The 57,671-nt window shown below is 47.0% G+C and carries 51 protein-coding genes (2 of these 51 cut by a window edge); 35 read left to right on the plus strand and 16 right to left on the minus strand.

Features of this window, described 5'->3' with window-relative positions; all coding sequences use genetic code 11:
- A protein-coding gene (locus V6669_RS09595; RefSeq protein WP_338593267.1) for a molybdenum cofactor biosynthesis protein MoaE crosses the window boundary here: on the minus strand, positions 1 to 573 show its 5' portion. It extends 174 nt beyond the left edge of the window; 573 of the gene's 747 nt are visible here — the first part of the coding sequence; it begins with the start codon at positions 571 to 573; its stop codon lies beyond the left edge, outside the window.
- Between the two features lie 120 nt (positions 574 to 693).
- On the opposite strand from V6669_RS09595, the gene V6669_RS09600 reads away from it, so the two are divergent.
- The 8 genes from V6669_RS09600 to V6669_RS09635 all read left to right on the plus strand — a co-directional run bounded on the left by V6669_RS09600 (position 694) and on the right by V6669_RS09635 (position 8,029).
- The gene (locus V6669_RS09600) at positions 694 to 2,124 is read left to right on the plus strand and encodes a 5'-nucleotidase C-terminal domain-containing protein (protein WP_338593270.1); all 1,431 of its coding nucleotides are present in this window, start codon (positions 694 to 696) and stop codon (positions 2,122 to 2,124) included.
- Between the two features lie 71 nt (positions 2,125 to 2,195).
- Positions 2,196 to 3,317, plus strand: coding sequence for an HD-GYP domain-containing protein (locus tag V6669_RS09605; RefSeq protein ID WP_338593273.1), 1,122 nt, complete (start codon positions 2,196 to 2,198; stop codon positions 3,315 to 3,317).
- A gap of 220 nt (positions 3,318 to 3,537) precedes the next feature.
- The gene (gene yfkAB / locus V6669_RS09610) at positions 3,538 to 4,674 is read left to right on the plus strand and encodes a radical SAM/CxCxxxxC motif protein YfkAB (protein ID WP_091032604.1); all 1,137 of its coding nucleotides are present in this window, start codon (positions 3,538 to 3,540) and stop codon (positions 4,672 to 4,674) included.
- A 46-nt stretch (positions 4,675 to 4,720) separates the two neighbouring features.
- Positions 4,721 to 6,073, plus strand: a complete 1,353-nt coding sequence (locus V6669_RS09615) for a hemolysin family protein (protein WP_338593278.1) — start codon at positions 4,721 to 4,723, stop codon at positions 6,071 to 6,073.
- Between the two features lie 282 nt (positions 6,074 to 6,355).
- Positions 6,356 to 6,595, plus strand: a complete 240-nt coding sequence (locus tag V6669_RS09620; protein WP_017689526.1) for a spore coat associated protein CotJA — start codon at positions 6,356 to 6,358, stop codon at positions 6,593 to 6,595.
- Entirely contained in the window at positions 6,585 to 6,860 is a 276-nt protein-coding gene (locus V6669_RS09625) for a spore coat protein CotJB (RefSeq protein WP_036669913.1), read from the plus strand. The genes V6669_RS09620 and V6669_RS09625 overlap by 11 nt, the downstream gene beginning before the upstream one ends.
- 98 nt (positions 6,861 to 6,958) lie before the next feature.
- Positions 6,959 to 7,528, plus strand: a complete 570-nt coding sequence (locus V6669_RS09630; RefSeq protein ID WP_036669914.1) for a manganese catalase family protein — start codon at positions 6,959 to 6,961, stop codon at positions 7,526 to 7,528.
- A 192-nt stretch (positions 7,529 to 7,720) separates the two neighbouring features.
- Positions 7,721 to 8,029, plus strand: coding sequence for a hypothetical protein (locus tag V6669_RS09635; RefSeq protein ID WP_338593285.1), 309 nt, complete (start codon positions 7,721 to 7,723; stop codon positions 8,027 to 8,029).
- A 264-nt stretch (positions 8,030 to 8,293) separates the two neighbouring features.
- Here the strand turns inward: V6669_RS09635 and V6669_RS09640 are convergent, their stop codons facing one another.
- The 4 genes from V6669_RS09640 to V6669_RS09655 form a co-directional block, all read right to left on the minus strand.
- Positions 8,294 to 9,286, minus strand: a complete 993-nt coding sequence (locus tag V6669_RS09640; protein ID WP_338593289.1) for a 3-oxoacyl-[acyl-carrier-protein] synthase III C-terminal domain-containing protein — start codon at positions 9,284 to 9,286, stop codon at positions 8,294 to 8,296.
- 54 nt (positions 9,287 to 9,340) lie between these two features.
- Positions 9,341 to 9,691, minus strand: coding sequence for a hypothetical protein (locus V6669_RS09645; protein WP_091032592.1), 351 nt, complete (start codon positions 9,689 to 9,691; stop codon positions 9,341 to 9,343).
- Positions 9,692 to 9,878: 187 nt separating this feature from the next.
- The gene (locus V6669_RS09650) at positions 9,879 to 10,247 is read right to left on the minus strand and encodes a carboxymuconolactone decarboxylase family protein (RefSeq protein WP_338593294.1); all 369 of its coding nucleotides are present in this window, start codon (positions 10,245 to 10,247) and stop codon (positions 9,879 to 9,881) included.
- 12 nt (positions 10,248 to 10,259) lie between these two features.
- Positions 10,260 to 11,891 carry a thiamine pyrophosphate-binding protein gene (locus V6669_RS09655; RefSeq protein ID WP_338593297.1) on the minus strand — a complete coding sequence of 544 codons (1,632 nt, stop codon included), beginning with the start codon at positions 11,889 to 11,891 and terminating at the stop codon, positions 10,260 to 10,262.
- A 414-nt stretch (positions 11,892 to 12,305) separates the two neighbouring features.
- Here V6669_RS09655 and V6669_RS09660 point away from each other — a divergent pair, with 414 nt between their 5' ends.
- Positions 12,306 to 13,277 carry a Gfo/Idh/MocA family oxidoreductase gene (locus V6669_RS09660; RefSeq protein WP_338593300.1) on the plus strand — a complete coding sequence of 324 codons (972 nt, stop codon included), beginning with the start codon at positions 12,306 to 12,308 and terminating at the stop codon, positions 13,275 to 13,277.
- Positions 13,278 to 13,455: 178 nt separating this feature from the next.
- Here the strand turns inward: V6669_RS09660 and V6669_RS09665 are convergent, their stop codons facing one another.
- Positions 13,456 to 15,174: a methyl-accepting chemotaxis protein gene (locus V6669_RS09665; protein ID WP_338593302.1), complete on the minus strand. Its 1,719-nt coding sequence runs from the start codon at positions 15,172 to 15,174 to the stop codon at positions 13,456 to 13,458.
- A gap of 295 nt (positions 15,175 to 15,469) precedes the next feature.
- Here V6669_RS09665 and V6669_RS09670 point away from each other — a divergent pair, with 295 nt between their 5' ends.
- The 8 genes from V6669_RS09670 (at position 15,470) to V6669_RS09705 (ending at position 25,499) form a co-directional block, all read left to right on the plus strand.
- The gene (locus V6669_RS09670; RefSeq protein WP_338593304.1) at positions 15,470 to 16,156 is read left to right on the plus strand and encodes an HAD hydrolase-like protein; all 687 of its coding nucleotides are present in this window, start codon (positions 15,470 to 15,472) and stop codon (positions 16,154 to 16,156) included.
- A 205-nt stretch (positions 16,157 to 16,361) separates the two neighbouring features.
- Positions 16,362 to 17,252: a sugar ABC transporter permease gene (locus tag V6669_RS09675; protein WP_338593306.1), complete on the plus strand. Its 891-nt coding sequence runs from the start codon at positions 16,362 to 16,364 to the stop codon at positions 17,250 to 17,252.
- A 51-nt stretch (positions 17,253 to 17,303) separates the two neighbouring features.
- Complete coding sequence (locus V6669_RS09680) at positions 17,304 to 18,173, plus strand: carbohydrate ABC transporter permease (RefSeq protein WP_338594890.1); 870 nt, start codon at positions 17,304 to 17,306, stop codon at positions 18,171 to 18,173.
- Between the two features lie 104 nt (positions 18,174 to 18,277).
- Positions 18,278 to 20,029, plus strand: a complete 1,752-nt coding sequence (locus tag V6669_RS09685) for a sensor histidine kinase (protein ID WP_338593309.1) — start codon at positions 18,278 to 18,280, stop codon at positions 20,027 to 20,029.
- Positions 20,030 to 20,040: 11 nt separating this feature from the next.
- On the plus strand, positions 20,041 to 21,645 hold the full coding sequence (locus V6669_RS09690; RefSeq protein ID WP_338593312.1) for a helix-turn-helix domain-containing protein: 1,605 nt from the start codon (positions 20,041 to 20,043) through the stop codon (positions 21,643 to 21,645).
- 133 nt (positions 21,646 to 21,778) lie between these two features.
- Entirely contained in the window at positions 21,779 to 23,176 is a 1,398-nt protein-coding gene (locus V6669_RS09695) for a sugar ABC transporter substrate-binding protein (protein ID WP_338593314.1), read from the plus strand.
- A gap of 68 nt (positions 23,177 to 23,244) precedes the next feature.
- Positions 23,245 to 23,580, plus strand: coding sequence for a cupin domain-containing protein (locus V6669_RS09700; RefSeq protein ID WP_310334030.1), 336 nt, complete (start codon positions 23,245 to 23,247; stop codon positions 23,578 to 23,580).
- Complete coding sequence (locus tag V6669_RS09705) at positions 23,577 to 25,499, plus strand: alginate lyase family protein (RefSeq protein WP_338593319.1); 1,923 nt, start codon at positions 23,577 to 23,579, stop codon at positions 25,497 to 25,499. The genes V6669_RS09700 and V6669_RS09705 overlap by 4 nt, the downstream gene beginning before the upstream one ends.
- A gap of 67 nt (positions 25,500 to 25,566) precedes the next feature.
- Here V6669_RS09705 and V6669_RS09710 read toward each other — a convergent pair whose 3' ends face one another.
- The 5 genes from V6669_RS09710 to V6669_RS09730 are packed head-to-tail and all read right to left on the minus strand — an operon-like array spanning position 25,567 to position 31,929.
- Positions 25,567 to 26,745, minus strand: coding sequence for a YheC/YheD family protein (locus tag V6669_RS09710; protein ID WP_338593321.1), 1,179 nt, complete (start codon positions 26,743 to 26,745; stop codon positions 25,567 to 25,569).
- 35 nt (positions 26,746 to 26,780) lie between these two features.
- Positions 26,781 to 27,887: a YheC/YheD family protein gene (locus V6669_RS09715; protein ID WP_338593324.1), complete on the minus strand. Its 1,107-nt coding sequence runs from the start codon at positions 27,885 to 27,887 to the stop codon at positions 26,781 to 26,783.
- Complete coding sequence (locus tag V6669_RS09720) at positions 27,887 to 29,260, minus strand: YheC/YheD family protein (protein ID WP_338593327.1); 1,374 nt, start codon at positions 29,258 to 29,260, stop codon at positions 27,887 to 27,889. Before V6669_RS09720 ends, V6669_RS09715 begins: the two co-directional genes overlap by 1 nt.
- 60 nt (positions 29,261 to 29,320) lie before the next feature.
- Positions 29,321 to 30,511: a YheC/YheD family protein gene (locus V6669_RS09725; RefSeq protein ID WP_338593330.1), complete on the minus strand. Its 1,191-nt coding sequence runs from the start codon at positions 30,509 to 30,511 to the stop codon at positions 29,321 to 29,323.
- A 50-nt stretch (positions 30,512 to 30,561) separates the two neighbouring features.
- The gene (locus V6669_RS09730; protein ID WP_074094376.1) at positions 30,562 to 31,929 is read right to left on the minus strand and encodes a YheC/YheD family protein; all 1,368 of its coding nucleotides are present in this window, start codon (positions 31,927 to 31,929) and stop codon (positions 30,562 to 30,564) included.
- Between the two features lie 237 nt (positions 31,930 to 32,166).
- Between V6669_RS09730 and V6669_RS09735 the strand changes: the two genes are divergently transcribed.
- The 3 genes from V6669_RS09735 to V6669_RS09745 all read left to right on the plus strand — a co-directional run bounded on the left by V6669_RS09735 (position 32,167) and on the right by V6669_RS09745 (position 34,444).
- The gene (locus V6669_RS09735; RefSeq protein WP_036609862.1) at positions 32,167 to 32,514 is read left to right on the plus strand and encodes a YlbF family regulator; all 348 of its coding nucleotides are present in this window, start codon (positions 32,167 to 32,169) and stop codon (positions 32,512 to 32,514) included.
- Between the two features lie 99 nt (positions 32,515 to 32,613).
- Positions 32,614 to 32,898, plus strand: coding sequence for a hypothetical protein (locus V6669_RS09740; RefSeq protein ID WP_085981456.1), 285 nt, complete (start codon positions 32,614 to 32,616; stop codon positions 32,896 to 32,898).
- Between the two features lie 211 nt (positions 32,899 to 33,109).
- A complete protein-coding gene (locus tag V6669_RS09745; protein WP_036609860.1) occupies positions 33,110 to 34,444 on the plus strand; it encodes a DRTGG domain-containing protein in 1,335 nt (444 codons plus the stop codon).
- A 144-nt stretch (positions 34,445 to 34,588) separates the two neighbouring features.
- Here the strand turns inward: V6669_RS09745 and V6669_RS09750 are convergent, their stop codons facing one another.
- The 3 genes from V6669_RS09750 to V6669_RS09760 form a co-directional block, all read right to left on the minus strand.
- Positions 34,589 to 34,930 carry a YtpI family protein gene (locus V6669_RS09750; RefSeq protein WP_338593339.1) on the minus strand — a complete coding sequence of 114 codons (342 nt, stop codon included), beginning with the start codon at positions 34,928 to 34,930 and terminating at the stop codon, positions 34,589 to 34,591.
- A 93-nt stretch (positions 34,931 to 35,023) separates the two neighbouring features.
- Entirely contained in the window at positions 35,024 to 35,512 is a 489-nt protein-coding gene (locus tag V6669_RS09755; protein ID WP_036609856.1) for a hypothetical protein, read from the minus strand.
- Positions 35,513 to 35,533: 21 nt separating this feature from the next.
- A complete protein-coding gene (locus V6669_RS09760; RefSeq protein ID WP_026081169.1) occupies positions 35,534 to 35,863 on the minus strand; it encodes a YtrH family sporulation protein in 330 nt (109 codons plus the stop codon).
- 266 nt (positions 35,864 to 36,129) lie between these two features.
- On the opposite strand from V6669_RS09760, the gene V6669_RS09765 reads away from it, so the two are divergent.
- From V6669_RS09765 to V6669_RS09800, 8 genes are all read left to right on the plus strand, one after another.
- Positions 36,130 to 40,269 carry a DNA polymerase III subunit alpha gene (locus tag V6669_RS09765; protein ID WP_338593344.1) on the plus strand — a complete coding sequence of 1,380 codons (4,140 nt, stop codon included), beginning with the start codon at positions 36,130 to 36,132 and terminating at the stop codon, positions 40,267 to 40,269.
- A gap of 294 nt (positions 40,270 to 40,563) precedes the next feature.
- Positions 40,564 to 41,055 (plus strand): phosphatidylglycerophosphatase A, encoded by a 492-nt coding sequence (locus V6669_RS09770; protein WP_036609851.1) that lies wholly within the window; start codon positions 40,564 to 40,566, stop codon positions 41,053 to 41,055.
- Between the two features lie 283 nt (positions 41,056 to 41,338).
- The gene (locus tag V6669_RS09775; RefSeq protein ID WP_017689496.1) at positions 41,339 to 41,527 is read left to right on the plus strand and encodes a hypothetical protein; all 189 of its coding nucleotides are present in this window, start codon (positions 41,339 to 41,341) and stop codon (positions 41,525 to 41,527) included.
- 405 nt (positions 41,528 to 41,932) lie between these two features.
- A complete protein-coding gene (accD, locus tag V6669_RS09780) occupies positions 41,933 to 42,826 on the plus strand; it encodes an acetyl-CoA carboxylase, carboxyltransferase subunit beta (RefSeq protein WP_036609844.1) in 894 nt (297 codons plus the stop codon).
- Positions 42,827 to 43,858: an acetyl-CoA carboxylase carboxyltransferase subunit alpha gene (locus V6669_RS09785; RefSeq protein ID WP_338593348.1), complete on the plus strand. Its 1,032-nt coding sequence runs from the start codon at positions 42,827 to 42,829 to the stop codon at positions 43,856 to 43,858.
- Positions 43,859 to 43,963: 105 nt separating this feature from the next.
- Positions 43,964 to 45,391, plus strand: a complete 1,428-nt coding sequence (gene pyk / locus V6669_RS09790) for a pyruvate kinase (protein ID WP_017689492.1) — start codon at positions 43,964 to 43,966, stop codon at positions 45,389 to 45,391.
- 101 nt (positions 45,392 to 45,492) lie between these two features.
- The gene (locus tag V6669_RS09795) at positions 45,493 to 46,029 is read left to right on the plus strand and encodes a thioesterase family protein (protein ID WP_338593352.1); all 537 of its coding nucleotides are present in this window, start codon (positions 45,493 to 45,495) and stop codon (positions 46,027 to 46,029) included.
- A 7-nt stretch (positions 46,030 to 46,036) separates the two neighbouring features.
- Positions 46,037 to 46,435 (plus strand): FxsA family protein, encoded by a 399-nt coding sequence (locus V6669_RS09800; RefSeq protein ID WP_036609835.1) that lies wholly within the window; start codon positions 46,037 to 46,039, stop codon positions 46,433 to 46,435.
- A 102-nt stretch (positions 46,436 to 46,537) separates the two neighbouring features.
- Here V6669_RS09800 and ytvI read toward each other — a convergent pair whose 3' ends face one another.
- Complete coding sequence (ytvI, locus tag V6669_RS09805; RefSeq protein ID WP_338593358.1) at positions 46,538 to 47,656, minus strand: sporulation integral membrane protein YtvI; 1,119 nt, start codon at positions 47,654 to 47,656, stop codon at positions 46,538 to 46,540.
- 531 nt (positions 47,657 to 48,187) lie between these two features.
- Between ytvI and citZ the strand changes: the two genes are divergently transcribed.
- From citZ to V6669_RS09825, 4 genes are all read left to right on the plus strand, one after another.
- Positions 48,188 to 49,300 (plus strand): citrate synthase, encoded by a 1,113-nt coding sequence (citZ, locus tag V6669_RS09810; RefSeq protein ID WP_017689488.1) that lies wholly within the window; start codon positions 48,188 to 48,190, stop codon positions 49,298 to 49,300.
- A gap of 146 nt (positions 49,301 to 49,446) precedes the next feature.
- Positions 49,447 to 50,739, plus strand: a complete 1,293-nt coding sequence (icd, locus tag V6669_RS09815) for an NADP-dependent isocitrate dehydrogenase (protein WP_076330335.1) — start codon at positions 49,447 to 49,449, stop codon at positions 50,737 to 50,739.
- Positions 50,740 to 50,754: 15 nt separating this feature from the next.
- Entirely contained in the window at positions 50,755 to 51,696 is a 942-nt protein-coding gene (mdh, locus tag V6669_RS09820) for a malate dehydrogenase (RefSeq protein WP_036609827.1), read from the plus strand.
- Between the two features lie 141 nt (positions 51,697 to 51,837).
- Positions 51,838 to 52,257, plus strand: a complete 420-nt coding sequence (locus tag V6669_RS09825; RefSeq protein WP_036610969.1) for a hypothetical protein — start codon at positions 51,838 to 51,840, stop codon at positions 52,255 to 52,257.
- Positions 52,258 to 52,521: 264 nt separating this feature from the next.
- Here the strand turns inward: V6669_RS09825 and V6669_RS09830 are convergent, their stop codons facing one another.
- The gene (locus tag V6669_RS09830; RefSeq protein WP_338593365.1) at positions 52,522 to 54,081 is read right to left on the minus strand and encodes a histidine kinase N-terminal 7TM domain-containing protein; all 1,560 of its coding nucleotides are present in this window, start codon (positions 54,079 to 54,081) and stop codon (positions 52,522 to 52,524) included.
- A 389-nt stretch (positions 54,082 to 54,470) separates the two neighbouring features.
- On the opposite strand from V6669_RS09830, the gene V6669_RS09835 reads away from it, so the two are divergent.
- The 3 genes from V6669_RS09835 to V6669_RS09845 form a co-directional block, all read left to right on the plus strand.
- The gene (locus V6669_RS09835) at positions 54,471 to 55,343 is read left to right on the plus strand and encodes an SDR family oxidoreductase (protein ID WP_338593368.1); all 873 of its coding nucleotides are present in this window, start codon (positions 54,471 to 54,473) and stop codon (positions 55,341 to 55,343) included.
- A gap of 252 nt (positions 55,344 to 55,595) precedes the next feature.
- Positions 55,596 to 55,943, plus strand: a complete 348-nt coding sequence (locus V6669_RS09840; RefSeq protein ID WP_338593370.1) for a cupin domain-containing protein — start codon at positions 55,596 to 55,598, stop codon at positions 55,941 to 55,943.
- A 43-nt stretch (positions 55,944 to 55,986) separates the two neighbouring features.
- On the plus strand, positions 55,987 to 57,671 hold the 5' portion of the coding sequence (locus V6669_RS09845; RefSeq protein WP_338593372.1) for an ATP-binding protein. It continues 136 nt past the right edge of the window; the window shows 1,685 of its 1,821 coding nt (coding positions 1-1,685); its start codon is at positions 55,987 to 55,989; its stop codon lies beyond the right edge, outside the window.

The following is a 57,671-nucleotide window of genomic DNA, read 5'->3' on the forward strand; positions in this document are numbered from 1 at the left end:
CTCTGCCACATCCACTTTGCCGATTCGGTGACTGATTGCACATAACACACCAGGCCAGCGATCGGAGATTTCCACACCAATGGCCGCCATCTGGGAAAGAGCCATCGGCACATAGGCCTCGTATTCAAGATGCACGGTGCGCTGTTCACCGGTCATTTCACGAGTCGTACCTACAAAAGTAAGAGCTGCCCCGTGATTCGGGGTAATCACTAGCGCCGTTGTTGCTTCCACGGACAAGGTGGACTCTGTAATCAGAAATAAGCCATCTTCAGTCCGATGCTCTAGGGAGGTAGAGGGATGCTTCTCATCGGAAATATCCGTACCATCGCCTCCAGAGACGGGAGGGATCAACGCAAGTTCATCGTCTGAGCTAAGTATAGTATCGGCAGGAGCGTACTGCTGGTTAACTGCCAAAAAGGATGACTTTATCTGAGAAGCTGCTTCGGGGTAGGCCAGACTCAGTTTTTCTTTTACATCGGCAGCGGTTGGAATGTCTCCAATGTACTCAAACTCCAGAAGGGATGTATTTAAACGTTCTGCAATGCCTGCAAATAGTTGAATTGTCAATTTCATAGATATGACTCACCTCTTTTTGATCTCTAAACCCTTTAAATATATCATAACGACGCGGAAAATGTTATGCTTATCCATTAGAAGAATGAACGTTTATTGAAGAGCAGGGGAGGCGGTGTGATGAGCACCAGGGAGAAGCAAACATTAACGATTCTGCACACCAATGACATCCATAGCCACTTCGGCTCCATGAGCACCATCGCCGCTATGATCAATGAGGAACGTGACCAAGGTGGCAACTTCCTTGTATTGGATATCGGCGATCATATGGACCGCATGGCCGTTGAAACAGAGGGAACACTGGGTACGGCTAATGTTGATGTTATTAACCTGACGGGCTACGATGCCATTACAATCGGTAACAATGAAGGACTAACCTTTACGCCTGATCAGCTCTCGCAGTCCTACGCTGGACTTCTGTGTCCTGTGGTATGCGGCAATGTTGTGGAGCAAGATACTGGCCTTGCGCCAGTGTGGATGAAACCTTCTCTGATTGTGGAGAAAGGTCCATTTCGCGTTGGCCTGCTGGGGGCAACGGCCCCTTTTACCACGTTTTACGAACTGCTCGGGTGGGATGTTCTGGACCCTGTGGAGTCACTAAGAGCACAAGTGGAAGCATTACATGATGAAGTGGATGTGGTAGTTATTCTTTCACATCTGGGGCTTTCGACAGATCGGAGACTGGCGGAGCAGATTACTGGGATTGATGTTATTCTCGGTGGACATACCCATCATGTTCTCGAAGAACCATTAGTCATTGGTCAGACCGTGCTGGGCGCAGCTGGGAAATTTGGCCAATGGCTTGGGAAAGTGGCTCTGGAACGAACAAGTGTGGGAGAACCTCTTCAACTGATAAGTAGCGGTTGTATGGCTGCCAAGAGTATTTTACTGGATGATCAGGTCGCGCTGGCAATCGCTACGAATCGTACGGAAGCCGAAAGGACACTCAATCAGACGGCAGTGATAACCGATCGGGTGCTGCCCATCGCGTATGACCGGGAATCCCCGTTTGCTACCTTGCTTGCACAAGCTGTTCGTCATTTCACGGGGGCACAGCTGTCTCTGGTGAATGCAGGTCAGCTTCTCGGAGAGCTTCCACAAGGTAATATTACAAAAGGAATGTTGCATTCCCTATGTCCATCTCCTATAAATGCTTGTACAATATGCTTGAGTGGAAGTCATATTCGTGAAGCACTTGAGCAGTCCTTGTTGGACGAGTTTTCAGGTAAGCCCATTGTGGGATTTGGTTTTCGTGGTCATATTCTAGGCACGTTATGTATGGACGGAATGGAAGTTCAATACAATCCAGATGCGCCAGCCTATGAGAAGATCCAGACCATATCCATCAATGGGGAGCCTATGGACGAACAATGTGAGTATATCGTTGGAACACTGGACATGTTTACGTTCAATGTGGGGTATCCTCCTCTGGCTCATGGAACCCGTACGCTCTATCATCTTCCGGAATTCATACGCGATTTGCTGGAAACGGAAATAAAACGACCAGGGGCTCTGGACGACAGCCTGCGAGCCCGCTGGCATCAAAGCTAATTTAAGTACTTGCCTTCTGCTGAAGCGGCGGCTAGTGGTAATTACATCTACGGAGCGGGAGAGGATAGGCTGTGCGTTTAGTACATATAAACTTATTGCAGCCTGGCATGAAGCTGGGGAAACGTATTTATAGTGAAGAAGGCCTTGTATTACTTAGTGAGGATGTAGAGCTAACCAGTCGATTGATTGGACGCCTTAAGGATCTCGGGGTCGGTTATGTGTATATTAAAGATGCTGCGACAGAGGACATCATCGTTCCTGAAATGTTGCAGGAAGAGACCAGGAGGAAGGCACTGGTCGAGATCAAACAGCAATTTCAAAGTATGTCAGGACTGAAAACCAAAAATCAGATTCCTCATTTCGGTAAAGCGCTTAGTGGTGTGATGAATGCCATTCTGGAAGACATCGGCAGTCAGAAGGAAGCCATGATTATGCTGATGGACATGAACTCCAGTGATTTTGACCTGTATAACCATTCCCTGAATGTATGTGTGTATACGCTGGTTCTTGGAGTAGCTTCGGGTTACACACGCCAGCAATTAATGGAGATTGGTCTGGGCGCTTTGTTGCATGATATCGGCAAAACACAGATTGCACCAGAAATCTTGCATAAACCCTCCAGATTGAGTGACGAGGAATTCAAAATCATTCAGCAGCACACTACATATGGACACCGTATTCTCAAAGATGAACCAGGCATACCGCTTCTATCTGCGCATTGTGCACTGCAGCACCATGAACGAATTGATGGCAGTGGATATCCCTTTGGTTTGAAAGACAAGGAAATTCATGAATATGCCAAATGGATTGCGCTTGCTGATTCGTATGATGCCATGACGACGAATCGGGTGTACAAGCAAGCCTTGCTGCCCCATCAGGCAGTAGAGGTGTTGTATACAGGTTCAGGAACCCTCTATGAACAACGGATGCTGGAGAAGTTCAGGGATTGTGTCGCGATATACCCAGTAGGTATTTCAGTCAAGCTCAGTACGGGAGAAGTTGGGGTAGTTGCATCAATTCATTCACGTGTTCCTCAACGTCCGCTTATCCGTGTTCTAAAAGATGCGGACGGCCAGACTTTATCTTCGCCTTATGAAATTAACCTGCTGACTGCTCTGTCTGTGATGATCACAGGTGTAGAGGGTGTGGAGGATACACCTACAGCGGCTCAAAGTGAACAGGTGGAAAGCTGAACTACTTGAAAGATGATTAGCGCTCATGTCGTAATATCCGGGCCGTTTCGTAATGCGGTCCAGAGTTGCCTGAGCGTTTTTTGTCATGTAATGGACAGGGTCTACGTATGCCGGAGCATTCAAAATTGTGCTATGATAAAAGATAACTCCAAAAAGAGAAACACAAGGTATGATGTAAATAAAACTTTTTAGGTTAATAAAAGGAATAAGGTGAAGAACAATGACCATGCTAAACTCAGGATCGGTACAACCGATGCCTTTATCGCCGACCAATGATCCGTGGGATCCCATCGGCTCTCTGCGTACATATGGACGCCATGTGCTGACCAGTGTAGAAATGACCGTGACACATCTGTGTAACATGAGGTGTGAGCATTGTGCCGTGGGAGATATGCTTACGATGCGTGAAGCGCCGGCTCTTCCGCTCCCTCTGATGCTGAAACGATTGGATGAAGTGGAGCATCTGCAGACGATTAGTCTGACGGGTGGCGAGCCAAGCTTTAGCCAGAAAACAGTGGATGAGATGATTATCCCGCTGCTCAAATATGCCAAGGAACGTGGAATACGTTCCCAGATCAATTCGAATTTAACGCTGGATATCAGCCGGTATGAGCAACTTTTACCTTATCTGGACGTTATGCATATCTCATTCAACTATCTGAATGCTGACGATTTCCATCAAGTTGGATTTGCCAATAGTGGCAGACCTGTGAAACGTGAAGTAGCGGTGAAGATGTATGAGAAAATGATTGAAAATTCACGCAAACTGAGTGAAGCAGGCATGTTTATCTCTGCGGAGTCGATGATTAACTTCCGTACGCACGACAAGCTGGATGGTATTCACCAATTGATTCGTGAGATGGGCTGTGTTCGTCATGAAGTGCATCCGATGTATAACTCGAACTTTGCTTCGTCGTTGCCAGTGTTATCACTGGACCATATGAGAGCAGCGATTCATCGTTTGCTTGATGTGCGTGACAAGGATATGTGGATGCTCTTCGGTACCTTGCCATTCTTCGCGTGCAGTGCAGCAGAGCAGGATCGGGAACTGATCAATCGTTTATACAGCGAACCAAATGTGACGGTACGTAACGATCCGGATGGACGCAACCGCGTTAACGTCAACATGTTCACGGGTAATGTGTATGTGACGGATTTCGCGGATATCCCGGCGTTTGGCAACATTCGTGATCGTAAACTGGATGATGTGTTCCATGAATGGTCAGCTGAACATCCGTTGAATCAGACGGTTAACTGCCATTGCGATATTGCATCCTGTTGCGGACCAAACCTGCTAGTGGCAGATATGTATTACAAGGGTGTGGATTTCAAATCAAGAAAGGCAATCACACGTTGATATTCCAGGTGTATTCCTGAAATAGATAGAAAAGGGGAGTTTCAACTTGGATATTCATACCGAATTTCATCTTGGGCAGCTGGTATTTAATCTGGTCTGTGTCTTTTTGCTCGTATTTTTGAATGGCGTATTTGTCGCAGCGGAATTTTCCCTTGTGAAAGTAAGGCAGACACGCTTAACTCAATTGCAGAGTGAAGGAAATCGTATGGCTGGTTACGCTCTGAAGGTGAATAGTAAACTGGATTCCTATCTATCGGCAACTCAGTTCGGGATTACGCTGACATCGCTTGGACTCGGGTGGCTGGGAGAACCAGCCATCTCTGAATTGCTCGTTGAGCCTCTCATGTTTAAGCTCGGTGTAGGAGATACAGGGCTTATTTCGACCGTGTCGGTCATTATCGGTTTCTGTATCATTACGTTTCTGCATATTGTGCTGGGTGAGCTTGCGCCTAAATCGTTGGCAATTCAAAAAACAGACGGAGTGGCATTGTTTTTATCTGCGCCCTTGCTGTTGTTCTACAAAATCTTCTTCCCGTTCATCTGGGTACTGAATGTATCGGCTAATGCATTGCTGCGTCTGGCGGGTATCGAACCTGCCAGTGAAGGAGAAGCTCACTCGGAAGATGAACTTCGAATTTTGATGAAGCAGAGTGCCAAAAGTGGTGTCATCGATAAAGATGAGATCAAACTGATGGATAACATCTTTGATTTCTCTGATATGCTGGCACGTGAAGTGATGCTGCCACGTACAGACATGGATTGTCTGTACACGCATATGTCTTTGGAAGAGAACCTGGAGATCATTAATGCAACCAAACATTCCCGGTATCCCGTAGCAGTAGAAGACAAGGATGAGATCATTGGATTTATACACATCACCGATCTGTTGCTGGCTAAACCGGAGCAACAGCATGATCTGGCTTCACTCGTCCGTCCAATCTTAAACGTTCCTGAATCCATGGAAATCAGCCATGTGCTGCGTCTAATGCAGAAGAAACATTCACAGATGACGCTGGTTGTGGATGAATATGGCGGCACAGCTGGATTGCTGACTGCGGAAGAAATTCTGGAAGAGATCGTTGGAGACTTGTATGACGAGTTTGAGGATGAGCGTCCGCATATGGAACGCAGTGGAGATTCATTTTCCATTGATGGTCGTTCGCTTATTGAAGAAGTTCATAAGTGGACCGGAGCCATCATTGAGGATGAAGAAGTGGATACCATCGGCGGATGGTTGTTTAAAGAGCTTGGGGGCAATCCAACCAAGGGAAAAACGCAAGAGCTGAATGGTTACGTTTTTGAAGTGGAAGAATCCACTCGCTTGCGAATTACCCGGGTTCGAGTGTACAAGCAATCTGCCCCTCAAGACATGAATTCGGAAGAAAAACCAGCAGAATAGAACTCGTTGCAGGAGCAAGATAAGACGAGCAAAAGTATGAAATGACGCAGATTACGAAAATCTGCCAGGATATAAGACCTTTGGAAGTTACCTGAAAGGGGAACGAACCGAAGGTCTTTTTTTATTTTAAATAAGAATTTGGAGAAATTCTGCACATAGTTGAAACGAATTTCGGATTAACTTGGGGGACAGCGTCATATGGTTATAGAGACGGGAAACTGGAAGGAAGGACCTCAGTAATATTAAGTTGCACCAACGATGTATTATAGGAGGCGTTGTTCTGTGAAAGATCCGCAACTTCGTGCTTACGCCCCTTTTGTGGGGCCGTTTGATCCTTGTCCACCAGTAGAGATTCGGACGTATCTGGTACCTCCGCAATTATTTATTCCATTTCAGCCTATGGGTTGGCCACAGTACAGTCCGGCAGAAGCATTAAGAGTGGGGACGTTATGGCCTGCATTATACAGCCCTTATACACCAGCGAGATCGAAGGGAAGGAAGGTGGATGTGGATGGAACCTGAAGGAGCAAAAGCGTGCGATACCCAATACTATGAGCTGCTGGAGGAGCTTCAGGCTCTGGATTTTGTATTAGTGGAGCTGAATCTGTACCTGGACACCCACCCTGGGGATTATCAGAGCATAGAGCAATATAACAAATTCACGCAAGAACGTACGCGGGTGGCGCAGGAGTTTCAACAATTGTATGGACCCCTGATGAACTTTGGTCATGCCTTCTCCAAATATCCGTGGGAATGGTCTCAGACGCCCTGGCCATGGCAAGTGTGACACATCAGCCTCAGGCTTCCTTGCATGACTTTAGGGACAGGAAGCCCGAGGGTTAGAAGAATGGCTGTTTTTTGATAACGTAGAGGGAGGCGTCTTACATGTGGGTGTATGAGAAAAAACTGCAATATCCCGTAAGGGTTAGTAAATGTGATCCTCGCATGGCGAAATTGCTGATGGAACAATATGGCGGTGCCGATGGGGAGTTGGCCGCTGCCCTTCGATATCTGAATCAGCGTTATACGATTCCAGACAAGATTATCGGTCTGTTGACGGATATTGCTACAGAGGAATTTTCTCATCTGGAGATGATTGCCACCATGATCTACAAGTTGACCAAGGACGCATCAGTGGATCAACTGGAAGAAGCGGGACTTGGGCCGAACTATGCTCAACGAGATTCTGCCTTGTTTTATACCAATTCCTCCGGTGTACCCTTTACAGCTGCCTACATTGCTGCAAAGGGTGATCCAATTGCGGATCTCTACGAGGACATTGCAGCAGAAGAGAAAGCCCGGGCTACATATCAATGGTTGATCGACCTGACCGATGACGTGGATCTGCAGGATAGTCTGAAGTTTTTAAGGGAACGCGAGATCGTACATTCCTTGCGTTTCCGGGAGGCTGTAGAGATCCTGAAAGACGATCGGGAGACAAAGAAGATTTTCTGAACGTTTGGTATAAAAGCAGAAGTCTGGCAGTCCGATAGGGCTGCTTTTTGCTTTGAAAAGATAGTATTATTAAATAATTAATTTTAAAGTAAATTACACATAATTATATATTTTACAAATATTGTTGTTAAATCCACTTACATATTATACAATAAACTTGTAGTTAAAAAACCTATTTAGGAGATGATCATTTTGAGACTTAGTAAAGTTCTTATTTTGACTGCATGTTCCTTTATTCTGACCACATCCATTTCAAGTGCAGGCGTGTCTGCGGCAAATATTCAACCAAATACCAGTACAAGTGTATCAGACGTAGTAACTCCTATGCTTGAAAGTAAAACTTTTTCTGTAGTGCATTATTACCCTGTAGGTTTTGGAGTACCAAAATATCTTACGGACTATAAAACGCCAGACGGCTATGTAGGAACCTTGGTGTTGGTTAGTTATCATACGGTGGATGGAATTGTTGCTGCAAGATACGAAGGGACCGTTTACAGATAATCAGAAATGGTAGATTAAACCTTCTAGTATTTAAATTCTTATAACAACCAATTTATAATAAAATTGAAAGTAGCAATTCCAAGATAAAATAATTTGGACTGCTACTTTTCACTTTTAAATCATATTTATTGTGTAATAATATGTAAGTGATAATTTTCACAATTGTAGATGTTTAATCTCCAATGATAGGGGGAGAAAAAGGAGAAAATAAAATCCTCCCTGGTATACTACTGGGGAGGGTTTTATTGAATTTGAAGTGTTTACCTAGTATTCAACCACCATGGCAACATTTTGCCATCCGGCTCCAACGGTCCAGAACAGAACTTTGTCACCACGCTGAATCTGACCGGTTGTAACCGCTCGATGTAATGCGATGAATGGACTGCTGGTTGAGGTGTATCCAAACTCATCTCCGATATAGACGGCAATATCATCACCAATGCCGACGTTCTCGGATACAGCCCGAATGTTACTGATGGATAGCTGGGAGAAGCAGGCGGCTCTGATCTCATCTGGTCCAATCTCGTTACGTGTCAGCAACGTACGAATGGACTCCGAAGCGGCGTCCACACAGATCGAATCATCAAATGGGATGAATTTCACATGAAAGGCACCTGCATCCACACCCGTTTTGCCCAGCTTCGCCAAGCCTTCAGCAGGAAAGAGTGAATTACCATACACACAGGTATCCGTCTGATAGATGGAATCAATGAAACCGACAGCATGTTCATCCCGCTCTACAATAACCGCCGCTGCTGCATCACCGAAATTGGCGAAGTATACGGGATCATCGGGACTGGCGTGAGGAGCCACGTAATCGGAGCCGATGATTAATGCCCGGCGAATTCGAGGATTGCCCAGCATCTGCCGGCTAACCTGTTCGAATGCAGCGGTCATGCCTGCGCAGTTGGCGTTACTGTCAATACAGATCGTGTGGGAAGCTCCGTTAATCAGGCGATGAATCATCAAGGAATTCGTAGGAAAGATGTATTCTGGCGTTTGGCTTGCATAAGCAATCAGATCAATATCTGCACCGGTGAGTCCGGTTTTCTCCAGTAGGTTACTGGCTGCCTCAAAGGCCATGCTTAGTGAATTTTCGTCATCGTTGTCAATTTTATAACGTGTATCACGACCAAGTGCCTTTAACAATCCACGAATATCTACACCTCTTGCATCAAAATGTTCAATATAAAAATCATTGTGCACCTTGGTTGCAGGATGATAGATATCGATATCTACAATACGAATTCCGGCCATCTTCATTCTCCTCTTGAGCGGAAGGGTGAATTCACAGCTTGTCCGCCTGGTTTATTAAGTGGTAACGGTAGATATGATTTCGAGATTGTCCAGGCCAACAGACCGACCAAGTCGGGACAATTGCATTTTTAGAATCGCGTTGTTCTCGAGGGTCAACACGACTTTTTTATATTCATCTTTTTTGAACATTTGAAGGCAGCCTTCCAGAAGAGGAACAATCTCTGGCGCAGTAACATTCAACTTTTTGCAATCGATGTTCAGGTCATACTCCTTGGTGTTAAGAGGAGCGATCGTATCCTGATATGCCGAAATGGAACGCAAACCGTCTTCTTGAGAGAAAGAACCCTCCAGTTCAATGTTTAACACCTTGTTCGGAACGTCAGTCTTCAGAATGAAATTTCCCATGCTTGATCTCTCTCCTTTAAATGAGTTAAGGCTATCCTGCTAATGGATACACAGCCCCATAGGAACTCTGCTGAAAGCTTCTAAGATGAGAGCTGGTTCGAAGGATAATTTAACCATATTATAAAGGTAGGAATGTAAAAAGATCAATAAAAAAGTCGAATCATGTATAAAAATGTAGAAAAGTGAATTACTGTATTTCATCCAAGGTAGCAAGCAAAATATTAAATGCGCTAATAATGCGTGGAGCACCCACACAGGGTGCCAGATGTAGCAATATTCCCTTGAGCTGATCCACCGTTACTCCCACGCTCAGAGCCATCGTGTAATGCACTCCTAATTGTTCATACTGTCCTTGGGTGATCAACGAAGAGATGATAGCAACTTCCTTCCATTGATCCGTAATCGTGGTGCGCTGAAAAATATCCCCGTATGCTGTCCCCATAATAAATTCCGACAATTCGGGAAAATGTTCTTTGATGGGTGCAAGGGCTTTTGCGCCGTACTCACCAGAAAGTTTTGCGAAACGGTCTAGTCCCTGAGCTACATGTTCACTCATGATCTGCTCCTCCTAATTCAAAGTTACGGTGCGGTGAGCCGTGGGTGGAATTTCATCTCGATCGGTCAGAAGCTCAATAACAGTTACCTGATTCAACGTCTGGGCTGTGTTCAGCGCAGATGAGAATTCAGCAAGGGTTTCTGCTCGATACGCAACCGCACCGAGAGATTCGGCGAATTTGGCTGCATCCATAGGAACTTCATATAATGTGCCATCAATTCTGCCTGTTGTTTTTTCCATTCCTTTGAGTGCCATGTCCAATTGTTTGTTGTTAACGACAATGAAAATGACATTCAGGTTGTTGCATACCGCAGTATTGATCTCCGTCCCCAGCATCATGAAACATCCATCCCCGGTGATACATACAATGGTCTCTTCAGGTGAAGCGGCCTTTGCACCTATCGCCATACCAATGGCGTTACCCATGCAGGCAAAGTACGCGTCAAACACAAAGCTGCCTGGTTTCTTGACTTTATATCGCTGAACCGCATGGAATCCATGGCTGCCATCATCAACAAACAGCTTATGATCGTAAGGAAGAAGTTCACTCATCCCGTCCAGCACAGAAGCCAGAGACAGGCGGGGCAGATCTGGTAATGGGACAGTGTAATCCATGGGTGTCGTGGTTCTCACAGGAGTAGGGAGGTCTTCTAATGTGCCCAGCAAATATTGCAGGTTGACCTTCAAATCACCGGTGATATGTAAGGTTTGAGCGCTCAGAATCTTGCCTACAAATGTAGGATCAGCGTCAAATTGAATGAGGTGTACCGGATGATGTTCAGGCTTCAGATTGCAGAGGGTCATGTCACTCAGACGTGAACCGAGTACGATATAAAGGTCACTTTGGTTCAGCATGTCGTCTGCATGCGGGAAACCTCCAACACCACAAGGTCCATGGTATAGGGGATGGTCCCACGCAATCGCTCCTTTTCCACCAGGAGTAGTAATGACGGGAATGTTGAACGATTCGGCCAAATGAAGCAATTCATCATGGGCTCTGGCGCGACTTACACCTTTACCAGCAATAATTAAAGGGCGGTTGGATTGTTGAATGAGAGGAAGAATGCGATTCAGGTTAGATACGCTAAGCAGAGGTTCCGGTTCGGGAATGACAATCCGGCATTGGGATAACAATTCAGTCTGTACGTCAAAAGGCATACAGAGGTGAACAGGGCCTTTATTGGGGCCGAGTGCAATGGAAAGGGCATGATTCAGCAGTGTGCCGAAGTGATCTCCACGCTCAACCAGTTTGCTGAATAGCGTAGCAGGCCTGAACATCTCGGCCAGATCAGCCAGATAGGAAGAAGAATCCTGACACTGGGGGAGCCCCAGTTCCTGAATGGATTGATGACCCGTAATAAACAGTACAGGCAGATTGTTGGCCTTTGCATGGGCTGCTGCAGTAAGCAGATTGGTTCCGCCTGGGCCGGATGTGGCAAAGGCAACGCCGAGCTTACCTGTCTGTAATGCATAACCGGATGCGGCAAAACCTGAGCTGGATTCATGACGGCCTGGAATGAACTCTAATCCGTAATCCACCATTTTCAGGACAGCAGGACAGATGGATTTACCAATAATACCAAAGACATGAGTAACGCCTAGATTACGTAGAGTTTCTGCCAAATAGTCCGCAACTGTTCTCATGCGGGACACCTCGCTTCATGAAATAGGTTATTAGAACCATACGCATATTCCATTTGTTGAATGCAAGTTACTGTCTAAGGTTGTAAGAGGAAATATTCATTGTTATTAGGAAGAGTATCTTTTTTTGTGGTTTTTTGTCAACCTGTTTTTGTGAGTCTAAATTCCTGATTCTTAAGTTGGTAACGCTTTAAGTGTTGCTGGATAAAGTAAAAATAATTGGTTATATATACCTGAAACGAATTACCCAATCGCAACGGAGTTACAAATAATGTAAAATGATGACTGTAAATGATGAATTTCAGCCACTAATAGCGACTTGAAAGTTTGAGATTTATCTTTTTTCGTATCAACGCATCATCGCATTCGCATTTCTTTGCTTTCTGCTATACTGGAAAGGAATTGGGAGGGGATGGAATGACAATCATCAAGATGGCTCTGATTGGGCTGGGTAAAATGGGACTACATATGGTTCATCTAATCGAGAATACAAAGATGGATACAAAGATTGAGATTGTAGCGGTGTGTGATGCGAATGAGGACGGTTTGGCGTCTTTTGCAGCTTCTCATCGGGGAGTTAGGACGTATACGGATTACAAGCAATTAATGAATGAACATCAGATTGATCTGTTGTATATTGCAGTTCCGCCGAAATTTCATTATCCAATTGTCATTGAAGCGCTAGAGCGCAAAATTCATGTGTTCTGCGAGAAACCGCTTGCCAATAGTGTAGAAGAAGCCAAAGAGATGCTGGGTGCAGCGGAGCAGGCGGGCGTTGTTCATGCCATCCATTTCTCGATGCCGCATGAACCTTCCGTGCTGAAGTTGCAAGAGATGATTAAGCAGGGTACTGTGGGGGCCGTTCGCAAAATAGATCTGATTCTGCAATTCCCGCAGTGGCCACGATCATGGCAACAGAATGCTTGGATTACGAGCCGGGAACAGGGTGGATTTATTCTTGAAGTAGGGATTCACTGGATTCATATGATTCAAAAGGTGTTTGGTGCCATCCGGGTAGTGAGCACTCAGGTTCAATATCCTGAGAATGGAGACTGTGAACTAGAAGTACAGGCTGCAATGGAACTGGAAGACGGGACTCGAATTCAGCTAAATGGCATCTCTCAATTTGCGGGGGAAGAACGTGTATCCATGGTGGTGTACGGTACAAAAGGCACAATTGCTCTGGAAAATTGGGAGGAATTGAAGACCGGTATGGTGGGACAGCCACTGTCTCGAGTAGAAGTGCTTGAATCCGCGAGTGAATTGCCGGTTCTTAAACATGTCATTGCCCGTATACAAGGCAAACCAGCTAAGATATATGATTTTAACGATGGGTATCAGGCACAATTGGTACTTGAAGCGTTGCGGAACAGGGAACAATCGAGATAAGAAAAGGAGTGCTTAGGGTTTTTCATATGAGGTGCCCGGTGCACCTTTTCCTGATTCAGCTCTCCTTAATACAAAGAAGCATCGCAGAGGCTCGGGTGAGTCTGTCTGCGATGCTTTTTTCCTTTGTTTTGGTGCAGGATAGAGCTATATAGACATTCTATCGGTATGTTGATTCAGGTCACACCAGCTTGAATCGCTTAACCAGCTGATCAAGTGCATCGGACATTTCATTCAACTGCTTGGACGTGTCAGACATTTCCTGCAGAGAAGCAAGCTGTTCCTCCGTCATCGCAGATACTTCTTCCGTGGCTGAAGCAGTATCCTCCACAACAGCCGATACTTCATTGATGGACCTCATCACGGCTTCACTACCGGAAGTCAACTCCTCGACAACAGCAGATACTTCCAGAACTTCACCACTGAGGTTATGAATATGCTGAGTAATGGTTGAAAAAGCATTACCTGCATCCTCAATAGTCCGCAACCCTTCATTCACATGTAGAGTGCTCTCATCGACCACCTGCACCGTACTTTGAACACCTGTTACCACGGTTTCCAATATACTTGTAATCTCTTTGGCTGATGTTGCACTTTGGTCTGCAAGATTACGGATTTCCGCGGCAACGACAGCGAAGCCGCGTCCATTTTCCCCAGCGCGGGCAGCTTCAATTCCGGCGTTAAGTGCAAGCAGATTGGTTTGTCTTGCAATACCCGACATTGAATCTGCAATGTTGATCACTTGATCAGACATCTTCGAAATTTCATTAATGGCTCCCTGTACAGAGAGGAAGGATTGCTCAATGGAACTCATTTTACCTACAGCATTATCAATGCGCTGTTGCCCATCCACGGCAATGGATTCGGTACGAACTGCACGGCCTGCCACGTCACTTGCCGAGGAGGCGACACGATTAAGCCCGTTGAGGGATTGTTGCATCGCAGCTACCATGGTTTGCGTAAGAGCAACCTGTTCATCAGCGCCTTCAGCCACGCGTTCCATGGCAGTGGCAACTTCTTTTCCTGCAAGATGGCTATCGGCAACCCCTTTATCCAATCGATCCGAAGCTGTGCTCAGAATCATGGCATTGCTCTGAACGTCCAGCATCATTTGCTGCAAACCAGTGAGCATTGTATTGGCTGCCTCCGCGAGTTCACGAGTTTCGTCTTTCATTGGCGTAGCGATTCTCAGTGTCAGGTCGCCATTGGAAGAACCGATGTCATTTAATGCCTGCTTCACGGTACGAATGTTTCTAACAATGGCACGTGACAGGACCAATGCAGTGATGAACGAGATGATGGCCACAACGATAAGTGCCCCATACAGTTCCAAGTTCAGTAGTGTGTTTTTTTGCTTCAGCGCTTCTGTACGGTTATCAGTTAACGTGTGCTCGTTGGTTCGAAACGTATCGAGAGCAGTGCGAATCTGGTCCATGTCTCTTTTACCTGGATCATCTGCGAAAAAATCTCGAATGGCCTGCGTATTATTTGCTTGGCGAAGGGCGACCACAGGTTCACCAGCGACCTGGACCCAGTTCTCCATAGTAGTATGTATGTCTTCCAAAAGTGCAAGTTGAGCCGGATTATCCGAAATTAAAGCCGCAAGTTCATCTCTAAGTGTAATAAGTTGCTCTTTTCCCTGGGTGTAAGGATCGAGGTAATTGTCCTGACCCGTGATGATGTAACCGCGTTGACCTGTTTCCATATCTACCATGTTTCTTTCGAGTTCATAGGTGAGGGCATGTACCCTCATATCGTGATCGACCAGAAAATCCAGTTCCCGTTGGAGCTGACTTGTGCTGTTCTGAATCAGCAGGATGCAACCAGCCAGTACAGCCAGTACAAGTAAATATCCTAATCCGATCTTATAAAAAATCTTAAAGGTCTTTCGCTTTTTCATGTTTGTTATTCCTCTCTATGGGGTATATGTAGTTGTCGAAAAAACCGGAAATGTGATAATTGTAGGTCTTTAGATTAGGTGTCTAAAGTACTATTTTTTTAGTATTATACGTAAAGAAACTTCTTTTGTATATAGTTTGTTGAACTACAATATAACGTTCGGTTGATGTTGTATAAGGTTGGGGTTGATGATCTTTTACATTCGTTGGTTTACACGTTCAAACGTTATGTTTATCATGGGAAGGGAACGATTCCAATTACATATACAATATCCCAATCCGAAAGGAACATTGGACATGAATAAAGAGAAGGTTTTGCTCAAACCGGAAGCGATGATTTTTGACATGGATGGTACGCTGTTCCAGACAGAGACCCTGTTGTTGCCAGCTTACCAGCAACTATTTGATACATTGCGTGCCGAAGGGCATTTTGAAGGAGAAACTCCACCCGAGGAACGGATGCTGGGAAGTTTGGGCATGTTGCTCGAAGATATATGGAAAGTGGTTATGCCTGAGGCATCGGAAGCGGCACATCGCCGGGCAGACGAACTGTTGCTTCAACTGGAGATTGAAGGGCTTGATCAAGGAGGTTCCCAATTGTATCCGGGTGTGAAAGAAACGCTGCAAGCCTTGAAACAACAAGGAGTGCGTCTTTTTGTCGCAAGTAACGGGCTGGAGGACTACGTAAAGGGTGTAGCGTTTGCACACGAAATCATGCCTTTCTTTGAAGGGGTATATAGTGCAGGCCAGTACAAGACTCCTTCCAAAATTAATCTGGTGCAGATCCTGCTTGAGAAACATCGTATTCAGGACGCATGGATGATAGGGGATCGCTCTTCTGACGTGGAAGCTGGTAAAATGAACGGTCAGGCGGTCATCGGCTGTGCTTATGCCGGGTTCGGTCGTGATGAGGAGCTTGCGGGCTCAGATGTGCTCATCTCTGATTTTACAGAACTACTGCGTCTGTATGATGAAGCAGAGTAGCCTCTACGCTGCATACGTATACTGAGGTTTAAGATTACGAACCACATGATATGAACCTGTAGACTCAACGGAAATTCGTTGAATACAGGTTTTTTTGTTTGGTCATGCAGTCACATTCTCCCCTGTAGAAAGTTGATTTCCCTATCCCGCTTTCCTTCATATTCCCTCTATAATTCATTCAAAAGCTATAGGGGGTCCGATTCTGGTGAAACCATCCAAAATACATGCCTATATGTTCATCTTTCCAAGTCTTTTTCTAACTCTTGTATTCGGGATCTATCCGCTGTTATGGGCGCTGCGTTACATGTTCTATGATTATCAAGGCATCGGGACGCCTGTCTTTATCGGGCTTGATAATTTTGGACGCATTTTGCGTGACGGGCAATTCTGGGATTCTGTAGGCAACACGGGTGTGTATGCCCTGGGCAAACTCGTCGTTACAATTCCACTGTCGTTAACTCTGGCGATTATTTTGAATCGTAAATGGAGAGGAAGATCCCTGTTTAGGGCGATCTATTATCTTCCCACTATCTTTAGCGCTTCGGTCATGGCGATTGTATTCTTTATTATTTTCAACTCCTACAACGGAATATTGAACCAATTGCTGCTTAAGTATCATGTGATCTCCGAATCCATTAGCTGGCTGGGGGCTGAACATGCCATGCTAACAACCATCATCATCGCCATCTGGGGGGCTGTGGGCAACTATATGTTGTTGTTCATTGCGGGTCTTCAGAGCATTCCTGAAGAGCTTTACGAGGCGGCATCGCTGGATGGAGCGAGTGAGTTTCAGAAACTGCGGAATGTAACGATTCCGTTGCTGGGTCCTGTCTTGCAGATGATCATCATGCTGGCAATTACCACGGCACTCAAAGGTTACGAGAGTATTATGGTGCTGACCGAAGGGGGACCGTATGGCAAAACAGAGGTGATGTATCTGTATTTGTTCAAACTGTTGTTTCCCGTGTCGGCTGACACACAATCACTCCAGCAGCTCGGTTATGGCAGTGCAGTCGGTTTCACAACGGCTCTCATCGTAGGGGCTGTGACGCTCATTTACTTCCAGATATCCAAAAAGCTCAACGATGTCTATTAAACTGAAAAACAGACTTTTTGAACACGTATAAATTATCAGGAGGAAACGATGATGACTCAAAACGTGCTTGCGCCCTCAGGGTCTCCCCAACTCATTCGCTGGACCAAACGAACGGTACTTTGGCTGTTTTTGATCGCAATCGCTCTGCTGTCGCTGTTCCCCATCATACTTGTATTACTCGGTTCCTTCAAAACGAACCAGGAATTGACCGGAGGAGCCACCATCTGGCCGAAGATTTGGCAGTTCTCCAATTATGCTCAGGCTTGGCAAACCGCCAATTTTTCGGGTTTTACGATTAACAGCGTGTTTGTTAGCATCAGTACAACAGTTGGCACGCTGCTGGTAGCTTCGATGTCAGCCTACGCTGTGGATCGAGTGAATTTCAAAGGTAAAAAGGGATACACCCTGCTCATGGCATCTACTCTGTTTATTTCCATAGGCGCGGTTGTGCTGCGTCCGCAATTTGACCTCATGGTCAAGCTGGGACTGAATACCACGTTATGGGGCGTTATTATTATACTGATCAGCGCACATGCTGCCACATACTTTATTCTGATTGGTTTCTTCAAGAGCATCCCGCGCGAACTGGATGAAGCGGCGATGATTGATGGCTGTAATTTCTTCACCACATACTGGCGAATTATTCTTCCACTCCTGCGGCCAGGACTCGCCGTTGCAGGTCTGGGTGTATTCCAGAGTTCATGGAATGAATATATTCTTCCTTTTGTGTTCACCATGAGCAATCCGGACTTACAGACTTTGCCCGTTGGGCTGGCTAATCTGCGATATGGCATCGGAGCTGCGGCTGAGGTCCAACTGATGATGGCCGGAGCCTGTCTGTCCATTTTGCCGCTGCTCATCGTTTATATTTTTGCTAACAAATCATTCATGCAGGTGACCTTGGGAGCTGTGAAAGGATAGGCGTGAGCATAGTCATGGAAACGGTTTTACGGGTAATTCCACTGTGCTATACTCATTTTAATTCACAGCGGACGGGCCAAGCCGTGTTCAAGGAGCGAGCGCCGATGATATTCGACTTTTATAAAATGTCCCTGAAAAAAAGAATACAGCTGCTGTACATTTTTCTCGTTGTCTTATGCATCAGTGTGACCGGGATATGTTCTTATCTCTTTGCTGCACGAAGCATTGAGCAGAATGCACTTGAACTGAAACAAAGCATTCTGAACAAATCAGTGCAGGTTATGGATGAACATCTAAGGCACATTGTTGTATCATCTTTTTCTTTTATGCTCAATGAAACGTTCACCCAGGTCATGAAGGACGTGGGGAAAAATAACACATCTCATTATTATCAGAATCTCTCGCTGCTGCAAACATCGTTTGCTCAATTGAAGCTCGTAGAGCCACTGATTGATACCGCATATCTGAAAACACCTATCGGTGATTTTTTCTCGACCAAAGATTTTCCGAATCGCAATCACTCGTTCGACAGGGAATACGGACGCTATGTGAAACTGCAAGGCTGGAATACGATGTGGTTTGGTTCACATCAGAGTCAGTTATTTCAATCCCGAGGAAATGTGTTATCTCTGTTGCTCAAACCCATTGTGATCGATAATCATACCTATTCGAATGTATATATGGTCGTCAATATGAAGGAAGAGGCGATGCGGGACATTCTGACGCAGGATCTCATGAATAACCAGATTCAACTGTTTTTGCTGCACAAAAACGGAAATGAAGTCATTCGGCCCAGGTCCCGAAATTACGATTTCATTATGGAGCCTGACTTTACACAACAGTTTAGCCGTGACGATGCTGGGGATTTCACCTACAGGAACGATCAGGGGGAGGACATGCTTGTTAACTATTCGGCATTGTCGATGAACGAGGATTGGGTCATGGTAAGTGTACAGTCCAAGGCTGACTTGTTGTCCCCCCTCCAAAAGATACGCTGGCTGATCATCCTGATCATGTTGTTTTGCATTTTGCTCGCACTCGGGTTGTCCAGGCTGCTGGCCTCCGCTCTGCTGAAGCCACTGAACAAACTGCGACGCTTGATGGTTGAGGTGGAGTCTAATGATCTGGATGTACGGTTTCGCAGCAAGTATGACGATGAAGTCAGCGCTGTAGGGCATCGTTTCAACCGGATGTTGGACCAGATTCAGATTCTGTTTGAAGAAGTACGGACAACGGAGCAAGACAAACGGCGGTTTGAAGTCAAGGCGCTTCAGGCGCAGGTTGATCCTCATTTCCTCTACAATACGCTTAATACGATGTTCTGGAAAAGTGAGAGCGGAGAGAAGAAGGATGTAAGTGAGATGATCGTCTCCTTATCCTTATTATTCCGTCTGGGCCTGAATGATGGTAAAGACATCACCAGTGTGGAGCAGGAGATCAAACATGTCGAACAATACATGCAGCTTCAGCAAAAATGTTATGAGGATCTGTTCGTTTATCGGATTGAGGTGGGGGACCCCTCTTGTTACGCTGTTGATATTTTAAAAATATTACTTCAGCCCTTGGTCGAGAATTCCATCCTGCATGGATTCAATGACAAAGAAGATTTGGGCATTATCCTGATCCGCATTGATCGTCAGGGTGACACACTACGGCTGGAGGTGGCTGACAATGGATGTGGTATGGATGTAGCCAGTATCTATGCTGATGATGTTCCTGACGGGGGACGCAAAGGTTATGCCCTATCCAATCTCCATGGCAGATTAAGCCTGCACTACGGGGATGTGGCCTCAATTGTATTTCATAGCAGTACAGATGTGGGAACAACGGTTGTTATCACGATTCCGATCACCTGAGGAGGGGCAGTATGGGCCAATTGACGATGTGTGTTATGGATGATATCCAGGCAGTTGTAAAGGGCATATCTTCAACTATTCCGTGGGAGGATCATCAGGTTCGGATTGTAGGCACGGCGGGCAATGGAGAGCGCGGTTGGTCCTTGTTGCTGGAGCAGCAACCCGACATCGTGATTAGTGATATCAGGATGCCCAAGCTGAGCGGGCTGGAGCTAATGAAGCGGTCATTGGATGCCGGACTGCGGGCCAAATTTATTTTTATCAGTGGTTATTCGGATTTTCATTATGCACAGGAGGCCATCAAGCTGGGTGCATCCGATTATTTGCTCAAACCGTTTACCCCTGAAGAAATACTCGGTGCGGTGTTGAAGGTAAGACAGGTGATTCAGGAAGAACAAGCACAGTGCAAACAGTTGGAACAGTTGGAGCAGAAGGTGGAGAGTAGCAGCCAGTATGAGCGTCACAGCTATCTACTGGGCTTGTTGCGTCATGAAATCGGGGGATTCCTGAATGAAAGTCGCTGGAACGAGCTGCATATTGATCTCGATTCCTCCAATCTTCTCGTCATGGTCATCGAGGTGGATGGTTATACGCGATATGGATACACGATGCATCTGGATGCCGAAATCGTTCCTTTTGCGGTCCAAAATATTGTGGGAGAAACCTTAAACCGCTATACCAAGGGCGTTGTTTTACGGGAAAACCGATACCGGCTTGCAGCCATATTTAACACACCAAGCCAGATCGACGTCTCTGAGCTACTGGAGCAATGCCGCCAAAATGTGGAGCGATTCAGCAAAAAAACAGTCTCAATTGGTGTTGGTACGATTGCCCGCAGACCACAGGAAATCTGGACGTCCTACGCACATGCAGATCAGGCGATATCCTATCGTTTTTACAGTGAAGGAAATTGCATCCTCCAGTATGCTGAACTGGCGAACCAGGAATGTGTGGCTCCGGTATATCCTCTGGAGAAGGAGAAAGAGCTGTTTTATGCCCTGAAATGTGGTAATGAGAGTACCTGTCACCACATCATTGATGAGATTCTCGAAGAATGGCAGGTTTCCGAAGGTTTTCCCGAGCCACTCACGATGATTCGTTTGCTGTCGGGACTCGCTTTTGCGATCTACCGTGCCTTTTGTGATGAGATTACAGCAGAGGAACGCTTGCGTCTGGAAGCAGACCTGACAGTGCTTGAGGCGATGCGTTCCTTGACGTTTGATGGCTGGAGAGGATATATCAAACATTTTAGCAGTATGGGTTGCGAGATTATGGACAAAAAACGACTCACCGATGTCAAACAGGCGATTAGCAAGGCGCAGGAATATATCAGTCTGAATCTTGCAGAAAATCTGACGCTGCATGCCTGTGCCCAATCCGTGCATTTAAGTCCGAGTTACTTTGCCAATGCCTTCAAAAAGGAAACGGGCATAACGCCGATTCAATATATTACTAAGATGAGGATGGAAAAGGCAAAAGAGTTGCTGGTTGCAGGCGTACAGGTGCAAGAGATCTGCCAGAGGCTGGGTTATGAGGACAGGCCTTATTTTAGCGGTTTATTCAAGAAATACTGCGGCATGACACCAACCTGCTTCCGGCAAATGTATGAGAATTGAAACCGATACGGATCGTCATTTTTCCCACCATGCAAAGTCAGAATGTCCCTCACCTCCATGAAAGCGTAGCGATTATCATTACGTTAACGGATAACCAAACGGGTTGTCCAGACAAGCATAAGGGGGCATATCAATGGTTAAAAAGTGGATGGTGACTACGCTAAGTGCATTGCTGGCGCTAAGTTTGGCAGGTTGTTCTGCTGATAGTGGTACTTCGGCAAATAGCGAATCGGGGGCCAGCGGGGAGAATGCCGGAGGGAAAACCAAAATCATATATTGGACACCGGACCGCCATGATGCTGATTTTATGAAATCCAAGATCGATGAGTTCAACCAGACGAACAAGGACAACATTGAAGTGGAGATGACCGTGATGGGGGACAACTATCCACAGGCGGTCGATATTGCTTTTGCCAGCAAGCAGGCACCCGATGTGCTGCAAGTTAATGATTTTCAGACCTATTATCAGAAGGGGTATCTCGCCCCCATCGATGGATACATGAGTGATGAGATGAAGGCCGTGTTTAAAGACAGCTTGATTGAAAATAAAAACACGATTGATGGAAAAATATATTCCCTCCCCAATACAGGGCAGGTCTGGCGGCTTGTGTATAACAAGGATATTTTCAAAAAGGCAGGGATCGAGAGTCCGCCAAAAACGTTGGCTGAGATGGTTGCGGATGCCAAAAAAATTACCGAAGTTGGTAAAAGTGAAGGCATCTATGGTTTTGCCAGCCCGTTCAAGAGCAGCAGCGGTTTCTGGAGAGCAGCCAATACGATTGCAGGTGCAAGCAATAATGTTGGTATTGATGGTTACAACTACAAGACTGGCCAATTTGATTTTGGGATGTACAAGGATATCGCAATGGCACTTCGTCAGATGAATCAGGATGGCAGCATGCTGCCAGGTGTTGAAAGTCTGGACATCGATCCGCTCAGAGCCCAGTTTGCTCAAGGTAAAATCGGAATGTACATTAACCACTCCGGTGAACCAGGTGTATATAAAGATCAGTTTCCTACCAAAGAAAATTGGGCAGCCGCTCCTGTACCAACTAATGATGGAACGATCAAGGGCGCTTCGCAAGTCATCGGGGGCTCCTACATCGGCATCAATGCAGATTCTGCCAACAAGGAAGCGGCATGGAAGTTTATGGAGTATGTGTACAGCACAGATCTTCAGAGTGAGTATTATGAAAAGGGATACGGAATCTCACTGATTCCTGCTGTACTAAGCTCTGACAAAAAACCAAGCATTCCGGGTATTGAAGGTTTCCTGCCCAAACGTTATGATGCCATTTTCCCGGCAAATCCAAGTGTGGTGACCGAGAGTTCACTGGAAGGAAATAAATGGAGCGATGCATTCTCCATCTATGTATTCACGGGTGGTGATCTCGATAGTGTAATCAAGGATCTGGATACGAGATACAATGCAGCTCTAGAGAAAACCAAAGCAACAGGGCTGACCAATATAACTGCTGATCCATCGTTTGATTCTTCCAAACTTCAGGGTAAATTGTCCACAGAAGACTAATAAACGTTCATAGCGGCCGTGGTTTAATCACTTCGGTCGCTTATTCACAAGGAAAGGGGAAAAGCAAAATGATTATTAATCATGCGTCGATCGATGCACATATCGTGAACGAAACGAGTTCCCGGAAGATCTTGGGTATGGGCGGTACATTAATGATGGTGGAGGTTACCTTTGCTAAAGGTGGTATTGGAGAGGTTCACTCCCATGATGCGCACGAGCAGGTCAGCTATATCGTCAAAGGCAGCTTTGAGGTACAGGTCGGTGAAGAAATTCGCATCTTAAAAGCAGGGGACAGCTTTTATGCCGGTTTTAACGTCCCGCATGGGGTCAAGGCACTGGAGGACTCCGTCATTCTGGATGTGTTTACCCCGTTCCGTCAAGATTTTCTTGAGGCGTCCCAATGAGCGATTTTTACCTTTCGGCAACGGATCTGCAACAGGCTGCCCAATATTATGAAAAACATTTTCCGGAAGAAGCCCGAAATTCGCTCACGATTGCCAATCGTGCCATCCTGAATGAATTTATCGTTCCTTATACCAACGATCTGAATCGCTGGATTCCGATGGGGACACCCGTGGACTGGCTTCACAATCCGACCGATGATCTGGAGTTCACATGGGGCATCAATCGACACTGGCATATGCTCGATCTGGGAAAGGCATATCTGATGAAGGGCAATCCGCTATATGTAACAGCATTCATTGACCATTTTCGCAGTTGGAGGCAACAGAACCCTGTACCTGTAAATGTGGTTTACGACGAGGCCGTGTTCTTTCAAAAACCCGGTCCATGGCGCCTGCTGGAGACGGGACTACGCGTGCAGTCCTGGATATCGGCATATAAATATATGGAAGCGAGTCCGCTGCTGGACGAAGGTTTTCAGGCGGAGTTTCGTCAAGGTCTGGACGAGCACGCCGAGTTTTTGACCCGTTACCTCGGCAGTACGGAAATCAATCATGCCATTATGCATATGCAAGGCTTGTTCATGATTGCTACGTTCTACCACCATCACCCGCGAAGTGCATACTGGCGTCAAGTGGCGATGGAACGTCTTGAGCTGTGTTTGTTGCATCAGTTGGGTGAAGAAGGGATACAGGTTGAACTGACAACACATTATCACAATGCCAGCATCGAAATGTTTGGCACGCCTTATCGGTTGGGCGAGATTTCAGGGCATCCTTTCTCGGCATGGTATGCCCGCTGTCTGCGCCATATGGCTGCATTTACTGAGGCGCTGATTCGACCAGATCATCAGTCTACCGGTATTGGTGATTCGGATTGGGTTGGTGATGGACGACAACGACTGACCTTGCTTGGAGCGATCCTGGACGATGATGATTTGATGGCTCGCGGAACAGATAGCTCAGAGTGTCTCTGGTTGCTAGGTGTGGAGAAATATGAGCGATGCCTCCGACTACAGGCTGCTTCTTCTCCGGCGTTGTCGAGCCGAGCCTTTCCGCAGACAGGATATTATGTCATGAGGGACAAGTATCAATATCTTTTTTTTGATGCAGCTTCCATGGGCGGAGCACACGGACATGCGGATGCGCTGAATGTGGAGTGGATGTGGAAGAACCAGCTTTTCTTCACGGACACCGGACGTTACACGTATGAAGAAGGGGAATGGCGGAGGTATTTCAAAAGTACACGGGCGCACAATACCGTCACGGTGGATGGTCTGGATCAGACACCTTATCTCTCCACACAGCAATGGGGTGAGCCGGAGGCTCAGGCCACAACGCTACGTTGGGAGAGCAATGACAGCTATCACTTCATTGATGCTTCACAGGATGGATATACGCATTTGCCAGATCCAGTTACACATCGTCGGTGGATGCTGGCAGGGGCCGAAATTCCTATATTATTAATTGTAGATTGGCTGGAGGCAGATGCAGAGCATACGCTGGAGCAACGTTTTCACCTTCATCCGCAAGCGGATATTACACTGGGAATGAATGAAGCTGGAGAAATGACGGCGGATATGAGCTATGAGGCATCTTCCATAACGCTTACGATGCAATGGGTTACGGCAGGCATTGGGAAGGGAGCCTTCGAGTTGACGGAGCAGCCCGGCTGGGTATCTGAGGTGTATGGTTCCAAGTCGGAAACATCGGTCATCCAGGGCAAGGCTGATTTCTCAGGTAAAGTAGGTATTCTGACGTTGTGCCTGCCCGCGGATCACACAGACCAGGTTACACGTATTACCACATGCCAACTAGAACCTGACCTGATGAGATTGACATTATCTTATGTGCAAGGTGAGGAAAAAGGGTATATTGTGATTGACAACGACACGCTGCAATGGACGAAAGAACAGAAATAAAAAAACAGTGAAGCAGGAGCAGATGCTCGCACTTGGCGAACATAGACTCCTGCTTTTTCTAATCCATTCACTTGACTTTCCTTTTTCTTTTTACTCTGGCGGATTTTTGCGAAACGGGCTTGGGAATGGCTGACTTTTTGGACATTCCGGGAGGTTTGTTGCGATATACCCATAAGGCGTACTCCAGCGGTTGAGTGATGGCTTTATAATAGATATCCCGCTCCCCGATGCGAGCGAATACTTCACGCGCAGGTTTGGGATTAACTTCAAGCAGGTAGATACGTCCGCTTCTGTCAATCGCCAAATCCAGTGCCAGCTCACATAGGTCCCCATACGTATCTTCCAGAAACGAAGCAACATCAATGCCAAACGTCTCTGCAGTTGTGTTAATTTCTGCCCGGAGGTCGTCATCTTCGATCCATTGCTTCATGAGTCGGTTCATCGCTATTGCCTGACCGCCGCCATGCAGATTGGAGGTCACGCTTTTTTCTGCACCCATGCGTCCAGCACATCCAGTAAGCTCCCATTGTCCTTCACCGTTTTTCTGAACGAGCATGCGATAATCATGCACACGTCCATTCGGAAGCTGAAGTTGAATGCCCTTTTGTACAAGATACTTGTCTTTCATGTTCCAGTGCTGGAGCAACGCGCCAAGTCGTGATAAATGAACTTTACGTGGAGTTATGATACGACGCTTCTGATCCCGCCCCTGAACAAGCACCGTATTCGCTTCGCTACTGCTGCGTTCAATGCGCAGTATACCACGTCCGCCTGTTCCATTAATGGGTTTGAGGTAGACCAGAGAAGAAACTTTGAGCATCCGGTTTACATCGGACATATCTTGAAATAGAGCGGTTTCCGGCAGGTGTTCACGAAAGTTGGCTTTTTGTAAAAGGGTCTGGTGGATGGTCCATTTATTGCGCAGTGGCCTGTTCAGAAAAAGCAGATGCCCATATTTCTCACGAAAGGCAAGCAATTGCTGGAACCTTCGGTTACGCTGAATCCGGCAACGATCAAAGATCAGGTCCGGGAATGATCGCCACTCCCTGGACCAGCCTTTTCCCTCATGAAAAACCATGGCTTCGATTTGTTTGCCGCCGGGGTGTACGTCGGCTGGTGTGAATACATAGATATCGAGTCCCCGCTTGCGCCCTTCAAGAATCATTCTGCGATAAACGCTTCGTTCTTCAAGAGCGCGATGTTCATTTAAGTACAACGTCATAATGCCCAGAACAGGTGAGGACACAAACAATCACCTTCTTTTTGCAGTATTCCTGTCTATCATCGTTTGGACTGACGGGCAAGATAAGCGCTGTAGTGAAATATACGTTCCAATGACCGCCGTCTGATCTGTGGTTCATCAAACTTCATGGGCTTTGCATTGGCTTCGAAGAACCAGAGTTCCCCCAGGTCATCAATGCCCAGATCCATGGACATTTCTCCGAGCGTGTAACCTGATCCCCGTTCTACCTGTCTTGCGATCATTAATGAAGTAGATTTCACACGTTTCATAAGGGTTGTAGACATTTCTTCGCCAAAAAGATCGGTCAGCAGCTTCTCAGGGTCTTCTACGCTCCCGCCGCGTGGCACATGAGTTGTAATGCTGCGGGAGCCAGCAAGTCTCGCTCCTACACCCGTTACGCTCCATTGGCCCTTGGTGTTCTTTTGTACAAGAACACGCAAATCGAAGGGGCGTTTACGAGAGGATGCCAGTTCAATGCCTTGTTGCATGATATAGGGCGTATGTCCGGTTTCTTTGCGAATTCGTGCCCATAACTTGGCAAGTGTAGCTGCTTTATAGGTCGTGCTTCTACGTGTGGTTTGTATTTTGAGTCGATAAGGAAGCCGTTCTTTTTCCTGGAATTTAAGCATCATGATTCCTTTGCCAGCTTTGCCGCTCTCGGGCTTAAGGTACAGATAGGGATACGCCCGTAAAACGGCACCCAGAGAAGAAGCACTTCGCATCCGCCGAGTGTAAGGGATCAGTTGCTGAGTCGATTTGGACTTCTTGAGCCATTCGAACAGATCCCATTTGTTAAAAAAGAATGGGTTATACAGTTCGATTCCTGATTGCATGCATTCGTCAATTTTGCGCTGAACGGAAGGTTTTCCTTCGTCTTCCCGGTTGGGAATACGATTGTACAGAACATGGGGAAGGGGGAAAGGTTGTGAAACCCACTTTCCACTCCCCTTGTTGTACGTATATCCTTTCACGGTGGGACCACTCACGTTCAGATCCCGTACAGTTACAATGTACACCACGTATCCCATGCTCTCGCCTGTCTGTAAGATATCCTGAAAATTTTGATGATTTCCCCTGAACATGCGCTGTTTATCATGCATGGTCAAAACAGCAATGACAGGTTTGAAATCATCATGGAGGGTCATCAAATCTCTTCCTTCTTCCGGAACTTGCTCAAATACAGGCAGTGTTCCAAGATGTGCTCCACCGACGATTTGCCCTCCACCCGGAGTGAAGGGTGACGGAAAATGGAGCGCCCGGGTTTGGCGTTCGCTTCGAACATCCATACATGTTCCTCCTGATCAATGCCCAGATCAAAGCCAATCTCACCAATCAGATGCTGGTGCTGGGTTTCAATCGCCTGGGCCAGTGTAATAGCGACGGATTTGGCCTGCTGAAGAACTTCTCCCGCACGATCGCCGAAGTTGCGACTGAGCGCCTGCTCAGGAGTCATTAGGGAGCCGCCATTTTTGATGTGTGTTGTGACGCTGCCACGTCCTGCCTTTTTGGCTCCAATCCCGACAACAACCCATTGATTGTTACCGTTTTTGTGCATGTGAAAACGGAAATCAATTGGACATTCATCAATCTCAATTAGACGTATTCCCTGCTGAACTACATATCCTCGTAGCTGTTTGCCATGTCTACCCTGAAGCATGCGCATCAGACTGTTGAAGGAACCAAAACGCAGGAGTGCATTACCGCCTTTTTTGCGATAACGTGCGAAATATCCGCGTTTCGGCGAATAAGTCAGGCGGTAGATCCCGTTCCCCAGACTTCCTGCAGTAGGTTTATAGTAAACGAACTGATGGCGTTCCAACATTTCCTTCATCTGTTCAACGGACGGATTGGTAATGGATTCTGGGATATACCGTCCTGCTGCCGGCTCGTTCTCCAGCAACGTATAGATATCCGATTTGTTGAAGAAGCTCCAGTTGAAAAACGGAATTTTTCGGCGAACAAATCGTTCCCGCAGCTGGTTGATGGCTGGTGAGAAATCTGAACGACGGCTGGGTAACCGGTTGTAGACGACATCGGGCAGAGGTACCGTTCTACGGGTGAAGCTTCCGTTTTCATTCAGAAAAAAACCGGATACCGTCTCATTCTGCCAATTGATATCCCGGGGAGTAAAGGCATAAATATAAGATTTTCGGCTGCCTTCACGGAGTAACTGTTTGATGAAACCAGTACGGGAACCGAATGGATTCGTGCTCGTCGCAGGCCCATCAGAGAGTACGCCGATCAGTGGACCTAACTGGACCTCATCATTTTGCAAATTCCGGAGATAAATACTGCCCCGTTTGGGAACGTTCATCATATTACGGATACCTGAAGCGAGATACAGATGTTTACCTGCTTTTTTGATTGGTTTGATCGTTGCAGGTACCCGGTCACGCCCGAAGCGAAGGTGCACCGTTTTTTTGCCGGACAGGTTGAGGCTCTTCATTAAAGCGTTGGATACATAAACCACTTTATCCGGTTGCTTGGTGAAATGCAGATTGCAAAAGGTCAAACTCATGATTTATCCTCCTATCCTGAAAAGATCCTTGGGCTCCATGGCAAGCGGGCGCTGCGGGCCTCAGCCGCCGTGAATCGGGATGGGTTTCAGGCCAGCTTTGCTGGATGTATTCGGCAATTTCATTGGACGAAAGACGTCCGTGAGAACATGTTGTTGCAACAGATAACGGGCATAGGCAAGCGGCCGGGTATAAGTCAGAGTATGCATGCGTCGGTCGCCCGCTTCTGCGAATGAGGTGCGGCCTGGTTTGGAGTTGACTTCAATTAGCCAGAGTTGGCCCTCTGCATCTGCTCCGAAATCAAGCCCCAATTCGGCTAACCTGCCGAAACGGCTCTCCAGCAGGGTGGGGATAAGAGTAGCAGTCTGCCGGATGCTCTTCAGCAGAGTTTCTGTGCGTGTCGTTCCATATCGCTGGAGCAGATATGCGTGGGCAGGATATGCTTTACCCCCACCGTGAAGATTGGACGTGAGTGAACCTTCGGGTCCTTCCCGTACCATACATCCGGTAAGCGTCCAGCGACCTTGCCCATTCTTTTGCATTAGAGCCCGTATGTCGAATGCTCTTCCATGATGGCTAAGCTCCAGATATGGCTGCACGATCATCTTACGCTCAGCCTGATGTAATGCTAGCCAGGAAGATACAGCCTGGGTATCGTTGAATGTAAGAAAAAAGGGTTCATTGTCCTCGTTACGCCCCTCCCCGATCCATGTTGATGGAGTCGCTCCCCGAGACAGGCGAAAGGTATTTTTGCCATGAGTCCCGGATACCGGTTTGAAGAACAGTCCTTTGGGCCAACGGTCCAGCCATGTTTGCCAAGGAATATGCGATCCTATCCGGGTTGTGGGAGCAAGTTGAGATCTCAATTCAGGATTTCGGGACAACACACGATGTACCTCCCATTTTCCTGGAAGGGAAGCAGACCAATAACGGTGTTGATCTGTGCCGTTGGTTGGTATCCATTCCTTAAGCTGTTGTCTGACGTACCTGGAGATAGGGCGAAGACAACGATCCATAATGAGGTCGACTGCAGGAACAGGTACCGAATTCCACTTCCCTTGATGGTAGACATATCCCCGTTGAAGAGGGAGATGGACTGCATCATTCGATATCGGGATCACAATAATCTGAAGGGCGTATCGCATGCTCCCCAAACTGAGACGACGGCAGAAAAGTTCATCTGTAAAGGGAGGTGAGCCTTCGGTTGCACGTACCAGAATGGCCAGTGTCTTGGTCTGAGATGATGGAAACATTACGCTGCACCTCTCCTCTATCAGATTTGTTTCCAATAGGGAATAACTTTTCAAAAACCCGCCAGGTACGTAGAGTATTCAAGCATGGCTTTGACGGAAGGGCGGATCTTGCTCTCACTCAGTGGTGTATTATCATTCTTGGATGGTTTGGAGTTGACTTCGAGCAGCCATACGCGCCCAGTGGTGTCCAGAGCCAGATCAATACCAAGTTCACCAAAATGAGCAGGGATGGCACTCTCGATCCCTTTTGCGATATCCAGTGCTGCGGTGTGCAATCCTGCATACGCGGAAGCTTTGGCTGATCCAGACAACTGTGTTTTGGCAACAGCATCCTTGACGGTGCTGAGACTTCCACCCCGTGCCAGATTGGATACGTAGTGACTCCCACCCGCTATTCGGGCGACGATGGAGGTTACACTCCATTTACCTGTACGGTTTTTTTGCACGAGCGCACGGAAATCCACGGGTCTGCCACTGTTGTCAATGAGAGTCAGCCCTTGTTGGATCTGATAACGCGTTGTTTTCATTTTCCCCGACATACTGGCATACAGTTTATCCAGAGAAGTATACGTTTGTTTCCGGGTACCCCCGACACCAGTCGCAAGAGTCAGGAAGCTTCCGTCAGTCTGACGTGAGACCCGGATGATCCCTTTGCCCAAAGAACCGCGTACGGGCTTCAGAAATACAACCGGATGTCGGTTGCACATCGTCTTGAGCATGGCGGACGTCTTGAGCAAATGAGACTCGGGAAGAACTCGTTTAAGCGTTGAAATGGACTTGAGTGCGTCAAACACTTCGTTTTTGTCCAGAAACTTTTCATTGAAGGTTTGCGTGCCGTAGAGCGATTTTACTTCTTTCATAAAATGCTGTACGCTAGGTTTGTTCTCAAGCTTGCGGGACGTTAGCCGGTTATTGACGACGTCTGCTACAGGCAGAACAGTCTTTTTCCAGCCGTCATCATACACCCAGCCTTTCATATAACCCGTTACCGCTCCAATATCCTCCGGTGTGAAAAAGGATACATAGGCGCCTTGCTTACGGCAGGCGTTCACCAGTTCTTGACAGAACATCGTGATGGAGCCAAAGGGCCGATCGGGCTGATCGGGATAATCCTGGCTAACCAGTACACTGATGTAGGGTCCAAGGCGAAGCGTACGGCTGGCTGAACGATAGGATACCCTCAGGACCGAACGTGGAACGAGACCGGTCTTGCTGGCAACTGTCTGATTGATGCGCAGCCCGTCATACCTTGGTACCGGAATAACAGTGACTTCGCGGCGGAAAGAGCCAAATTGCAGCTGAAGCGGCCTTCCTGAAGGGATTTTAAGCGCCTTAAGCACCCCTTCGCCCAGCATGATGACGTCGTCCTGCAGGATGCCCGAGCCGGTAACCTGAATCGTTACTTTTTTAGTGGACATCACGGATCTCCTTCCGGGCGGCAACTTGATGTCTGATCTCGAAGTTGAACGGCATCTGAACATGGCATGTGCTTCATCATATGAGGACATATAACCCTTGGTGATTGACCCATATGGATTAAATGCATTTGATTTCGAGGCAGGTTATCGATGGCCTGTTTCAGATCGCCCTTGTTTGACAGGAGAGAAAAGCGTGTATTAACACGGATGAACAAACCAATCTGAGGAGGAATAATAGTGAACATTTATGACAAAGCCAATGATTTGGCCAAAGCACTGAGAGAAAGCAGCGAGGTGGAAGAGATTACTTCCGCGATGAAGCTGATTGAAGCTGATCCGGATGCAAAAGCAATGCTGGATAACTTCCGTGATCAACAAATGGAATTGCAACAACGTATGATGAGCGGGGATATGCCAGCTCCGGATGAGATGGAGAAAATGGAGAAACTGTTTGAAGTACTGAGTTTGAATCTGAACATCCGTCGTTTGTTTGATGCGGAGCGTCGCCTCAGTGTCATCATTGAAGACGTGAATAAAATTATTGCTGATAGCCTGGGTCATCTGTACGGTGGCGCTGAAGCGTAAACGCTTGTCTTGTTTTTTTACCTGAACCTTTCATATTAGCTCCTTATCGTTCATAGACTAGACATATAGAGTCGATCAAGAACGAAGGAGCTGTGAATGGTGAAAAGGTTGAAAAAAGCAAAACATGTGATCTATCTGCTTATTGCGTTGTCGATGCTGGTCATTGCACTGCCGCGGATTTCCTTTGCTGGAGGAATGGACTGGGTTAATATTTTTGGCATCGTATGGGTGCTGTTCTCCTTATTAATCGTTGGTGCACATCTGCATTTTATTCTCGGTGTGGATGAAGAGAAGAAGCGTGCGCTGGAAGCCGTTCGCCGGGCGAAGCTGCGGCAGTGGGAGATGAAACTGCTGGACAAGCAGGAGCGGAGCGAATCTGTATAAGGTACAGTATGAGATCCAACATGGAAGACCGGAATCCCTTGACACAAGGGGCCCGGTCTTTTTTGGTTCATACCGAATTAGAGGTTAATCGGATGATTAAATTTAGATGGCGAACTTGCCAATGAGAATGGGGTAGGGGTGGGGTTATTTTCCTAAAGCCGTGTTATAATAGATACAGTATAGTACAGATGCATCTTCGGGGGTGGTACAGTTGGACGGACAGGAAGAGAACGTAACGAAGCATGAACAGTTACTTCAACATATTGAACAACTGAAGGTTGGCAGCAAAATATCAGTACGTGGACTTGCGCGGGAGCTGGGTGTAAGTGAAGGGACAGCGTATCGTGCGGTGAAAGAGGCGGAGAACTTCGGGCTGGTCGTGACCAAGGAACGAATTGGAACGGTGCGGATCGAGAAGAGACCTCGGGGCATGTCGGAACAGTTGACCTTTGCTGATGTTGTGACCATTGTGGAGGGCCATGTGCTGGGAGGGAACGAAGGTCTCGCCAAACCGCTGCACAAGTATGTGATTGGCGCGATGAAAGAACAGGCAATGGCCCGTTATATTGACGCTGGGAGTTTGCTGATTGTGGGTAACCGTGAAGATGCTCACTCGCTTGCCCTCGAACAGGGAGCGGGTGTGTTGATTACGGGTGGTTTTGGGACAAGTCGTGAAGTAAGAATTATGGCTGACGAGCTTGGGCTACCGATTATTTCATCCAGACATGATACATTCACGGTGGCTTCAATGATTAACCGTGCGATCTTCGACCGGCTGATTAAGAAAAAAATTATGCTTGTTGAGGATATCATTGGTCAGAAACCTCGTTTGCAGGTGTTGAAAGTCACCAGTTCAGCTGCAGATTTTCATATGTTGGTTTCAGAGACGGGTGAACATCGCTTCCCGGTCGTGGATGAATGGAACCGGGTCATCGGGATTGTGAGTCTGAAGGATGTCAGTGAGCTGAAAGAAGATCAAAGTATTGAGAAATGCGTGATACGCCGCCCGATTACGGCCTCATTGCAGACATCTCTTGCTTCAGCTGCCCAGATTATGACCTGGGAAGGCATCGATTTTCTGCCAATCGTGGATCGGAATCGCAAACTGATTGCGTCCGTCACACGCAAGGAAGTGCTTCAGGCCATGCGGGATGCACAGAAGCAGCCACAACTGGGAGAGACGTTTGATCATCTGATCTGGAACGGGTTTGCCGAGGAGCGTGGTGAACAGAACGAATTGTTATTTCACGGATTCATTATTCCCCAGATGGCAACGGATCTGGGTACGATTTCCGAAGGTGTTCTGTTGAATGTGATGACCCAGGCTGGCCGGCGGGCAGCGTGGGATGTTACAGGGAACGACCATGTGGTGGATAATGTAACGACTTATTTTGTTCGACCGGTACAGATTGAGGATCAGATCCTGGTTCGACCGTTAATTCTGGAAACCAGCCGTCGAACGTGCAAAATGGACATTGTGGTTACCCGTGAAGGCAGTGTGGTATGCAAAGCGGTAATGACATTGCAGTCGATTGACCATGCCTAATAGGGTACGTTGCCTCGGGCATAAACAAAGAGAGTACTCCCTGATCGAGAAGCTCTGCCGGGTTGCGCTGTCGCGCGGTTCTGGCTTCGCTTAATGAAGGGAAGTACTCTCTTTTTGCAGCCACAACAATAACACTTCAACGAATTATGCAGATTGTCCAGAGGTTTTACCTGATCCATTATTGGACCGTTGTTGAAGCCGTGCATAATAACTGCGATTACGTATTCCGGCAAATACATTATACGCACCCATAATTAGAAATAGCGCTTCCACAATTACAGATAAAGTGGAACCCGTGAATACAAACATCAGGATCAGGGCAAGAACAACAAGCATGCCACCCATCCAGATATTTGTCCACGAACGGTACAGACCGGCGCTGGCAGCATCCGAGCTTCTGTGTGAACGAATACTGTTCAACGCTGCAAAAACCATGGCAACAGCAAAGATGGCGATTAGAGCATATTTGAGTACATCAATGAACACAAAGACGCAGCTCCTTTTCTGGAAAGCATTTACTGCCCTTATTGTACCATGCAGAGATGCAGACAAGGGCAGTTTTTTGCTATTATCCTTGTGTTACGCAGGAACGTGCATGCGAATCTGTACCCAAACTTGCAGTACGCCTTCCATAACCAGCATCGTTTTGACCTGAACGGTGTACTCCTTTTCCCTGACCGAGTACACTTTCTGATTCAGCATGATTCGCGTCATTTTGCTATACTCATCGATGTTGAATACATCTCTGCCCCGAAGTACCTCAAGTTCGTCTCCGAGCTTCTGTAACATCACTTTCAGAGAAGCCTCGTCTGGCCCCTTATCCGATTCTTCTGCACGGACCTTGATTTCCTTGATCACGGTTTGGCGTTTACTGTATTTTTTCAGCGTTTTGATATCCTCCTCATTCTGATGCAGCTGAAGCTGCAGCTCCTGATTGTTCAGCCACAACGCATTGTAACTCAGGTGAAATACGCCGTTGTAGACGACACATCCAGCGATCATTCCCAGAACAAACACAGCGGTCATTCGCATCAGCGGGCGGTAACGAGAAAATGGCGGAACTCTCATGAACGCTGTTCCTGTCTCATATTAGCTCCGGCCTCCGCCGCACACCCATTTCACCAGCTCGGTTCCCATATGCGCGCCCATAAAAGCAGAGATCAAATACAGGATTTGTTTGACCGCCGGAGACAAGTTACCATCTAAGAAATTGCTCTCGATGACACGCATGGGGTCTATTGTGCCGCCGACAGCGGCTGCGAGTGCCCATATCTTTATTTTCCCAGAAATATCGAGCATCGTCTGTGTCGGAGGCTGAAGAGAGATCACGGCTCCAATACCTCCGATCATCGCGCCGCCCAGCACGATTCCAAACGCAATAAAGAAATCAAGAATGGCTTTGGACAAAAATGTGCTCACTGGCAACACCCCTTTCAGACCTAGCAGCACACCTCCTGTCTTCGGTCTGTCACAGGGGGAGCGGCTTGTACTTCTATTGTATGGGCGTGCCCCCGAACGTTATGATAAAATAGAATAATAAAGTCTCCTTTTAAGAGGTTGTTACAATTTCTAATATGGGGATTCCATTTTTTATTTATTTAATTCATATATATGAGATAGATAGGGTAGCAGTGGGATCAGAAGATCGATGCTGCGACTATCTGCGGCGAAAGGAAGAAAAAAACATGAGTTCTTTTGTGCATTTGCACGTTCACAGCGAATACAGTTTGCTGGACGGCGCTGCGCGTATTCCGGATCTCGTGAATAAGGCTGCAGATCTCGGAATGACGACACTTGCGCTGACCGACCATGGCGTGATGTATGGTGCAATTCCTTTTTATAAAGCATGTATGGAGCGAGGCATCAAGCCGATTATAGGTTGCGAGGCATACATGACAGCAGGGTCCCGCAAAGAGCGGGGAAGCCGCAAGGATCAACCGATTCATCATTTGATTTTGTTAGCCAAAAATATGACGGGTTACCGTAATCTGATGAAATTGTGCTCGATTGGACATCTCGAGGGCTTTCATTACAAACCCCGTGTAGATATGGAAAGTCTGGCTGCCCATCACGAAGGCATTATCTGTCTAAGTGCGTGTCTGGGTGGTGAAGTACCACAGCATCTGCTGCATGGGAGAGAAGAAGAGGCAAGACGTGCGGCGTTACGCTACAAACATATCTTTGGTGCCGACTTCTATCTGGAACTTCAGGATCATGGGCTTTCCGAGCAAAAAAGGGTGAATCCGCAGTTGATCAAACTGGCGGCTGAGCTTGAGATTCCGCTTGTAGCGACCAATGATGCGCATTACCTGTCGGAAGAGGACGCTGAGCTTCAGGATGTATTGATCTGTATCGGAACGGGCAAGACCGTGGATGATGAGAATCGGCTCCGAATTGGAACGAATCAGCTCTATCTGAAAAGTGAAGAAGAGATGGCTCGTTTGTTTCCGCATGTACCGGAAGCTCTGGCGAACACCGTCCGCATTGCGGATTCCTGTGAGTTGAAGCTGGAATTCGGCAAATCGATTTTGCCGGAATACAGACCGCTTCCCGATGGACTCAGTCCTTCGGCGTATCTGCGTCAGCTGTGCGAAGAAGGAATGGAGGAGCGTTACAAGCAGTCCACACGTTGGACAGACGCGGAGCTTCGATCTGAACTCGAACAACGATTGGCGTATGAGCTGGGTATAATCGACAGCATGGGATTCTCGGATTATTTCCTGATTGTTTGGGATTTTATCGCCTATGCGCATAAACAAGGCATTGTTACTGGACCGGGCCGGGGCTCCTCGGCAGGTAGTCTGGTAGCGTACACGTTGCATATTACCGATGTTGACCCGATGAAATATAATCTGCTCTTCGAACGATTCCTGAATCCCGAGCGGATCTCCATGCCGGATATAGATATTGACTTCAGCGATGAGCGGCGGGATGAGGTCATTGATTATGTCGCGCATAAATATGGCAAAGCCCATGTTGCCCAGATTATTACGTTTGGAACGATGGCTGCCCGTGCAGCCGTACGTGATGTTGGACGGGCACTGAATGTGCCTTATGGCGAAGTGGACAAGGCTGCAAAGCTGATTCCAGCACAGCTCGGCATTAACATCGAGCGAGCCATGGAAGCTACACCTGAGCTGAAGGCGCTGTATGAAACCAAACCCAAAACGCGTGAACTGCTGGATATGGCAATGAAGGTCGAAGGTATGCCACGTCATGCTTCAACACATGCGGCGGGAGTGGTCATCTCCCGTGACCCGCTGACCGATGCGGTGCCACTTCAGGAGGGCAGTGAAGGAACAGCGTTAACCCAGTATTCCATGGAAAACCTGGAGTCTATTGGGCTGCTTAAGATGGACTTTCTTGGTTTGCGTACCCTCTCGATTATTGAGCGGTGTGTACGCTGGATTGGGGAACATGGAGAAATTCCGGATTTCCGTCTTATTCCCGATGATGATCCGTTAACGTACGAGATGCTTGGGAAAGGGGACACGATGGGCATATTCCAACTGGAATCTGCCGGGGTACGCCGTGTGCTGAAAGAGATGAAGCCAAGTAGTTTTGAAGATGTAATCTCGGTACTTGCCTTGTACCGTCCGGGTCCGATGGAGTTCATATCCAAATACATTCAGGGCAAGCATGGACAGATTGAAGTGGATTACCCCCATGTGGATCTGGAGCCTATCCTGAAAGATACGTACGGTATCATCGTGTATCAGGAACAAATCATGCAGATTGCCTCCCGGATGGCGGGTTTCTCGCTGGGTGAGGCAGATTTGCTCCGCAGAGCGGTCTCCAAGAAGAAACGGGAAGTGCTGGATCTGGAGCGTGGACACTTTGTACAAGGCAGTCTGAAACAAGGGTATAGCGAGGAAGAGGCAGACCTGGTCTATGATATGATCGTCAAGTTTGCCAACTATGGCTTCCCGCGTGCTCATGCCGCGGCATATGGTGTGCTTGCGTTCCAGACGGCGTATCTGAAGGCACATTATCCAGTTCATTTTATGGCATCCATGTTAACAGCCGTAATGGGTAGTCATCGTAAAGTGGCAGAGTACGTGGTGGAATGTCGGCGTATGGATATGGAGGTGCTTCCTCCGGATGTGAATGAGAGCGGTATTCTGTTTACACCTGTATTTGTGCCGTCCGGCCGCGCAGGAACTGGGGATCAGAGCAAGGTATCGCAGCAGAATGCGGGAGCAGATGCAGAGAGTGACGCCGGAAGCCCGGCCGAAGAACATGCCGCGAACGGTAACGGGAGTTCCTTCAGGGAAGATCGCGTTCATGAGCAAGATGGGGATTCGGGACAAGCTGAATATGGTGAAGCACCTCTGCCGGATGATCCTGGTCCTGAACCAGAAGAGGACAATGGCGGATATGAGTGGCAAGCAGCGACATCGATGCCTGAGGCATCTGACAACCGGAAGGAACCGGGATTGGTGACGGCTTCTTCAATGGAAAATGGTAAATTTGAAGGACAAGAGGCGTCTTCCTCGCGCGTGGAGCAAGGTGAACAGTCCTCTGCGGAGAAGAACGTTGCAGTGTCTAATGATAGTCCGGATGAGGAAAAATTAACGGGTGCAATACGATTTGGTCTGGCCGCTGTGAAAAATGTCGGTACCCAGGCAATGGAAAGCATTATGATCGTAAGGCAGGAGAGACCGTTCGACAGTCTGCTCGATTTTTGTCGTCGTGTGGATCTGCGTGTATGCAACAAACGGGTGATTGAATCGCTGATCCAGGCCGGAGCTTTTGATACATTACCTGGTCACCGGGCCCAATTGCTGGCGATGCTGGATGAAACTGTTGAGGCGGCGTTGAAATGGCGCAAGGAACGTGAGGATCTGCAGATTCAATTGTTCGACTTTGTTGAGACGCCAAACTGGGAGATTGAATACCCGGAAATTCCTCCTTATTCCTCAGGGCAGCAACTGGAGCTGGAGCGTGAGTTGTTAGGCTTGTATCTCTCCGGGCATCCGCTGGATGACTATGAAGATGTGCTGGAATCGAGTGGGGCTGACCGGATCATGGAGCTGACCGAGGCGGCTGATGACACGATGACCGTCGCCGCGGGTATGGTTGTGTCTGTGAAGTCGATTACGACGAAACAGGGCAAGGCTATGGCGTTCATGGAGCTGGAAGACCAGATTGAACGCTGTGAAGTGGTTCTCTTTCCCGAGGTATGGCGGCGTAGCCAGCAACATGTCGGGAAAGGTGAACTGCTCGTCGTGCGTGCCAAAGTGCAGCAGCAGGACGAAGGGTTTAAGCTGCTGGCTGAGGAAGTGGTGCCGTTGTCACCGGCGGCACTGGAGCAGCAGCTGCGCAGCCGTGACCGGCGCGGCAAGCCCGGCAGCGGCAGCTCTTCGCGCCCGGCGCAGGCGGCTTCGCCGCGGCGGCCAGCGGGCGCAGGAGCTGAAGCGCAGCGCAGCAGCGCAGGCGGGGATGCTTCCGGTGCGCGTAGCAGCGGGAGCCAAGGCTCGGCAGCGACGCGCAGCGATGCGGCGGGTACGGGCGCAGCCACGGCTGCGGCTTCCCGGCCGGGCGGTGCCGCTGAGGCGGCTGGCAGCCCGGCGCAGAGCCGCGAACCGCGGGCCGTGGAGCAGCGGGTGTTCGTGAAGATTGCCCCGCATGCGGAGAAGCCTGAGCTTCTGGCACGTCTGAAGCAGCTGCTTCAGGAACATCCCGGACCTGTAGCGACAGTGCTCTTCTATGAGCAACAACAGAAGCTGCTTGCGCTGAGTGATGCCTACCGGATTAAACCATCTCCAGCCTTGTTCTCCGATATGGAGAAGATGCTGGGTGAAGGTACGGTCAAAATTAAATAAGAGCTTATCCCGTAAGTGATCGTTCTTATTCCATAATATGAAACCTGTTTGGCTAAATGCTGAACAGGTTTTTTTGTGATTATTTTAGCACGGTTCCCCTGATGAAATAATTTAAACAAACGAATTACAGACTAGCTAAAGACCAAAGCGGGATGCACAATCCTATATCAGTCCAAGGTGTTACTGGTCTCAACCATTCGCACATTTTATGAACATTTTAACAGGTTGCTGCATACACTTGAGAACACCGAAGGACCTCGCGGTCCTCGGGGGATTGATGCGGGAGGTCGAGATATGTCATATGAAATCGTAGAAGCCATGCTGGCCCGGCGGGGTGTACGGATTGATGCAATCGCAGCAATTGTATACCGTCTGCAAAAAGGGTACCACCCCGAACTGACCTTGGACGACTGTGTAACCAGCGTGAAATCCGTTCTGCAGAAACGAGAGGTGCAATATACGCTCTATACCGGTATTGCTCTCGACGAACTTGCGGAGAAAAAACTCTTGCCCCAACCGTTACAGGCTATTATGGAAGCGGATGAATCCCTGTATGGAGTGGACGAGACTCTGGCCCTCGGCATTACTCATGTGTATGGTATGATCGGTTTAACCAGCTTTGGTTATCTGGATAAAGAAAAAATAGGTGTAATTCATGATTTGAACGAACACACAACAGCCATTCATGTCTTTTTGGATGATCTGGTCGCAGGGGTGGCGGCTGCCGCATCTGCCCGGATTGCACACAAAAATATTAAAGCCAAAAAATACCCCTCAGACCTGTAACCCCCTGTATTTCCATGCTTATATGCTGTTGTCACTCCAATGGCTCATATGAAGTCATCAAGGGCGGCCGAGGCTGCCCTGATAAGCTTGCGGCTGCTTATGGAAGAGGTAAGAACAAGAAGATTTCGTCAACCATATGAGTTATTCGTGGGGGACTAATGTCCCTCATGATCCCAAATTCTCCCCAAAGGTCCCGAACCCTTTCTTGCAGAAAAAAAGTGAGGTATGTTATCATTAGTCCAATATACGGGCTCTGAACATTAGCTTAGGGGGCGGACAAGGCATGTGGACGGTGATTTACATTGCGCCGACAGCAAAGGTTGCGGACAAGATCAAGACCAAGCTTTCGGAAGAAGGTTTTCTGGTACAGACCCGTCCCATCAGTTTATCCAAGCAGCAATTTGAGATTCGCGTCCCTTCTGGGGAATTGGAAGAGGTCCAGGAAGTGCTGAATTCCATTCTGCATTCCTGATTCGTTCGACATCAACGTGCCTTGGCAGATGAAGAAGTACCATCGGTACATAAGGGACTAATCGCGTAAGCGGAGAGAGGAATCGACTTGCATGTATTGTATGCTGCTGTCCTTCCTTCTTTTTTTGTTAGGACAAGGACCGACCTGGTTGCTCCCGGAGACCCTACCAAGATAGATTCAAACATCGGCGCAACAATCTTTCGGTTTTTGCAGGTAACATCAATCGTGCTGACAGAAGCCGGTGATCCTTGCCCTGTACCGGCGGATTTTTTTGTTGTGAATGCTGGACAAGGCCCATGGCAGCGTGTGGGTCGTAAGCGGTTTACCGTAACACGCGGATGAAGCTGCCACAAGCAGCGCTCTGCAGGTTGCGGCCATCAAATCAACGGCTGGAGAGGTGTAGTTGTGTTCAAAGATATATTCCAGAAGAAACGGAAGTACGCTACCATACCTTCCGAGCGTGCACTTCCCGGCGAAGGCCAGGAAGTCCTAGAACGCCCAAAACGTGAAATACCTGAAGGGCTTATGAACAAGTGCAGCAAATGCGGCACCATTCAATATAGCAAGGAATTGGAGAAAAATCTGAAAGTATGTCCTGCCTGCGGTTACCATATGCGTCTTAACGCTATGGAGCGCATTGCTATGGTACTCGATGATCAAGGATTTGTTGAGTTTGATGCTGATATGATATCGGTTGATCCACTTGGCTTTCCTGGATATAGCAACAAATTGGAACAACAGCGTCTGAAATCGGGTCTGAAGGAAGCGGTAATTACAGGGGAAGGAACCATTGATGGCCTGCCTGTAGTTGTGGCTGTCATGAGCTTTGATTTCTTCACAGGCAGCATGGGTTCTGTTGTAGGGGAGAAAATTACCCGTGCCATTGAGCATGCCACAGAGAAACGGTTGCCATTGATTATTTTCTCAACATCAGGTGGTGCCCGGATGCAAGAGAGTATTCTCAGCCTCATGCAAATGGCCAAAACAAGCGCAGCTTTATCCCGTTTGGATGAACAGGGCGGGCTGTACATTTCGGTCATTACGGACCCAACGACAGGTGGAGTCTCGGCAAGTTTTGCGAGTCTGGGCGATATTAATATTGCCGAACCTGGCGCTGTATTTGGTTTTGCCGGCAGAATCGTTATCGAACAGACGATCCGTCAGAAGTTACCTGATGATTTCCAGACGGCTGAATTTAATATGCAGCATGGTCAGTTGGACATGGTTGTGCACCGGAAAGAACTTCGGGCCACTCTTGGCAAGCTTTTGGATATGCATAGTGAAAAAGGAGGGGTCTAAATGGCGGGTGAGTTGCCATATGAAGCGCCTCTGGTTGAGATGCGCAAAAAGATTGATGAACTCGTACAGTTTGGACAGGAAAAAGGCATCGACTTCACGGACGAGATTGCCCGCCTGGAAGAACGTTACCATAGACTTGAAGAAGAGATCTACAATGGCATAACAGCAGCTCAGAAGATGCATCTGGCGCGTCATCAGCAGCGCCCAACAGCGCTGGACCTGATCCAGCTGATCTTTACAGACTTCATTGAGCTGCATGGTGACCGCATGTTCGGAGACGATCTTGCGGTTGTTGGCGGACTTGCCAAGTTGAATGGAAAGACAGTAACGGTAATCGGACAACAGCGGGGGAAAGACACGAAGGATAATATCGCCCGCTTTTTCGGCAGCGCTCATCCAGAAGGTTTCCGAAAAGGACTTCGTCTGATGAAACAAGCGAACAAATTTGGCCGTCCTATTATTACGTTTATTGATACTAAAGGGGCGTATCCGGGTAATACTGCAGAAGAGAGAGGTCAATCGGAAGCGATTGCTCGCAACCTGATGGAAATGGCGAAGCTATCGGTTCCTGTTATTGTTGTGGTCATCGGCGAAGGTGGAAGCGGCGGTGCCCTCGCTATGGCTGTGGGTAATCGTGTGTTGATGCTGGAACATGCGATCTATTCGGCAATCTCTCCGAACGGCGCTGCTTCGATTCTCTGGAAGGATGCATCCAAGGCAGATCAGGCGGCTGAAGCGATGAAAATAACAGCCAAAGACCTGCTGGAGATGGAAGTCATTGAAGAGATCGTCCCTGAGCCACGCGGCGGTGCTCATCGAGATTATGAAGCGTCTGCTGCTTTCATCAGTGAAGCTTTGGTACGTCATCTCGACGAGATGAAGGGTTGGAGCGGGGATCAGCTGAAGCAAGATCGTTATGAGAAATTCCGTAAAATTGGATCGGTCACGTTTGAACCTCAAGCATCCATTGAAGCTCCTCAAGAGCTTGTAGAAGTCGATGTAGCGAGTAATTTGTCGGGAAATGCTGAATAATGTGACGAATTTCCTATACAAATGAGCAAAAGTATAGTAAATTTAATAGTTGGAAAAAGAAAAATAGATAAAGAGTAATACCTTTAAAATCGGAGGAAACCCAAAATGCGCAAAACGAAAATTGTATGTACCATTGGTCCATCCAGTGAATCTCTGGAGAACACCAAAAAATTGATTATGGCCGGTATGAATGTGGCCCGTCTGAACTTCTCCCACGGTGATTTCGATGAGCACGGCGGACGGATCATTGCGATTCGCCAAGCATGCGAAGAGTTGAACAAAACAGTAGCGATCCTGCTGGACACCAAAGGACCGGAAATTCGGACAGGTAAACTCGAAGTTGAACCGATCGAATTGGTTCAAGACGAGTACATCACTTTGACAACAGAAGAAATTCTGGGCACCAAAGAACGTCTTTCCATTACGTATACAGATCTTCCGAATGATGTTGAACCGGGATCTACAATTCTGATCGACGACGGTCTGATCGGACTGACTGTGGTGGAAGTGCAAGGCACCGAGATCAAATGCCGTATCGTTAACGGCGGATCGATCAAAAGCAAAAAAGGTGTTAACGTTCCGGGCGTTGCCATTTCTCTGCCGGGTATCACCGAAAAAGACGCTAACGATATCGTATTTGGTATCGAACAAGGTGTCGATTTCATCGCGGCTTCTTTTGTACGTAAAGCAAGTGACGTACTTGAGATTCGTGAATTGCTTGAAAAACACAATGCTGGACATATTCAAATCATCTCCAAAATCGAAAACCAACAAGGTGTCGATAACCTCGACGAAATCCTTGAAGTGTCTGACGGCCTGATGGTTGCTCGTGGAGACCTGGGTGTTGAGATTCCTGCGGAAGAAGTACCATTGGTACAAAAACGCATGATCCAAAAATGTAACGTTGCAGGTAAACCGGTTATCACAGCTACACAAATGCTGGATTCCATGCAGCGTAACCCGCGTCCAACACGTGCGGAAGCAAGTGACGTGGCGAATGCGATCTTCGACGGTACGGACGCAATCATGTTGTCCGGTGAGACAGCTGCGGGTAAATACCCAGTTGAATCTGTTCTGACCATGTCCCGTATTGCTGAAAAAGCAGAATCTGCTCTGCCTTACCAAGAGTTGTACCTGAAACAACGTGTTGCTCAACAAACAACAGTTACAGAAGCAATCAGCCAATCGGTTGCTCTTCAAGCTCAAGATTTGAACGCAAAAGCGATCATTACTTCGACTGAATCAGGACATACTGCACGCATGATTTCCAAGTATCGTCCAGAATCTCCAATCATCGCTGTGACAACGGAAGACAGAACTTCCCGTCGTTTGGCTCTGGCTTGGGGTGTAACTCCTGTCAAAGGAAGACTGGTTGATTCCACGGATGCTTTGTTCGAAAATGCAATTGAAGGCGGCGTAAAATCCGGACTTGTTAAAGAAGGAGACCTGGTTGTGATCACAGCAGGTGTACCTTTGGGTCGTTCCGGTTCTACCAACCTGATTAAAGTAAGCCAAATTCCAAACAACGCTTAATAGCGTCTTGGATGGAGAAGCAACAGGAAAGAAGCAATGGGGCTTTATTGTCCCGTTGCTTTTTTTCCATCTTATTGACACTTTACAGCGATGTGCCACGTATGAATGTTAGAGCGAAGGAGGCCGATAACGTGCGAGAACAGATCAACGGTAGCTGGTATGCGGCACGTCTTCGTGTACGCTATCAAGAAAGTGACCAGATGGGCGTGGTCTACCACGCGAACTATTTGAATTGGTTTGAAATCGGTCGAACTGAGATGATTCGCCAAATGGGGTATACATATCGTAAAATGGAGGAACAGGGGTTACTGCTTCCCGTAACCGGACTGGATGTGAAGTATCACAAGCCTGCCCGATATGATGATGAGATTATCATTTTCACCCGTATTGCTGCATTTAGTGGTCTGCGACTGAACTATGAGTATGACGTAAGACGCATGTCTGAAGAACCTGATGAGCACATGGCGATTGGAGAACGGGTATGGTCCACTGATGAATCACTCCCCGGTGAACGGCTAGTTACAGGTTCTACCCAGCATGTATGGGTGAATGGGGACTGGAAACCAGTTCGGCTGGATAAGGCAGCCTCTGAGTTATACAGCGCGCTTGAAAAGGTGTGGCTTTCGGGAAAGGGGTAATACGTCAATGCGAAAATGGATGTGGGCTTTACTCTTAATCATTCCGGTGATTGAATTATTTGGTTTTATTCTGATGAGTGACTGGATCGGAGCCGGAAAGACATTGCTTCTCATGATTCTCACGTCCTTGATTGGTATAGCAATGTTGCAGTTTGAAGGGCGAAAAGTACTTGTGGATGCCAAATCCGAGATGGAGCGTGGCAAGGTACCTGGAAGAAAAATGGTCGATGGTCTTTTTATTTTTGTCGGTGGTTTCCTGCTTTTGATTCCAGGTTTTGTAACGGATCTGATCGGGTTTACACTGGTATTTCCATTAACACGTCCGGTGTACCGTCTGTTCTTCCTGGGGTGGCTGGAGAAAAAAATGAAAAGTGGCAAAATTACGTTTTATCGCCGTCCGAAATGAAACACCAGTTGTTATGCATAATGGAAAAGGCTCCGCTCAGCAGATGATTTCTGTTGAACGAAGCCTTTTTCTATTTTACCTGTGTGCTCATAAGACGATGCCTCATCGGACGCGTCCGTTGATGATATACGTTCTAAGGTCGCGTAATACGTTAGCCCGATTGAACGCATCGAGAATCACGAGACTTACAGGGCCAATAATTAAGCCCAGCACACCGAACAACTTCAAACCCACAAACATGCCAACCAGCGTGGCGAGTGGGTCGAGCCCTACACTGCTTGCGAGCACCTTCGGTTCAATAATCTGACGGGCGATCAGCAAAATAAGATAAATAACACTAATCCCAATCCCTAAATACAGATCTCCGTTCATAAAGAGGTATGCTGCCCAAGGCACCATGACCAGACCAACACCCAGATAAGGAAGCAGATCGACCAAACCAATCATCAGAGCGATGGTGAAGGCTGAATTGACTTGCAATATAAGCAGTCCAATCATGACGAATAGTGCTGTAATCGAGATCATGATCAATTGTGCTCTTGCGTATCCAAACAGTGCCTTCTTAAGGTCGGTCCATATGTCGGAGATCGGCTTGCGAATGAAAGAGGGTACCCATCCCGATACGGTGATGTTGTGCCTGGTCCAGCTTTTGCTAATGAAGAATGTAGACAACAGAACAACGATTAATACCGCGCCCATGTTCGGAAGGGAAGTCAGCAGACTCAGAATCATGTTGAAAAATCCGGTGACCAGATCGGTCACGGCTGTACCCACCGTTTCGGTCGTTTTACTGATATTGCTGTTGATGGTTTCCTGGTAGTTGGGATTCTCCTTGTAAAATTCATTGATCTGCGCAGTCAAACTCTGAATGGTGTCATTCTGGGTCCAGCGCACAAACGTGTCCTTGATCTCATCAACATGAAGATCAAAACTTGTCGTCAGTGAAATGACCTCTTTTACCATGCGGGTAATCGCCGCAGACAACACCACTGCAATGGCTCCAAAATAAAGGATCAATGAAAGAGTCACAGCCAGCCAGCGGGGGAATCGTGCTCGATGCTGAAGCAGTTTCACTAATGGATTCATGGCATAGGCGATAATCCAGGCAATCGCAAAAGGGTACAAAAGCGGGAACAGCAAGTATATGGCAACGGCGATCAGAACGGCCGCAATGATAACCCATAAGCCACGGAGCAGGCGTTTCATTATTATTCTATCCAAGCATCAACTCTCCTTAGTTCAATTAAGCCGACCTATGTATGATCCATGAAGCAGTATTAGAAATAGATGGCTATCTTAATTAATATAGAGCATTTACAAGGTTTTGAAACGCCGGGATGTTACCAGATCTTGTTCAAGAGCGGACTTTTGAACAAGATCTACGGGGATTCTTTCTTTTGCCTAGAGTATGCCTTAGTATTACAGAATATAGCAATAGAAAGTTCTTCATACGACAGGATTGGTTAAAAAACATTAAATGTCAACCTTGTTTTTGTAAAGGCTTTCAAAAATGCTTTATCGGTCCGATAAAGAAGTTTGATGTGCGAATGAACTCTCATCATGTTCACATAAACGACAAAATCCAGTATGATGTTATAAGTAAATACCGATTGACAGATAGGAAAACCGTAGTTTGAAATATTTGTTAATTTTAAAATGAAAATGTTTACAAAAAGAGAATAGGTGCATTTTGGCACTTATATGACACTCTGGAATGGTTCCTGATTTCGCTTATTAAAGGAGAGATGTAATATGACAGCTACCAAAGGTCTGGAAGGCATCGTTGCGACAACCTCTTCGATCAGTTCTATTGTAGACGGTGTGCTCACATACCGTGGTTACGATATCGACGATTTGGCTGAACATGCCAGCTTTGAAGAAGTTGCCTATTTGTTGTGGTTTGGTAAATTGCCAACAACGGATGAACTGAAATCCCTTCGTAAAAGCCTGAGCGATTACGCGCCGATTCCGAGCGAGTTGATTGCACAAATCCAATTGTATCCGAAAAACGTCAGTACCATGGCAGCACTTCGTTCCGCTGTCTCTGCACTTGCACTGTACGACGAGCAAGCAGATGAGATGACAACGGAAGCAAATGAGAACAAAGCGGTTAAGTTGCAAGCACAGTTGCCAACGATTGTGGCAGCCATCGCCCGTATCCGTCAGGGCAAAGAACCTGTGGCTCCAAAAGAAGGCGCTTCCATCGCAGAGAACTTTTTATATATGATGACTGGTGAAGAACCATCCGAGACCGCAGTGAAAGCATTGGATCAAGCTCTTGTCCTGCATGCGGATCATGAGTTAAACGCGTCGACATTTGCAGCCCGTGTAACGGTTGCTACGCTGTCAGATATCTATTCCGGTGTAACTTCCGCCATTGGCGCACTGAAGGGACCACTGCATGGCGGTGCTAATGAAGCCGTTATGAAAATGTTGAATGAGATCGGTACGCCTGATCGTCTTGAAGCGGCAATTCAGGAAAAACTGAATAATCGTGAAAAGATCATGGGCTTTGGACATCGGGTGTACAAAAACGGTGATCCACGCGCCAAACATCTACAGAAGATGTCCAAGGAACTTGGCGAGATGAACAATGATACGCGTTTGTATGATATGTCTGTGAAGATCGAGGAACTGGTAACAGGACAAAAAGGACTGAAGCCTAACGTAGACTTCTATTCTGCTTCTGTATACACCCAACTGGAGATTGAACAGGAATTGTTCACTCCGATCTTTGCCATCAGCCGGGTGTCTGGATGGACAGCGCATATTTTGGAACAACTTGCGGACAATCGCATCATTCGTCCACGTGCGGAGTACACTGGCCCTACAGAACAGAAATACGTTTCTATTGAACTTCGCTAATAGCCGCAAAAACAGTATAATAATATGGACGAGGTGAAGGGTTGGAAAGCAGAGGCTTATTGGCTTAAGCTCTCAGGACCCTTCTCTCAACAAGACTAGTGGTATGATGAATACTGCATATACGAAACCTAGGAGGAATTTTAACTATGAAATTAGAAAAATTTGCTCACCCAACTGAAGGCGAAAAAATCCAAATTGATAACGGTACACTTCAAGTACCTAGTAATCCGATCATTCCATTTATCGAAGGTGACGGTACAGGCCGTGATATCTGGAAAGCTTCCAAACGTGTATTGGATGCAGCTGTTGAAAAAGCTTATGATGGCAACAAAAAAATCGCATGGTATGAAGTGTTTGCTGGACAAAAAGCATTCGATACATACGGTGAGTGGTTGCCGAATGATACACTGGAAGCCATTCGTGAGTATATCGTAGCGATCAAAGGACCATTGACTACGCCAATCGGTGGCGGTATCCGTTCCCTGAACGTTGCCCTGCGTCAAGAGCTTGACCTGTACACTTGCTTGCGTCCTGTTCGTTATTTCGACGGTGTACCTTCTCCAGTTAAACGTCCTGAGTTGGTAGACATGGTCATTTTCCGTGAGAATACGGAAGATATCTATGCAGGAATCGAGTATGCTGAAGGTTCTGAAGAAGTGAAAAAAGTGATCCAGTTCTTGCAACAAGAGATGGGTGCTAACAAAATTCGTTTCCCTGAAACTTCCGGTATTGGTATCAAACCAGTATCTTCTGAAGGTTCGAAACGTTTGGTACGTGCAGCAATTCAATACGCAATTGATCATAACCGTAAGAGTGTTACCTTGGTACACAAAGGTAATATCATGAAATTTACCGAAGGTGCCTTCAAAAACTGGGGATACGAAGTGGCTGAAGAAGAATTCGCTGACAAAGTATTCACTTGGGCACAATATGATATCATCAAAGATAACGAAGGTACAGATGCAGCGAATGCAGCACAAAAAGCCGCTGAAGATGCTGGTAAAATCATCGTAAAAGATGCGATTGCCGATATCGCTCTGCAACAAGTATTGACTCGTCCAGGCGAATTTGATGTTATCGCAACATTGAACCTGAACGGTGACTATCTGTCCGATGCACTTGCAGCGCAAGTGGGCGGAATTGGTATCGCTCCTGGAGCAAACATCAACTATGTAACAGGACATGCCATCTTCGAAGCAACTCACGGTACTGCACCTAAATACGCGGACAAAGATGTCGTGAACCCTGGTTCCGTAATTCTGTCCGGAGTAATGTTGCTTGAGCACTTGGGATGGCAAGAAGCAGCTAACCTGATCTACAAAGGTATGGAAACATCCATTAACAATAAAACAGTAACGTATGACTTTGCACGTCTGATGGACGGCGCTACTGAAGTGAAATGTTCTGAATTCGCGGATCAAATCATTAAAAACCTGTAAGGGGAGATGTGAATCTTGACTATTCAGCGCAAAAAAATCACAGTAGTCGGCGCCGGTTTTACCGGTGCTACGACCGCATTAATGCTTGCCCAAAAAGAACTCGGGGATGTTGTGCTGGTTGATATTCCTCAACTGGAGAACCCGACGAAGGGGAAAGCACTCGATATGATGGAAGCAAGTCCTGTACAAGGATTTGACAGTCATATCGTCGGTACTTCCAACTACGAAGATACTGCAGGTTCTGAGATTGTAATTATCACGGCTGGTATCGCCCGTAAACCGGGTATGAGTCGCGACGATCTGGTCAATACGAATGCGGGTATCGTGAAGTCCGTTTGTGAAAATGTGAAAAAATATTGCCCTGATTCCATCGTCATTATTCTAAGCAACCCGGTGGATGCGATGACTTATGCTGCTTATCAGACCCTTGGTTTTCCTAAAAACCGTGTTATCGGTCAGTCAGGTGTTCTGGATACAGCACGTTATTGTACCTTCATTGCGCAAGAGTTGAACGTATCTGTTGAAGATGTTCGTGGATTCGTTCTTGGTGGTCACGGAGACGATATGGTGCCCCTCGTTCGTTATTCGAGCGTGGGAGGCATTCCGATCGATACGCTGATTCCGGCTGACCGGATCGAATCCATCGTTCAGCGTACACGTGTTGGCGGTGGTGAGATTGTGAATCTGCTTGGTAACGGCAGTGCATATTACGCACCGGCGGCTTCACTTGTTCAGATGACCGAAGCGATTTTGAAGGACAAGAAACGTATCATTCCAGTGATCGCTTATCTTGAAGGTGAATATGGCTATAATGATCTGTTCCTCGGTGTACCAACCATTTTGGGTGGTAACGGCATTGAGAAAATATTCGAACTTGACCTGACTGCGGAAGAAAAAGCAGGATTGGACAAATCTGCTGATTCGGTTCGCAACGTCATTTCGGTAGTAAACCTGTAAGTTTGAAAACTTTTTGAACAGAAGCTAAAAGAAAACCTCCGGTAAACCCGGAGGTTTTCTTTTCTTTGGATAAGTTCCCCAGTATAATGGGATGTGATGTATAGCACACCGAAAATGTTGAGGAGGATGAAAATTTTGACAATGATTATGTATCTGCTCCATATTGTTGGAGCACTGGCGATGGGATTCTATTTGATTCTGCCATTCGTGGTCGGTAAAATCCGTACCTTGAATGCTGCAGCACAAGAGGGAGCCTTTGCGTCGCTTCGTTCTTTGAACAAAGTTGCGCAGTATGGACTTGTAATCCAACTTCTTACTGGTGGTTACCTGATGACCAAAGGCGAGTATTCTCATGTCTGGATGGCTGTCGTTGTTGTTCTGCTCTTGGCTATTGCGGCTATTGGAGGAATTATGGGTAAACCGCTGCGACTCGCTGCAGAAGGTGTGAAGAACAAACGTGATGTGGGTCCTGAGCAAAGCAAGATCCGTATGTTCAGTACACTTCTGGCTGTATTCTTGCTAATCATGGTGTACCTCATGGTAAATAATCAGGTGATCTAAGTGCGTTGTGGACGGTTAATCCACCCTACGAAGATGTATTGTTAGTCGTTGGTTAAGCGTTTGCAGACGTATTTAGGACAAGCCGGATGAGATGTAAGATGATGTTTCGTTGAAACAAATGAAAAATAGACAGCCTCATTGGCTGTCTATTTTTTGTTTTTACCAAGATAAAAACAGCAGTCCTCAGTTTATTTGAACTGGAAGTATAGGGAGCACTACCATACATAACATCATGCATATTCCATCAGACACGGTCTACACTGATTAGGTTGTACTCACAGTATATGCACGCACTGCATTTCGACCATTGCGCTTGGAATCGTACAAGGCAGTATCAGCGTCGCGTAACAAGGACTCCAGTGAATCCGACCCTCCATTGTACTGGGCGATACCAAAGCTTGAGGTCAGCGTAATAGGTATTCCCTTAACATCCAGGGGGTCATTCAACAAGGCAACTCTAAGTTGTTCGGCAAGTTTCTCTGCTTCTTGAAGCGAGGTATTCGGAAGAGCGATGACAAACTCTTCTCCTCCATAACGGGCAAACAACATCTCAGGGCTTAAATATCGATTACAAACAGAGACCACATGAATGATGGCCTGATCGCCAACATCATGCCCGTAGGTATCGTTGATGCGTTTAAAGTGATCAATATCAAATAAAATAAATGATACAGGTTGCGTTTTAAGCTTAGCTTCACTCAAAATCTCCCGTCCTCTATGCAAAAATTGAGTGCGATTATAGATTTTGGTCAGACCATCGAAATAAGCCAGTTGTTTCAGCTGTTCTTGCAAGAAGCGTTGTTCCGTAATATCGATTAACATAATTAGACTGCCCACAGTCTGTGCATCCTTGTTATACACGTAAGATGTCCTGACCTGATAACAGACGGTCTCTCTATTTAACTGCCAGTACAGATCGGTTTGCAATCCTTCTCTTCCGTATTCAACGGGAAACGTCTTTCCAGCAAGATTAAGCCAGATATCATCCAAGGGTTGGCCAATCATGGTTGTATTAAGCTCTGGCAACATGTCACGTAGAGATCTGTTGTAATCGACCAGTCGATTGAAACTATCCAGTACAATAACACCTTCACGCATGCTCTCAAAAATACTGTCTTTGGCGATGGGGACGATGGTCAGTAGACGTGAGGATAGAATCGCCCAGATATACATGGCAGATGTGATACACATGAGTACGGGTACGGGGTCCATCCCGCCGGGAGTCAAACCAAGCAAATACAGAAAAGCTGCGACCATAGGAATAATCTGTGAAGTAATGAGAGTAAGTAATTGACGACGATACATCTTCTTGGTGTGTCTCCATTGTCCAATCAGAATGAGGCAGGCACATAACAGACAGGAGAAGGTGAATGCACCGTGTACAACATACCATTGACCCACTGCGATATCCATCAGAGGAACGGGACTATCTTCTCTCAGCCATACTTTTTTATAAAATAGATGATGAAAGTCATTGGTTGCAACCATACCTAGTGTAATGGAAGGGATTACAAACAAAGAGGCAGTTACCTTTTTGGATAACGTTTTTCCTGTGTACTTTATCATCAACATGAGGCCAAGAGATGCGGAGAAGGGCATGCCTATATACTCCACGGTGGTCCAAAACTTCATCTGTTCCAGCGTGTTGCTGGCCAGCTCAATCGCATAACCAAAAGTGTATATGGAGAGTGCAGCTGTGTAGAGAATGAATATTTTGGAACTGGGGATCTCGGATCTTCTGAAATAGGTATATAAACACAAAAAGACATTCAGCACGGCTGAAGTAGCTACGAGTGTTATATATGTATTAATATGCGATTCCATTGTCAGGTCTCCATGTTAGGTTAGAATGATTAAACCAATAAAAATGAGAGTTAAAGCACATCAGTATACTGTACATTGTACATCAGCCCAAGCAGCATAGGAATACACTTTGTATCATGAAACAGTCTAATTTCGAATAAATTTCGAATTTTGGCAAACCAGGCATTGAAGCAAATCGATTGTTTGATATCCAAAGAGAGTGGTAAATAACGATTAGAGACAGCGCGCTGAGGCTTAAGTTGCTGTTCATCGCAGAAGAATAATCTGAACTGTTCATGCCATCCTACAGAATGAGACTTTTTCAGAGAACGAAAGACAAGGAAGATTGCAGTTAGAGTCCATGTCTTCTGTAATCCAAACATGTTCACATTTTGAGAGGAGAATGTTAGATGTCAACCAATACACAACAAAATCAAAAAACAATGCCAGCACAGCATCAGGATCAACGCCCCGGTATTGAATCGGAGATGCATCCCAGACCGGAATTTGAGAAGCCTGAATACAAGGCAGCAGGTAAACTGACGGGTAAGGTGGCGCTTATTACAGGGGGTGACAGCGGAATTGGACGTGCTGTTGCTGTTACGTATGCCAAGGAAGGCGCGGATGTCGCGATTGTATACCTGAGTGAGCACGAAGATGCCAAGGAAACGAAGCGTCAGGTCGAACAAGAAGGACGCAAGTGCATCTTGATTGCAGGTGACATTGGTGATGATGCCTTTGCGAAGAAATCGGTTCAGCAGACAGTAGATGAACTGAGCAAACTGGACATTGTCGTGAATAACGCAGCAGAACAGCATCCACAGCAGAATCTGGAGGATATTACGCCAGAACAGCTGGAGCGTACATTCCGCACCAACATCTTTGGTATGTTCTATGTGACGCAGGCAGCCCTGCCACATCTGAAGAAGGGCAGTACGATTATTAATACAACCTCCATCACAGCCTATCGCGGAAGCCCGACCCTGCTTGACTATTCATCTACCAAAGGAGCAATCACTTCGTTCACTCGTTCGCTATCGATGAATGTGATTGAGAAGGGAATTCGTGTTAATGCCGTTGCACCAGGGCCGATCTGGACACCACTCATTCCATCCACATTTGATGAGAAAAAAGTAAGTGAGTTCGGCGCAACGCAGCCAATGAAGCGGCCAGGACAACCGGATGAACTGGCTCCCGCTTACGTATACCTTGCTTCGGATGACTCTTCGTATGTGAGCGGACAGGTGATGCATGTGAATGGTGGCGAAGTGGTGAACGGATAATACGTTAAGAACGTTTAGATTCAGGATAAGATTGATTATATAGAGAGACGTATCGCTTTCAGCATGGCTGAGCGGTGCGTCTTTTTTATATCAGGTGAATATGTATGTCAAAGATGCGGTTAGCACCTGTTTACAAAAGTCGGCATCTCTGTTGATACAATTATGATAATTTATTAATAGCCATGTCTGACTGGAAACTCCCTAATCTGTGATATGATAGATCGAGCAATTATACTCGGAGGGACAAGTCATATGAAAATGAGCAAACAGAATGCAGCACATTATATATGGGGTGCACAGTGCGACGGTTGGCATCTCGTTCAAAATGAAACACTCAGCATTATTCATGAGCGAATGCCCGCAGGAACGGCTGAAATACGACATGTTCATTCGGTAAGCCGTCAGTTTTTTTTCATCCTCAGCGGTGAAGCATGTATGGAACTTAATGGAGAGACGTTTGTGCTGGAAACTCATGAAGGAATAGAGATTGCACCCGGAATGCCGCATCAGATGATGAATCGGAGCGACGAAGAAGTGGAGTTTCTTGTGATTTCCAATCCGGGTACCCGTGGGGACCGAATTGAACTGGATTCAAAGTAGAGCAATTCATTAAATATTAATCTGATCATAAAGGAAGAGATAGATGAGACCGTTCCGAATTCGCCTTGCCATCATTATGATGGTGCTGATCGGCGTATCCGTCATTGTGGCTGGATATACGATGGGCAGAGTGTTTAAGACTACGCATATATCCGCATTGGAGCAAACCATGGTGCGCGAGATTAATTTGCTCAAAGCAACTTTTCCATTCCATGATGCAAGTGATCCAACTTCGGAAGCCACACGAAAGTATTATTCCGATCGGGCGCTCGAACTGGATCGTCTGACGGATTCCCGGGTAACCTTCATCAATAAAGACGGCATGGTCATTGGAGATTCCGAGAGTGATCCGGCATCGATGGATAATCACTTGAACCGTGAGGAGATTAAGGGTGCCGTCGGAGATGGATACGGGCAATCCATACGTTACAGTGAAACATTGGGACAGGACATGCTGTATGTAGCACTACCTGTGAATTCGGATCAAAGTGACATGATTGAGATACCTAGCGGCAAATTTGACGGCTATATCCGTCTTTCGATGAGTCTGCATGCAGTTGATCAGGGACTTCAGCGTGGTTGGATGATTATGTTTGCTGCACTTGGACTGCTATTCCTAATTGTCGCGTTTGTCAGTTATCGGGTTGCACGCGGATTAACCTCCCCGATTGAGCATATTACAAAAGTAGCTCATCGGATCACCAAGCTGGAATACGATGCGAGAGTTGATGTCACGCGTAGAGATGAGATCGGACAGTTGGGGCTTGCGATCAACGGAATGGCAGACAGCTTGCAGTCCCAACTGAAGACGATTCGGGATAATGAAGCGTTGCTACAGAGTGTCCTCGCGAATATGACGGGCGGCATTGTCATGATCGACGCAGGGCAATCCATTGCACTGGTCAATCGGGAAGCGGAGCGTATGCTGGGTATTCAGGCAGGAAAAGTTACGGGTAAACCTTATACTGAATTGAAAAGACACTACGAATTAACACGTACCATTGAAGAGAGTGTTGCACTGAAAGAACGGATGCATGAAGAAGTGAGTGTGTTTAACCCGGAGGAAAAACTGATCCGTCTTGATGGAGTACCGATGTCCGAAGATGATGGCGGGTATCGAGGCATGTTGTTCCTGTTGCAGGACGTGACGGCGATTCGCCGATTGGAGTCGATGCGCAGTGAGTTTGTCGCAAATGTCTCTCATGAGCTCAAGACACCTGTTGCTGCGGTCAAAGGTTTTGCCGAAACGTTGCTCAGTGGCGGGGTACAGGATAAGGAGACGGAGCGCTCATTCCTGAAAATCATCTACGATGAAGGAGATCGACTTAACCGATTAATTGGGGATATTCTGGAGTTATCCAAAATTGAATCTAAACGTGCGCCGCTGCAATGCTCACCTGTTCATGTACACTCTTTCTTCGAAATGGTGCTGGGCACCTTGTCCAAGGTGGCGGAGAAAAAGCAAATACGTCTGGAAATGCATGTTCCGGAGGAACTGTACATTGAAGCAGATGAGGACAAGATGAAGCAGATATTTATCAATCTGTTATCCAACGGAATCAACTATACCCCGGATGGTGGACGAGTGAAGTTACAGGTGACGATGGATAACGATGATGAAGTGGTCTTTGCGGTGTCAGATACAGGCATTGGCATACCGAAAAAAGATTTGCCGCGAATCTTCGAACGGTTCTATCGTGTTGATAAAGGCAGATCCCGTAATTCAGG

Source organism: Paenibacillus sp. Y5S-9 (genome assembly GCF_036894235.1).
Taxonomy (GTDB): domain Bacteria; phylum Bacillota; class Bacilli; order Paenibacillales; family Paenibacillaceae; genus Paenibacillus.

Excerpts from the sequence above, each read along its gene's own strand:
- V6669_RS09600 (WP_338593270.1), top strand. The coding sequence starts at position 694 with ATGAGCACCAGGGAGAAGCAAACATTAACGATTCTGCACACCAATGAC.
- yfkAB (WP_091032604.1), top strand. The coding sequence starts at position 3,538 with ATGACCATGCTAAACTCAGGATCGGTACAACCGATGCCTTTATCGCCG.
- V6669_RS09625 (WP_036669913.1), top strand. The coding sequence starts at position 6,585 with ATGGAACCTGAAGGAGCAAAAGCGTGCGATACCCAATACTATGAGCTG.
- V6669_RS09630 (WP_036669914.1), top strand. The coding sequence starts at position 6,959 with ATGTGGGTGTATGAGAAAAAACTGCAATATCCCGTAAGGGTTAGTAAA.
- V6669_RS09640 (WP_338593289.1), bottom strand. The coding sequence starts at position 9,286 with ATGGCCGGAATTCGTATTGTAGATATCGATATCTATCATCCTGCAACC.
- V6669_RS09645 (WP_091032592.1), bottom strand. The coding sequence starts at position 9,691 with ATGGGAAATTTCATTCTGAAGACTGACGTTCCGAACAAGGTGTTAAAC.
- V6669_RS09650 (WP_338593294.1), bottom strand. The coding sequence starts at position 10,247 with ATGAGTGAACATGTAGCTCAGGGACTAGACCGTTTCGCAAAACTTTCT.
- V6669_RS09655 (WP_338593297.1), bottom strand. The coding sequence starts at position 11,891 with ATGAGAACAGTTGCGGACTATTTGGCAGAAACTCTACGTAATCTAGGC.
- V6669_RS09660 (WP_338593300.1), top strand. The coding sequence starts at position 12,306 with ATGACAATCATCAAGATGGCTCTGATTGGGCTGGGTAAAATGGGACTA.
- V6669_RS09665 (WP_338593302.1), bottom strand. The coding sequence starts at position 15,174 with ATGAAAAAGCGAAAGACCTTTAAGATTTTTTATAAGATCGGATTAGGA.
- V6669_RS09670 (WP_338593304.1), top strand. The coding sequence starts at position 15,470 with ATGAATAAAGAGAAGGTTTTGCTCAAACCGGAAGCGATGATTTTTGAC.
- V6669_RS09680 (WP_338594890.1), top strand. The coding sequence starts at position 17,304 with ATGACTCAAAACGTGCTTGCGCCCTCAGGGTCTCCCCAACTCATTCGC.
- V6669_RS09685 (WP_338593309.1), top strand. The coding sequence starts at position 18,278 with ATGATATTCGACTTTTATAAAATGTCCCTGAAAAAAAGAATACAGCTG.
- V6669_RS09690 (WP_338593312.1), top strand. The coding sequence starts at position 20,041 with ATGGGCCAATTGACGATGTGTGTTATGGATGATATCCAGGCAGTTGTA.
- V6669_RS09695 (WP_338593314.1), top strand. The coding sequence starts at position 21,779 with ATGGTTAAAAAGTGGATGGTGACTACGCTAAGTGCATTGCTGGCGCTA.
- V6669_RS09700 (WP_310334030.1), top strand. The coding sequence starts at position 23,245 with ATGATTATTAATCATGCGTCGATCGATGCACATATCGTGAACGAAACG.
- V6669_RS09705 (WP_338593319.1), top strand. The coding sequence starts at position 23,577 with ATGAGCGATTTTTACCTTTCGGCAACGGATCTGCAACAGGCTGCCCAA.
- V6669_RS09715 (WP_338593324.1), bottom strand. The coding sequence starts at position 27,887 with ATGACCCTCCATGATGATTTCAAACCTGTCATTGCTGTTTTGACCATG.
- V6669_RS09720 (WP_338593327.1), bottom strand. The coding sequence starts at position 29,260 with ATGAGTTTGACCTTTTGCAATCTGCATTTCACCAAGCAACCGGATAAA.
- V6669_RS09725 (WP_338593330.1), bottom strand. The coding sequence starts at position 30,511 with ATGTTTCCATCATCTCAGACCAAGACACTGGCCATTCTGGTACGTGCA.
- V6669_RS09730 (WP_074094376.1), bottom strand. The coding sequence starts at position 31,929 with ATGTCCACTAAAAAAGTAACGATTCAGGTTACCGGCTCGGGCATCCTG.
- V6669_RS09755 (WP_036609856.1), bottom strand. The coding sequence starts at position 35,512 with ATGAGAGTTCCGCCATTTTCTCGTTACCGCCCGCTGATGCGAATGACC.
- V6669_RS09765 (WP_338593344.1), top strand. The coding sequence starts at position 36,130 with ATGAGTTCTTTTGTGCATTTGCACGTTCACAGCGAATACAGTTTGCTG.
- V6669_RS09770 (WP_036609851.1), top strand. The coding sequence starts at position 40,564 with ATGTCATATGAAATCGTAGAAGCCATGCTGGCCCGGCGGGGTGTACGG.
- V6669_RS09775 (WP_017689496.1), top strand. The coding sequence starts at position 41,339 with ATGTGGACGGTGATTTACATTGCGCCGACAGCAAAGGTTGCGGACAAG.
- V6669_RS09785 (WP_338593348.1), top strand. The coding sequence starts at position 42,827 with ATGGCGGGTGAGTTGCCATATGAAGCGCCTCTGGTTGAGATGCGCAAA.
- pyk (WP_017689492.1), top strand. The coding sequence starts at position 43,964 with ATGCGCAAAACGAAAATTGTATGTACCATTGGTCCATCCAGTGAATCT.
- V6669_RS09795 (WP_338593352.1), top strand. The coding sequence starts at position 45,493 with ATGAATGTTAGAGCGAAGGAGGCCGATAACGTGCGAGAACAGATCAAC.
- V6669_RS09800 (WP_036609835.1), top strand. The coding sequence starts at position 46,037 with ATGCGAAAATGGATGTGGGCTTTACTCTTAATCATTCCGGTGATTGAA.
- citZ (WP_017689488.1), top strand. The coding sequence starts at position 48,188 with ATGACAGCTACCAAAGGTCTGGAAGGCATCGTTGCGACAACCTCTTCG.
- icd (WP_076330335.1), top strand. The coding sequence starts at position 49,447 with ATGAAATTAGAAAAATTTGCTCACCCAACTGAAGGCGAAAAAATCCAA.
- V6669_RS09825 (WP_036610969.1), top strand. The coding sequence starts at position 51,838 with ATGATTATGTATCTGCTCCATATTGTTGGAGCACTGGCGATGGGATTC.
- V6669_RS09830 (WP_338593365.1), bottom strand. The coding sequence starts at position 54,081 with ATGGAATCGCATATTAATACATATATAACACTCGTAGCTACTTCAGCC.
- V6669_RS09835 (WP_338593368.1), top strand. The coding sequence starts at position 54,471 with ATGTCAACCAATACACAACAAAATCAAAAAACAATGCCAGCACAGCAT.
- V6669_RS09840 (WP_338593370.1), top strand. The coding sequence starts at position 55,596 with ATGAAAATGAGCAAACAGAATGCAGCACATTATATATGGGGTGCACAG.